Genomic DNA, 57671 nt, shown 5'->3' on the forward strand with positions numbered 1-57671 from the left:
CCAGGCGCTGATGGGCCATGGCACCCCCAAGGCGGTCAGGGCGCGGCTGAATGCGGCCCTGTGCCGGGCGCCGGTGAGCTACCGGCGCGAGCTGGAGATGATGATCATGGTGCCGGCCTGCATGTTCGCGCGCAGCTGCGCGCTGCTGCTGGCCCGGCTGGCGGCGGCGGCGGGCCTGTCCCGGGATCCGCAGGCCGCAGGCAATCTGGCGGCCAAGGCCGGGGTCGGCGTCCAGTACCGCTGCGCGGCGGGGCGGCGGCATCAGGTGCTGCGGATCGACGACTCCCATCTGGTGCTGGCGGGCGCCTGCGCCGCCGGGCCGGGGGCGGTGATCATCACCCTGCCCAGCGGGCTCAAGCGGCGGGCCAGGGTCACGGCGGCGTCGCGGACCCCGCTGGCGGCGGGGCAGCTGGCGCTGCGCTACAGCCCGGCCAGCGATTACGCCCACCACATTCTGGAGCGCTACCTCTACCAGCGCGTGGTGGTGCCGCATCATTCGCATTTCGTTCCCGGCCGCGCCTTCCGTGCATTGCGGCGCAAAATCGGCTATATTGCAGGCCTGCCGGGCAGTCCGACCTCATCAGAGCACCGCGCCAGGAGATGATCTTTCCGCTGGAAGGCATCCCCGGTTTCAAGCGCTGCAGGAGAAGATAGACCATGGAGCCCATTACCTTTGGCATTACCGATCTGAGCGGCAACGCCTCCTTCAATCCGACCGCCATCGACTTCAGCAAGACCGGCAACCCGGTGCTGTTCGTGGCGCAGCAGGACGGCACCGTCTACCGCTATGAGATCGAGCGGCAGCTGGACGGCCCGGATCCGGATACCACCGATGAATTCGTGGTGACCGGCACGGTGCAGATCGACACGGTGCCCGATGAGGTGCAGAACTTCGACGACGACGGCAGCCTGAATGCCAACCTCAAGCGCCAGGTCACCGGCATGGCGGTGACCGAGGATGCGGCCGGCAATGACGTGCTGTACATTTCCTCCTCCGACTGGCGGATTGCCGTGGGCGAGGACAGCGGGCTGGACACCAACTCCGGCCAGATCCACCGGATCACCCTGGACCCGGTAACCGGCGCGGTGCTGTCCAATGTGGCGGTGCTGCGCGGGCTGCCGCGCTCGGAAGAGAACCACGCCAACAACGGCATCGACCTGGCCATCGATCCGGCGACCGGCGATACCATCATGTATGTCGCCGTCGGCGGCATCACCAACAAGGGCGCGCCGGGCAACAATTTTGCCGGCACCACCGATTTTGCCTGGTCGGCGGCGATCATCAAGATCAACCTCACCGAGCTGGAATCCTATGACATCCGCACCGATGCCAACGGCAACCAGTTCATTCTCGACCTGCCGACGCTGGACGATCCGACGCGGAGCAATATCGACCTCACCACCCTGGGCATCCAGGACCTGGCGCTGGATCCGAACTTCACCCTGGATGACAACGGCAATATTGGCGGCGTGCTGCAGCCCGACTGGGCCGGCGGCAACAACGGGCTCAACCAGGCCAAGATCACCGATTACGTGCTGGCCAGCGAGGGCGGCCAGCTCAAGCTGGTGAGCAACCCGGTGGACCTGTTCGCGCCCGGCTACCGCAACCCCTATGACGTGATCGCGCTCAACTCCGGCGAGGTCTTCACCTGGGACAACGGCCCGAACGGCGGCTGGGGCGGCCAGCCGCTGTCTTATTCCGACGGCAATATCGTCAATGACTGGACCTCGGAGTTTGCCACCAACGAGTTCAACGAAAGCGGCAGCAGCGGCTTTGGCGACCAGCTGCATTACCTGGGCAATGTGACCGATCCCTATGGCACCTATGGCGGCCATGCCAGCCCGCTGCGCGCCGCCCAGGAGGCGCTGGCCGCGGCCTTCAACACCGATGGCACCTACAAGGGCGCCACCTCTGCCGACCCGATCATTGCCGACGGGGTGCAGATCTTTGACAATGAGGCGGATGCGCAGAATTACCTGTCCAAACTGCTGATCATCTATGAGCAGAACGGCTCCGGCACCTGGACGGATGTGACCGCCTCCACCGGCCTGCCGCCGGATCTGTTCGACGTGCTGTCGGGCTATGACTGGAGCCACCCGGGCAGTTCGATCGACAACCCGCTGGATTTCTTCGACGGCACCAGCATCATGGACGGCACGCCCTATTCGCCGGAATCCGAGCTGCTGGACGAGGATGAGGACGGCTCGCTGGTGGTGACGCCGGAATCGACCAACGGGCTGACCGAATTCACCGCCACCTATTTCGGCGGCCAGCTGCAGGGCGCCATCGTGGCGGCCAGCTTTGACGAGACGCTGTATTTCGCCATGCCTGCCGATACCGATGGCGACGGGCGCACCGACAGCGCCACTATCGTGCACAGCCAGTCGCTGGCCGGCGCCAACCCGCTGGCGCTGACGGCGCTGCCCGACCACGGGCTGTCGCCGGCGCTGATCGACAATACCGGCGATGGCATCGACGATTTCTCAGGCGTGATCGCAGTGGCCACTTATGGCGCTGACGTGATCACCTTCCTGGTGCCGGGCGGCACCCCGATCGATCCCGGCGACGACATGGATCTGGACGGGCTCAACGACATCGTCGATACCCATGTGGGCGACCCGCTGGACGGGCTGGGCGTCAATATCACCCAGGGCAACTCGGAGCGCTGGGGGTTTGAGCTGAACAACCCGTCCTCCACCCCGGCGGGCGCAGTGCCGCCGGGCAACAGCATTGCCGGCGGCATCGGTATCAACGCGGCCTTCCGCGACGGCGTGCTGCCGGCCACAGATAATGGCGGCGACGAGACCCAGGGCCTGTTCAATGGCGGCGTGTTCAACCTGGGCGGCGCCTCCAGCTTTGTCAGCCTGGATGTGGCCCATGACGGCAGCGCGGTGGGCGCCTCCAACAGCCAGCAGGATGTGCTGGGCATCGGTTTCGGCGCGTCAGATGCCACCCATCTGACGATCAGCACCGAAATGGTGAATATCTTCACCTATTCGCTGAACACCGATCCGCCGGCCAAGGTCTGGAACGGCGGCGAGAAGGTCGGCCTGGTGGTCGGCCCCGGCGATCAGTCCAATTATGCCGAGGCCACGATTGCCGCGGTCGACGTGGGCGGCACCGTGCAATACGGCGTCCAGCTGCTGGTGGAAACCGGTGACAGCCCGCAGTCGGTCTTTGTGGAAATCCCGGGCATCAATGCGCCCATTATCGCGGGCCTGGGCGATCCGAACTTCCAGGTCGCCATCGACCTGAACCTCACTCCGGGGATCGAGACCGCCAGTGCGCGGGCGCGCTATGTGGATGACGGGGTCTATACCGATTGGGTGTCCACCGCCGGGCTGGTGCTGCCGCCGGATGTGGTGGCCGCGGTCAAGGGCCAGTATGACAACCTGGGCACCACCACCGGCGCCTTTGTGGGGATGCTGGCCTCGGCGCCCGACGGCGACGATTCCTTTGCCGCCTCCTGGGACTGGATCGATGTTGCCAATACCAGCCCGGTGATCGGCGCTGCACGTGTCGGCGTCAATGAAACCTCCAACAATATCAACAAGTCGACCTTTGCCGCGGATTCCTTTGAGATCACCAATACCGGCAGCAAGATCATCACCCAGGTCGAGTTCGACGTGACAAACGGCATCATTCCCGATGCGGTGTTCGACCCCTTCGGCGAGGCCGGCGACACCATCTTCAAGGGGCTGACCATCGATTCCGCTGGATCGACCGGGGTCGACACCACCCCGGATGCCTCCAATTACGTGGGCGCGGGCGGCGCGGCCGGCTATGAGGGGCTGATCGTCACCTTCGACCAGGCGGTGAACGGCGGCTTCCAGCCGGGCGAGAGCGTCAGCTTCTCGATCGACATGGATCCCAATTCGCTGCTCGGCGCCAAGAAATCGCTGCTCGATGCGGGCTCCTCGCTGGGCTGGGATGCGGGTGGCATCTCCGGGGCGGAGATCATCGCCTCGACGGTCACCGTCACCTATGACGACGGCACCACCAGCACCGGCGATCTGATCAGCGCGGGCAACAATGCCGGGTCCTATACGGTGTCGTCGCAGGCGGCCCCGGGGCTGGAGCCGGTGCTGACCGTCAACGGTGCGGGCGAGGGCGGCACCGGCACCTATGGCGCCGGCGGGCTGGCCGTGGTGCTGAGCGGCCCGGCGGGGTTCACCGCGCGCATCACCCTGGCCAAGGGCTTCATCCAGCCGGTGACCAATGAGTTCCACAACGGCAACAGCGAAGACCAGGCCTATGCGCCGCAGCTGGATGCCCAGCTGGCCGCGCTGGCGGCCTCGGACTTCCCGGCCAACAATATCGTCGAGTTCCAGACCATCGACGTGCTGCTGGACGGCTCGAACCAGGACATCTCGGCGATGTTCGATTTCTCCGGCGTGGCGGATTACGACTTTGCCGGCGAGGATGAGCTGCCGCTGGCCTTTACCGCCGCGATCATCAATCCGGCGGACGGCGATGCGCCGCTGGGCCCGGCGACGCAGCCGGTTTTCCTGACCTTCGACTCCGGCGCCGGCGATACCGCGCCGCCGGTGGTGCAATCCTCCTCGGCGCCGGATATCGGTGCGGGCCAGGCGGGCGCCGCCACGACGGATATCACCGTCACCTATGCGGATAACGCGGCGATCGACATCGCCAGCCTGGATACCGGCGACATCAGCGTCACCGGCCCGGGCGGGGCGCTGACGGTGAGCGGCTTCAGCGTCGATATCGGCACCAACGGCAGCCCGCGGGTGGTGACCTATACGGTGGATGCGCCGGGCGGCAGCTGGGACGCGGCCGACGATGGCAGCTACACGGTGGCGCTGCTGGCCGGCGAGGTCGAGGACACCAGCGGCAATGCCGCGGCGGCTGATCCGGCGATGGACAGCTTTACGGTGGATCTCTCCAGCCCGCCGCCGGATCCGTTCCGGGTCGAGGCCGAGAGCATGACCATTGTCAGCGGCTTTGCCGTCAGGAACAACAGCCAGGCCTCGGCCGGCCAGTACCTGCAGGCCATAGGCAGCGGCGAACAGCGCGCCTCCTATACCTTCATGGCGGCGGCCGGCACCTATGACCTGACCATCGGCCATTTCGACGAAAGCGACGGCCAGTCGCAGATGAGCGTGCTGCTGAACGGCATCGAGATCGACAATTTCATCTGGAACCAGGACGCCGGCAGCCATATCGCCAACCAGACGTCCTTTGCCGAACACACGGTCAGCGGCGTCAGCCTCAGCTCCGGCGATGTGATCGAGCTGTCCGGCTTCAAGGACGGCAAGGAGCCGCTGCGCACCGACTTCATCGACTTTGTCTTTACCGGGGCGGGCGGCGGCGGCGATACCACCGCACCCTTCGTGCAGTCCTCCTCGGCGCCGGACATCGGCCCGGCCGGGGCCGGCACTGCAACAACGGATATCCTGGTCACCTATGCGGACAATGTGGCGGTGGACTTGACCACCATCGACACCGGCGACATCAGCGTCACCGGCCCGGGCGGCGCGCTGACGGTGAGCGGCTTCAGCGTCGACATCGGCAGCAACGGCAGCCCGCGCACGGTGACCTATACGGTGGATGCCCCCGGCGGCAGCTGGGATGCGGCGGATGAGGGCGTCTATACGGTGGCGCTGCTGGCCGGCGAGGTCGAGGACCCCAGCGGCAATTTTGCTGCTGCCGATCCCGCGCTGAACAGCTTTACCGTAGATCTGTCGACGCCGCCGCCAGCCTCGTTCCGCGAGGAGGCGGAAGGCTTTACCATCCTCAGCGGCTTCAACATCAAAAACAACAACCAGGCCTCCGGCAATCAGTACCTGCAGGCGGGCGGCAGCGGCGAGCAGCGCGCCTCCTATACCTTTGCGGCGGCAGCGGGCACCTATGATCTGCAGATCGGCCATTTCGACGAAAGCGACGGTCAGTCGCAGATGAGCGTGCTGCTGAACAGTGTCGAGATCGACACTTTCATCTGGAACCAGGATGCCGGCGATGCGATCGCCAACCAGACCTCCTTTGCGGTGCATGAGATCGCTGATGTGGCGCTCAGCTCCGGCGATGTGATCGAGATTGTGGGCACCAAGAATGGTGGCGAACCGCTGCGGACGGACTACATCGATTTCGTGTTCAATGACGAGCCGATTGCCTGATGCCTGTGTAGCCGGAACGGTTGCAAGGCGCGTCCGGCCGCGGCCCTCAGGAGGAGAGCAGATGCGGGACGCGGCAGAGGCTGAGATTGGGGCGGCTGAGACTGGGGCGGCTGGGACTGGGACGGGGGCGGATGCTGCCGCGCAGTACCGGGCGCTGTTTGTGACGCTGGGCTCTTTTTCACACATCAACACGCAGCTGCTGGCCGCGCTGCAGTCGCAATGCCCGGATGTAGAGTTTGAAACCTTCAGCCTGTCCGGGCAGATGCGCGGGGATTACCCGGCGCTGCTGCGCTGCGGGCTGGGGGCGCTGCGCGAATACGGGCTGCGGGGCATGGGGGCGCGGGCCCGGCTGCGCTACCGGCTGTTCCGCAACCAGGCCTATATCCGCTGGGCGGCGGGGCTGGTGCAGCAGCGGTTCGCAGGCCGCGGCTTTGATTTCACGGTGCAGACCCAGTCGATGTTTTCCGCGGCGCTGCCGGGCTGCCCGAATTTTGTCTATACCGACCACGCCGCCCGCGCCCGGCTGGCGGATGAGGATCAGGACGGCACCGGCCAGCCCTCCGCCGCCTGGCTGGATTGCGAGCGCGCCATCTATGAAGAGGCCGCGCATGTCTTTACCTTCGGGCCGAAGATCCGCGATTTCCTGACCGGCAGCTATGGCATTGCGCCGGGCAAGGTCTCGGCGATCGGGGCCGGCGCCTCGGTGCGGCCCGCCCAGCCGCCGCAGACCGCGCCGGAGCGCTATGGGCGCCGCAATATCCTGTTTGTCGGTGTCGAATGGGACCGCAAGGGCGGGCCCGAGCTGGCAAAGGCATTTGCCCGGCTGCGCCAGCGGCTGCCGGATGCCACGCTGACCATCATCGGCTGCACGCCGGACATTCATCTGGAGGGCTGCCGGGTGCTGGGGCGGCTGCCGCTGGAGGCGCTGGAGGCGCATTTCCATGAGGCGTCCTGTTTCTGCATGCCGTCGCGGGTCGAGCCCTTCGGGGTGGTGTTCCTGGAAGCGATGCAATTCGGGCTGCCGGTGGTCTCCACCACCGCGGGCGATATCGGCGCCATTGTCCGCGACGGCGGGACCGGCCGGCTGGCGGCGCCGCGCGACAGTGCAGGGCTGGAACAGGCGCTTTATGAGGTGCTGGCGGACCCGGGCACCTGCCGCAGCATGGGGCTGGCGGCGCTGGAGCGGGGCCGCCAGTTCACCTGGGAGGCGGTGGCGCGCCGGATTGCCGCCCATGCGCCGGGGGCTGCAAGCCGCCCGGCGGCGCAGGAGCTGGCCTGGTGAGCCTGCGGCTGCTCTACATCATCGACAGCCTGCGGGTGGGCGGCGCGGAGACGCTGCTCTTGGACCTGCTGGATGCGGCGCAGGCGCGCGGCGACCGCGCCCATGTCGCCTATTTCACGCCGGGCCCGCTGGCGCCGGAGGTGGCGCGCCGCGGGGTCGGGGCCACCCGGCTCAGCCGGGCGGGCTTGCGCGATCCGCGGGCGGTGCTGCGGGCGCTGCGGCTGATCCGGGACTGGGACCCGGATATCGTCCACACCCATCTGGTCAAAAGCGACCTGGCCGGGCAGCTGGCGGCCCGCCTGGCGCGCCGCCGCCGCATCATCACCCTGCACAATACCGATCCTTGGCGCCGCAATGCGGTCCTGTCGCGGATCTACCGGCTGATCACCGGCGGCGCCGATGCCTGTATCGCGGTGGCAGAGAATGTCGCCGAACATGCGGCCCGTTGCGGCAGCTATGACGGGGCGCGCATCGAGGTGGTGCGCAATGGCGTCGACCTCGGCCGTTTTGCAGCGGGCGGGGTCCCGGCGATGGATCTGTCCGGCTTCGGGGTGCCAAAGGATGCGGTGGTGATTGCCAAGATCGGCCGCTTCACCGTGCAGAAGGACCACGGCAATTTCCTGCAGGCCGCGGCGCTGCTGGCACAGCGCCAGCCGCGGGCGCATTTCCTGATCACCGGCGATGGCGAGCTGGCAGAACAGATCCGCGATCAGGCGCGCCGCCTGGGGCTGGGCCCGGACCGGCTGAGCTTTACCGGCAATCTGCGCGATATGCCGGCGCTGCTGGCGGCCATTGATATCTTCATGCTGGCCTCGAAATGGGAGGGCCTGCCAATGGTCCTGCTGGAGGCGATGGCGATGGGGCTGCCGGTGGTCTCCACCGCGGTCGGCGGGGTGCCGGGCCTGATCGAGGACGGCCGGAACGGGCTGCTGGCGCCGCCCTCCGATCCGGTGGCGCTGGCGGCGGCGGCAGAGCGGCTGATCCTGGACCCGGCTGCCGGGCGCGCCCTAGGGGCGGCCGGGCTGGAAACGGTGCGGGCGCGGTTTTCCGGCGCCGCCATGCTGAAGCGGATCTGGGCGCTCTATGGGGGACCGGCAGCGGACTTTGCAGGCAACCGGCATAGATTAGATGAAGGTTAGATGAAGGACGGGGCTGACGGAGGCTGGCACATGCGGGCATTGTTTCAGAGGTTTGCGGGCGGGCTGGCCGCCCTGGCGGCGGCGGCAGCGATGGCTTTGACCCTGGCTGCGGGGGCGGCGGCAGCAGAGAATTACATCATCGGCCCGGGCGACAAGCTGAGCATTTCCATCTTTGGCCGTGATGAGTTTTCCAGGATCACCGAAGTGCGCGGCGACGGCAGCATCCGGATCCACCTGCTGGGCCGGATCGAGGCGGCGGGCAAGACCCTGGCGGATGTCGAGGCGCAGATCATGCAGCGCGCGGGCGACCGGTTCGACGGCGCGGTGTCGGTGGTGGCGGGCATTGCCGAATACCGGCCGGTCTTTGTGCTGGGCAATGTCCAGGCCCCGGGCTCTTACCCTTATGCGCCGGGGATGACGGTGATCAAGGCGATTGCCCTGGCTGGCGGCTACGAGCGGGCCAATGCGGAAACCACAGATGAGCGGGTGATCCTGGAGGCGCAGCGGCGCGCGGTCGAGGCGCAGATCCGGCTGCGCTTTGCCGAGGATGAGCAGCGCGCCATTGCCGCGGAACTGAAGCGGATGCAGGCCGCGGATCCAGAGGCCGCAGCGGCTCCGGACGGGGGGGCGGGCGCCAACCCGGACCAGGCAGAGCTTTACCGGATGGGGCGGGTCATTCTAGACGAGGCGATTTCCGGCTTCCGCCGCAAGGAGGCGCTGGCCAAGGCGGAGACCAGCTATTACGCGCAGCGCCGCGAGATCATCGCCCGCCAGCTGCAGACCATCGAACAGCAGCTGGCCGACATCAACGAGCTGGTGGCCCAGGGCCTGTCCCGGCGCGAGCCGCTGATCGACCTGCAGGTCGATGTGGACAATTACCGCTCCGACGAGCTGGAAACCCTGGCCTTTGCCGCCCGGGCCGAGCAGACCGGCGCCAATGCCGCCAGCGAGATCGGCGTTGCGCTGAGCCGCTACCAGCGCGACCTGCTGCGCGACAAGATCGAGGCCGATCAGAAGGTGGCGCTGCTGCGCTCCAATCTCAATACGGCGCTGGAATACCTGCGCTCTGCCGCGCCATCGGTGGCGCTGTCGGTCGGCGAAGAGATGGTGGCGGTGTTCGAGATCTACCGCGGCGGCCCCGGCACCGCGCCGGAGCGGGTGGAGCTGACCAGCCCGCTGCGCCCCGATGATGTTCTGAGCGTTTCCTTTCAGGGCAGCGGCGGCTGATCCGCCCGCAAACAGGCCTTACCAGCCGAAGCTGCGGCCGAGATAGGCCTCCAGCCTGTCATTATAGGGGCGGTAGAAGGCGCGCAGCCGGGCCGCGGTTTCCGGCTTCATCCGGGGATAGCCGCGGCTTTCGGTCCGGGTTTTTTGATAGCTGAATTTATGATCGCGCAGGCCGAGAAAGCCGCTGGCCACCTGCTGCAGCAGCGCCGGGGGATCAGCAAAGTAATCGGCGCTGTCCAGCACCAGCAGCTGTTCTGGCGGAAACACGGCGTGCCAGCGCCGGATCTGTTCCACATAGATGCCGCGCAACAGCCCCAGCGGTGTGTGTTCGGCGGATCCGGCCCGGGACATCAGGCCGCTGAACACCTCCTGGGTGACATCGCGCCCCTCCAGCAGCCGGAAATCCCGTTCCAGCCAGTCCTCAAAGGACATCCCCGTCATGCCGCCGCGGCTGTTGTACTGATGCGCCGAATAGGCGCGCGCGGCGGGATCGCGCAGCAGCATGATGAATTTGCACTGCGGCATGCGGCGGCGGATCAGCTCCGGCAGCTGCGGGAACAGGCAGTAGGAGGGGCTGGCCTCGCCGGTGATGCCGCCCTCCGGCAGCTCCTGCGTGCGCGGGAAATGGGCCCGGTACCAGCTGAGCGGCGGCAGCGGGCTGCGGTCGAAATAATGCACTTCCTTGGTCCAGGCGGCGCCGATCTGCGGATGGGCGGCCAGGTTCTTGTAAAAGGAGGTGGTGCCCGCCTTATGGGCGCCGATGACGATAAAGGCGGGCAGCGGCCGGTCCGGATCGCGCAGGCTGCGCAGCTGCAGCTGCAGGCTGCGGGCCAGGGTATAGGCGGGGCTGCGGCGCAGCCGCCGCCGGGTCTTGTCCATCAGGGTCACCGGGCACCGCCTTTCCGGCCCGGGGCTGGCGGTAATTCAGGCGGGATTGCCGGCGGCCGCTCCGGGATGGCGCCCTGGGCTGGGGCTGGGTCTGGATCCGGGGCCGGTGCCGGGGCGGTGCCGGTGTAGATCCCGATGAGCCGGGCAACCCAGGCCTCAACCCCGTACTGGCCGGCGGCGCGCGCCTGGGCAGCCTGGCCTGCGCGCTGCCGGGCGGCGGGGTCGCGCAGCAGCGCAGCCGCGGCTTCGGCAAGGGCCTGGGGCTGGCCGGGGGGCACCACCGGCAATCCGGTGCCCTCCAGGATCCTGCGGTTGTCGCCTGCGTCAGTCATCACGCAGGGCAGCCCGTTTGCCATCGCCTCCAGCAGCGACACCGGCGCGCCCTCCCAATGGGAGGCGCTGATGAAGACATCAGCGGCCGCCAGCAGGGCGGGAATATCCCGGCGCAGGCCAAGGAACTGCAGGCTGCCGGCGATACCCAGTTCCTGCGCCTGCTGCTGCAGCCGGGCCAGGCGTTGCGGCTCCGGCGCATTGCCGGCAATCAGCAGCAGCGCATCGGGCACCTCCTGCAGCACCCGGGCAAAGGCCGTGAGCATGTCGCCATAGGCCTTCTGGCCGATGATGGCCCCCACCGCCAGGAGCACCGGGCGGTCCTGCACGCCAAGGCCCGCGCGGGCTGCAGCGCGGGTGCCGGGCGGCGCCGTTGCTTCTGGCGCCACTGCATTGGGCACCACCAGGCAGCGGCGCCCGCCGGTATCCGCCAGCGCCGCCTCGGCCACCGCCTGGCCGACGGCAATCCGGGTGGTCCGCGCCATCCGCAGCACCCGCCGGTAGAGAAAGCTGCGGACCCGGCTGACCCGGGCAGTGCTGGCCTTGACGTTATGGATGGTGGCGGCAAAGGGGATCCCCAGCAGCGCCGCCGCCAGCCCGCCCACCACGGTAGAGGTGATCAGATGGGCATGCACATAGGCGATCCGCCGCGCCCTGAGCGCCGCCAGCACCCGCAGGAAGCGGCGCGGATCGACCAGGCTTTTGCCCGGCAGGCAGACCACATCGGCGCCCGAGCGTGCCAGCTCTTCGTGGAAGGGGGTGCCGCCGCGGCTCAGGACGATCACGGTCAGCGCGGTATCCGGACGCTGCTGCACCGCCTGGGCAAAACTCACCACCAGGCGCTCGGCGCCGCCGGTCACCAGCGTGTCGACGATATAGGCGAGCCTGAGCGGCGCGTCCCTGGTTGTTTCCGCCATTGTCTGCTCCCCCGCTGAAATCTGCCCTGCGCTCTGCCCTGCCGTCCGCCGCCTGCCCTAGAGAACCATTCCGCCGCCCGGCGGCTTGCGCCGGAAGCCTGCGTTGCGGCCCTGCGCAGCCTGGGCCTGCCCGGGGGGCTGAGGCCCGGGAACCGGCCGCGCCGGTGCTTCTGCGGCCGGGCTGGCCGGGCCGGCGGCTGCGGGTCCGGGATTGCGCAGCAGCGCGCCAATCCCCGCCACCGACAGCCCTGCCAGCAGCGACACCACCCCCGAGAGCGCCAGCTGCACCTCCAGCGATGCGGAGCTGGGCCGCAGGGGGGAGACCGCGGCCTCGATCACGCGGACATTGCCCTCGGCATCCGAGCCGCTGAGGGCCTCGCTGTCGCGCAGGCGCAGCTTCAGCCCGGCAATCCGTTCCGCCTGCTGCGCCCGCAGCTCATTCAGCGGTCGCAGCGCAGGCATCAGCTTGGACAGATGCTCCATCTTCTTCCGGTTGGTGATCATCGCGCGCTCGATATAGCTGATCCGGGCCAGCTCCTCCTGGATCTCAATATCGGCAGCCAGCAGCCGGTCCTCCATGCCGAGGCGCTTTTCATACAGCGCGCGGCGGGCCTCAAGTGCTGCCAGCGTGGTGCGCGAGTCCCGCAAAAGCCGGGCCAGGTTGGCCTGATCCTCCGAGGTTTTTTCCAGATCGGTTGCGATGAACAGCGGGTCCAGCCCGCCCAGCAGTTCCGAGATCTGCTTGTTGATTTCGCTTTCCTGGCTGGCGGCGGCAGCCAGGCGCACCTGCAGCTGCGCGGTTTCCCGCGCCGCATAGAGCGCGCGGCGGCGCTCCAGGAAAGAGGTTGTCAGCGTGTTGGTCAGCTCGGCGGCGATATCCGGATCCCAGTGCCGGACCGCCACCTTGACCACATAGGAGCCGGTGATCAGCTCCACGGTGGTGGCGGCCTGAAACCACAGCACCGCCTGGCGGGCGGCGTCCTCATCCCCTTCCGGCAGGCCGGGATAGACCCGGCCGATCCCCACCGCCTCCAGGGCGCTGCGGCTCAGCTCCGGATTGTCGAGCAGCAGCATCTCGGCGTTGACCACCCCCTGGAAATCGCCGGGGTTGGGTGCCTTGACGCCGCTGCCTGCGGCATCGGGCACATAGATGTATTCCCGCCCCAGCGCGAACAGGATCAGCGAGCGCGCCTGATAGATCTCCGGCTTCTGCAGCACGTAATACGCGAGCACGGGAAAGACGCATATGACAACGGCAATCGTGACTTTGACAAATTTCCAGGACACGCCCAAAGGATGGTACAATTCCCTGCTCCCAAACGTAAAATTCTCTTACCCCTACCGTCCGCCCGGCCCCGCGGCAGGCTGGCTGCCCGGCAGGAAAACAGCGGTTTCCGCGTGCCTTTGGCGCCGGGCGACTTACTATCTAGCGTCCTGAGGCCCAGTATCTAGCGGCCGTTGGGGCGGACAGGATTTGCCGGCGGTGAAGGACCCGCGGCAGGACGGCGGAGGGCATGCAGATTTTTTCCGGGCCTCTTTTCCTTGTGGGCAGCCCGCGCAGCGGCACCAAGCTGCTGCGCAGCCTGCTGAACCGGAACTCCGGCATCAGCCTGTGCGACCCGGAAACCCATTTCATTCCCTATCTGTTCCAGCGCCACGGCGGCGACCCGGCCAGGTTCGATGCGGATCTCGACCGGCTGTTTGCCGATTTCGACAGCACCCCGTTTCAGATCTACCGCCGCACCACCGGGCGGCGGGTGATGACCCGGGCGGATTTCGCCCGGCTGGAGGCGGCGCCGGACTGGAGCGCGGCCTTTGAGATCATCCTGCGCTTCTATGGCGAGGGCGAGGCGCCGGACACGGGCATCTGGGGCGACAAGACACCGTCTTATGTGCTGGAGATGGCGCTGCTCAAGCGGATCTTCCCGGCAGCGCGCTTTGTGCATATCATCCGAGACCCGCGCGATGTGGCGCTGTCGGCACGCCGCGCCTGGGGCCACAACCCGCTGCGCACGGCGGCCAAATGGGCGCAGGGGCTGGCGGCGGCGCGGCGCAGCGCGGCGCAGCTGGGCGCCGATTACCTGGAAGTGTTCTATGAGCAGCTGCTGGCCGCCCCGGAGCCGGAGCTGCGGCGGATTTCCGGCTTTCTCGGCCAGGTCTATGAACCCGGCATGACGCAGCTGGCGGCCCCATCCGAGAACATCGGCGCCGCCAAGGGCAAGCTTTATGTCGATGCGGCCAATGCCTGCAAATACCGCCAGGAGCTGCCGCGGCGGCTGCAGAAGCGGATCGAGGAAATTGTCTGGGGCGCGGCGCAGCAGACGCCCTACATCATGGAATACGCCCGCGGCCCCAGGCCGCTGCCGCGGCGGGCGCGGGCCTGCCTGGCCCTGGCGGACGGGGCCAAATCCTTTGTGCATAAGATCCGCAGAAAAGGCATCGTGAATGGGATCAGGATCACTATCGGCAACCGGCTGCAGAAGCGGCGCAGCCATTAGGCGGCGGCGCTGATGGTGCGCCGCGGCACCATTCTGGCGGCGGCCAGGAATGCGGGCATCGGGCTGCTGCTGGCGCTGGCGGCGCTGGCGGTCGGGGATTCCTCGCCCGCCAAGCTGACCGCCCTGGTGCTGTTTGCGCTGCTGTGCCTGCTGGTGCTGCGCTATCCGCTGGCGGCGCTGTCGCTGCTGATCATCATGATCACCGCAAACCTGTCGCCCAATCTGATCCAGGGCTTCGGGGCGCCTTCGGTGGCGAAACTGGCGGCGCCGGGGCTGGTGGCGCTGCTGGCCGCCCGCTGGATGCTGTGGGGCGACCGCCCCTATATCTGCTGGCTGGCGCTGTGGCTGCTGGCGGGACTGCTGGCGCTCAAGCTGTTCGGCGCGGTCTATGCCCCGGACTGGGGCAAGACGCTGAAGGACACGGGTGATTTCATCAAGGATGCCATCGTGGCCGTTCTGGCGCTGGCCTTCATGGGATACCGCAAGGGGTTTGAGACCGTCACCCTGTCAGCGGTGCTGACAGTGGCGGCGGTCTGCGGTTTGGGGCTCTTGCAGGTGGCAGGGTTTGATCTGCCGGGGGCGTTTGCACTGTTTGCCCGCTTCGGGGAATACAACGGCCGCTTTGCCGGGCCGATCGAGGATGAGAATTTCTTTGCCGTCGTCGTGGTCTTCTGCATCCCGCTGGCGCTGGCCCAAATGCTGGAGGCGCGGGGCAGCCTGGCCCGGCTGTTCTGGGGGCTGTCCGCCAGCCTGCTCTTGTTCGGGCTGCTGGCCACCCAGTCGCGCGGCGGCCTGCTGGCGCTTTGCATCGGCCTGGCGATTCTGTTCCTGCAGCTTAGCCGCCGCCAGAAGCTGGCCGCCGTTGCCGCTTTTGGCGCGGTGGTGCTGGCGGGGTCCTTCTTTGTCGGCGAAGCGGCCTTCGAGCGGCTTGCGACCCTGGCCGACTTGGTCGGCCAGGACCGGGTCGACAAGAGCACCGAGGGCCGGCTGGGCAGCTGGGCGGTGGCGGCGGAGATCTTCAAGACCTACCCCTGGCTGGGGGTCGGAGCCGGCAATTTCAACCTGCTCTATCAGGACTATGCGCTGGAGCTGGGGCTGATCTTCCGCGGCGAGGGCCGTTCCACCCACAGCCTCTATCTGGAAGTGCTGACAGAGCAGGGGCTGCTGGGGCTGATCTATTTCCTGGCGATGCTGGCCTGTGCCGCAGGCGGTATCCTATCGGCCTGCCGCCAGGCGCGGGCCGCGGGGGATAGCCGGCTGGCGCATCATCTTGCGGCGTTTGGCGCCGGGCTGACGGGCTATCTGGCGGGCATGGCGCTGCTGCATGACGCCTATCCGCGGTTCCTGTGGATCGTGATCGTGCTTGGGATCGAAGCCGGGCGCATCACCCGGCAGCGGCTGGCGGCGGCGCCCGGCCAGCCTGCCCGGCCCGGCAGGGCCGGGCCGCTGCTGCTGACCCCGCAGATGCGGGCCGGGCAGGCTGGATCAGGCCGGCCCGGCGCTGTCTGAGCCATAGCCGAGCCGCTGCATCAGCGGCCCGCAGCGGGTGCCGATTTCACGCTTCAGCGCTTCGGGCATGCGGGCCCGGGCCGCGGCATTGACGTCGCCGCGCAGATGCCGGGCGGCAGTGGCGGTATCATAGAAGGCATCCACCTTGCGCATGCCCACGACCTGGCCGCGGCTGTCCAGCTTGCGGGTCTTGTCCTGCAGGCAGAAGCCGGTGACTGCCGCCGGATCCAGCCCGCACCAGCCGTAGACCCTGGCGCTGGCGGCCAGGATATCGGCAATGATGTCCTCGAACCGCAGCAAGAGAACCGGGAAGCCGCTGCTGTGCAGCTCCAGCAGCTCCTGCGCCACATACTGATAAAGCGGCAGCACCCGTTCCGGCGGCATGCCGCGGGAGATCATGCTTTCGCAGACGCCGACCGCATCGCGGGTGATGCCGATAAAGCGGGCGCCGGGGTAGATCCGCAGCAGGCTGCGGGCCAGCCCGACGTTGAAGTTGACCAGTTTCACCACCATCCGCGGCGCCCCCGCGGGCTGCGCCGGGGCAAAGCCCTGGGCCGCCATGGCGGCCCGGAACCGGGCCACCTCTGCCGCATTGCGCGCGGTGGCCTGCGCCAGCTGGGCGGCAATCCAGCGCTGCAGGCCCGCGGGCATATCCGCCTGCCGGCCGCGCGGCGGCTTATGCGGGCTGAGCACATCGCCATGGCGCAGCAGCACCGGCAGATAGCGGCAGGCCTGGCGTGAAAACGCCGCCGGATCGGTGATGGCTTTCCATTTCGGCCGCAGCACCTCGTGCAGTTCGCCGTCCGGCCAGACCGTATCGGGATGCGAGCGCAGAATGTTCAGCAGCTGGTTGGTGCCGCCGCGCTGCAGGCCAAGGATGAAGACCGGCGCGCCCTCCGCTGCCGTCCCTGCCGCCCCCGTTGCCGCGGTCATCCGCGCTGGCCCCGGCCGGGCGCCAGCATGGCGCCGGGATCTGCCGCCTGCGGCGTGGCGGGCAGCGGGGAGGCGCCGCACAGCCCCCCATAGGCTTCCAGCAGCCGCTCTGCGGTCAGCCGGATATCGAGCTGGCGGGCGGCGGTCTGCGCCGCTGCCGCGCCCAGGGTCCGGCGCTGCTGCGGGTCCTGCGCCAGGGCGGTCAGCACCGCCGCCAGCGCCTCTGCATCCTCCGGCGGGAACAGCCGCCCGTTTTCCCGGTCCCGGATCACATCCTCGGTGCCGCCGACCTTGGAGGCCGCCACCGCCAGCCCGGAGGCGCAGGCCTCCAGCAGCGCGTTGGACAGCCCCTCCCGGGCCGAGGGCAGCACAAAAACGTCAGCGGCGCGCAGATAAGAGGGCATATCCTCCACATGGCCCAGCAGCTGCACCCCCTCCTGCGCCAGCAGATGCGGCGGCACACTGTCGGCATCGCCGGCATTGGCATCATGGCCCGGCGCCGTCTGCCGGTTGGCGCCGGCGATCAGCAGCCGCGCCTGCGGGCAGCGCGCCGCCACCGCAGGCCAGGCCTCCAGCAGCAGCGGCAGCTGCTTCTGCCGGGCAATGCGGCCTGCAAACAGGAACAGGGTGCCCTCCGGCAGGCCGAGGCGCTGGCGCAGCGCCGCTTTCTCTGCCGGGGTGGCGCAGGGGCGGAAGCGTCCGGTGTCCACCCCGTTCGGGATCTGCAGGATCTGCTGCGGCGGAATGCCGAAGCTTTGCAGCTCTTCGCTGATTTCGCGGCTGACCGCGACAAAGCGGCTGACCCGGCGCGCCATTGCCGCCCGGCGCAGGCCGCCGCCCGCCTTCCGGAAAACCGAGGTGATCTCGCCGCCGCACATCGGCTTGACCAGCAGCGGCCGGCCGGTCAGCGCGCTGGCGGCCAGCCCGGCCAGCGCCGGGCTGAAGGCCGAATGGCAGTGGATCACATCCGGGGCATAGGCGCGGATGGCGCGCGCGGCACCGGCCAGGAAGCGGGCCGCGGCCACCGGCTTGGGGCCGCTGCAGCGCACCCGCTGCACCTCGATGCCATTGATGGTTTCCAGCGCCGGCAGGCCCGGGTAGCGGCGGGTGATGATGCGCAGCTGATGGCCCTTGCCACGCATCAGCCCGGCCAGCTGCGCCAGCTGCTTCTCGGCGCCGCCCACCACCGGATGGTAAGAGGAGATCACCATGCAGATCCGCAGGGCGCCCTGCCGCGGTGCCGCAGCGGGCGGGGCGGCGGGCGAGGCAGCGGGGGCGCCCGCAGAGCCGGGGGCCGGACCCGGCACAGCGGCGGCACCCGGGCCGCCGGCAGGGCGGGCGGCGGCAGGGCGTCCCGAAGCCTGCACCTCCTCCTCCAGCAGTTCCTCCCATTCGCGGACCATGCGGCGGCGGTCGAACAGGTCCAGCACCCGCTGCCGCGCTGCCCGGGAGCAGGCCTGCCGGAACTCCGGGTCTGCCAGCATCCGGTCCAGCGCCGCGGCCATAGCTGCAGGATCGCCGGGCGCCACCAGCAGGCCGCTTTCGCCGTGGGCAATCGCCTCGGAACAGCCGTCCACCGTGGTGGAGACCGGCGCGCAGCCGCAGGCCATCGCCTCCAGCAGGGTCAGCGGCAGCCCTTCCCAGAGCGAGCTCATGGCAAAGACGTCCATCGCCTGGAACGCATGCGCCGGATCGTTCTGCCAGGGCAGCAGCCGCACGTTGCCGGGCAGGGCGCCTGCTGCCAGCTGCTGCTCTACCGCCGCCTGCAGGCTGCCTTCGCCGGCGATGACAAACTGCGCTTCGGGATGGCGCGGCGCCACTGTGCGCAGCGCCGCCAGATAGTCGAGCGGCGCCTTCTGCGGCTCCAGCCGGCCGAGCCAGCCCGCCACCGGGCGCGCCGGGTCCAGCCCGAATTCCGCAGCCGCCGCGGCCCGGCACCCGCGCGGCTGGAACCGGGCGGTGTCGATGCCGGTCCGGATCACCCGGACGGCTTCGGGTTTCACCACCCGCCGGGCCAGGGTCTCTCGCCGGGCATGTTCGGTGATCGCCACCAGCCGGCCGCCAAAGCGGCCCGCCAGATGCTCCAGCCCCCAGTAAAGCGGCGCCTTGCCGCCCTGCACCCGGCGCAGGAACGGCATCGAGGCCTGCCGGTAGATTGCCGGAATCCCCAGGATCCGCCCCGCAGCGCGGCCCAGGAAGCCCGCCTTGCTGCCGTGGCACAGCAGCAGATCCGCCTGGCGGCTGCGCGCCGTCTTCAGCACATGGCGCAGCACCTGCAGATCGCCGCCCGGGCTGATCCGGTAGCGCGCCATGGCAAAGGGCTCTGCGCTGAGGCCCGCGGATTGCAGCCCCGCGGCATAGGCCTCTGCATTGTCGGACAGGCAGATGGTGTGGGAGCTGAACCGGCCGGGATCCAGCGCGGCCAGCAGCATCCTGTTGTAAAACGCGATGCCGCCGGTCGCCTTGGTCAGCGCCAGAATCCGGATTTTTGCCATGCCCCCACCCTCAAAAACCATTCACCGGCGGCACCCCGCGCGCGCCGTACCAATACTGATTCCACGGCCGGCCAGTGGAAGGCTGAGCGGCCCCGGCAGGCCGCAAAATTGTGCTTTTCGCACATCTGGCCTGGTCTTCTACGTATAGATGTAGCGGATTTTAGCAGAAAATCGTCCTCCGCTGGCGTGAATTCGCTTATATTTTCCCCGAAAACCGCTCCAAACGGCAAAACTGGCAAGGTTCCGCCCGCCGCGCGGCAGATTTCGCGGGTGCGGCGTTTGGATTTCAGGGGAGCCGCGTATACGAGGCTGGCGGCCGCAGCGCACCGGGGCTGATCCCTGAGCGCGCCGAGCGGCTGAGACCCGAGGCCCGCGGGCAGCAAGACCTGCGGCAAAAGCGACGGCCAGGAGGCCCCGGCGGAACCTTCCGCCGAGATCGAGAGAAGGAAACTAGATGAGCGAGACTCTTTCGCAGGCCGATCTGGCCTTTGAAGGCGCGCAGGGATTTGGCGCCGAAACAGATGGCGGCCGCGGCGGCGAGATCGTCAAAGTCACCACTTTGGCGGATTCCGGCAAGGGATCGCTCCGCTGGGCGCTGGAAGAACTGGACGGGCCGCGGATCGTGGTCTTTGACGTCAGCGGCGAGATCAACCTGAAAGATGCCGTCAAGGTGAACGGCGATGTCACCGTGGCCGGCCAGACCTCGCCCGGCGGTGTCACCGTGACCGGCGCCAAGCTGCGGGTGGTGGAAAGCGACGTGATCATCCGCGGGCTGCAGTTCCGCCCCGGCGACGGCGCGGGGGATGCCGCAGACAACCGCGACGGCATTTCGATCGGCAGCAGCAGCGAGACCGTGAAGAACGTGGTGATCGACGGCAACTCCTTCACCTGGTCGGTGGATGAGCTGGTCACCGTCTGGTACGGCTCCCAGAACGTCTCCATCACCAACAATATCATGGCGGAGGCGCTGCAAAGCTCGATCCACCCCAAGGGCGACCATTCGATGGGCCTGCTGGTGGGCGACGGCAGCTCCAATGTCACCATCGCCGGCAACCTGCTGGCGCATAACGAATTCCGCAATGCCACCGTCAAGGATGACGCCAAGCAGATCGAATTCATCAACAACGTCATCTACAACTATGGCCCTCACGGCTTCCTGGGCCATGAGGGCACCACCGCCCATATCATCGGCAATGCCTATATTGCCGGGGCGGATTCCGCCGGCCGCGCCGCGATCCAGCTGAAATCGCCGGAAAGCGGCACCGCTTATTACCTGGAGGACAACATCGCCGAGGTGGATGGCGGTGCCACCGATAAGATCAAGAACAGCTATGTGTTCGAGCCGAGCAATGTCACCGTGCTGCCCTCCTCCAAAGTGGTGGACCACGTGCTGAGCAATGCCGGCGCGCGCTATCCCGAGCTGAACTCGGTGGATGAGCGGATCATCCAGTCGGTGAAGGACGGCACCGGCCGCATCATCGACTCCCCCGATGAGGTCGGCGGCTACGACTTTGCCAAAAACACCCCGGCTCCCAGCGACCGCGATGGCGACGGCGTGCCGGACAGCTATGAGGAGCTGTTTGGCACCAACCCGGACAAGTTCGACGCCCATGCGGACAGCGACGGCAACGGCGTGTCCAACATCGAGGATTACATCAACCGCCTGGTCGACGGCTTTGGCCAGGTGGCCCCGGATGACGGCGATGATGATGGCGATGACGGCGGCAGCACCGGTGGCAACACGGGCGGCAGCACTGGCGGCAGCGGCAGCACCGGCGGTGGCGCGGATGGCGAAAGCATCCGCCTGGAGGCCGAGGATTTCACCGCGGCGGACGGCTTCTTTGCGAATTCGGTCAAGGCGGCGTCGGGCGGCAAGGTGCTGCAGGTCCAGGGCCAGAGCAGCGGCGAAGCTTCCGCGGTCTTTGACGGCGCCAGCGGCACCTACGACCTGACCGTCGGCTATTTCGACGAGGCCGACGGCAATGCCAGCCTTTCCGTTCTGGTCAACGGCCAGGAGGTCGACAGCTGGCAGTGGAAGCAAGATCTGGGCTCGAACCTGGCCGATGGCTTCACCCAGACCCAGCGGGTGATCGAAGGTGTGGACATCAGCGATGGCGACACCATCATCCTGGCGGGCAGCGGCGACGGCAAGGAACCCCTGCGGATCGATTACGTCGACCTGCAGCTGGCCTCTGCCGGGACCGGCGGCGGCGGGGAAACGCAGCCGGGCGGCGGCAGCGGCCAGCCGGTGCTCAAGATCGAAGCCGAGGATATGGACCTGGAGCAGGGCTTCCGGATCAAGGGCAACACCAATGCCTCCGGCGGCCAGGTGATCCAGGCCGGCAAGGGCAAGGATGCAAAGGCCTCCACCGTCTTCGACGGCGGCGCCGGTGTCTATGACATTGCCATCGACTATTTCGACGAGGCGGACGGGGCCAGCTTCCTGGAGGTCATCGTTGGCGGCAAGACCGTCGACAGCTGGACCTGGGACGAGGAGACCGAGCAGGCGCTGGCCGCGCCGGACAGCCTGGCGCAGCGCCTGATCCAGGACGTCCGGATCGAGGCCGGCGATGCCATCGTGCTGCAGGGCTACGGCAATGGCGGCGAGCCGCTGCGCATCGACAGCATCGAGCTGTTCGCCGACACGCTGCTGGCCTGATCCAGGCGGCAGCTGCCAAGACTGAAGGCAGGCGCGGCCAGCGCCTGCCTTTTTGTATTGTGCGGATGCCCCGGGCGGGGCCGGGTGGTTTGGGTCCTGACCCTACTTCAGCAGGCCTTCGAGATAGGCGCCATAGGCGTTTTTGGCGAATTTCTCTGCCCGCGCCTTCAGCTGCGCAGCATCAATCCAGCCCTGCTCATAGGCAATCTCCTCGGGACAGCCGGTCTGCAGCCCCTGGCGCTCCTGCAGGGTGCGCACGAAATTGCCCGCATCCAAGAGCGAGCCATGGGTGCCGGTGTCCAGCCAGGCATAGCCGCGGCCCATGGTCTCGACCCTGAGCGCACCTTCGTTCAGGTAGCTTTGCAAGAGATCGGTGATCTCCAGCTCGCCGCGGGCGGAGGGTTTCACGGCCCGCGCCCGCTGCGGTGCTGAGCCGTCCAGGAAATACAGGCCGGTCACCGCATAGTTCGAGGGCGGCACCGGGGGTTTCTCGATGATTTCCTGCGCGGTGCCATCGCTGCCAAAGGCCACCACGCCATACCGCTCCGGGTCGGCCACGTGATAGCCAAAAACAGTGCCGCCGGCCTCCTGGCGGTCCGCGGCGGCCAGCAGTTTCGGCAAGCCATGGCCAAAGAAGACATTGTCGCCCAGGACCAGCGCCGAAGGGCTGCCCGCCAGGAAGTCCTCGGCCAGGATGAAGGCCTGCGCCAGCCCGTCGGGCGAGGGCTGCACCACGTAAGTCAGCTCCACCCCCCATTGGCTGCCATCGCCCAGCAGGCGGATGAACTGCTCTTGGTCCTGCGGCGTGGTAATGACGCAGATCTCGCGGATGCCCGCCAGCATCAGCACCGACAGCGGATAATAGATCATCGGCTTGTCATAAAGCGGCAGCAGCTGTTTCGACACCGCCATGGTGATCGGATAGAGCCTGGTGCCGGAGCCGCCTGCCAGAATGATGCCTTTGCGGCCGGAAACATGTCCTGCGCCGGGCTTGCCGTCTGTCATGAGAGCTCTCCCAAATCCTTCAGAATATCATCCAGCCCCAGCCGCCAGTCCGGCTGCGGGATGCCAAAAACAGTGTCTAATGCGGTGCAATCGAGCCTTGAGTTCAAGGGCCGCGCCGCGGGCGTCGGATAGGCAGTGGTGGGAATGCCCTCCACGTCGCAATCTACCCTTGCGCGGGCAAAGATCTCCCGCGCGAAATCCGCCCAGCTAGCCTGGGGCTGCCCGGCAAAATGATAGGTGCCGGATTTGTCCGGATCCTCCGCCAGCTGCCGCGCGATCTCCAGGCAGGCCGCCGCAATATCCCGCGCCGGGGTCGGGGCGCCGGTCTGATCGGCGACGATGGTGAGACGGTCCCGTTCCTTGCCCAGACGCAGCATGGTCTTGACGAAATTATTGCCGTGGGCCGAGACCACCCAGGAGGTGCGCAGGATGGCATGGGCGCCGCCCGCCGCGCGCACCATCTCCTCGCCCTTGAGCTTGGAGCGGCCATAGGCATTCAGAGGCGCGGTGGCATCGCCCGGCTGCCAGGGCGTATTGCCGCTGCCGTCAAAGACGTAATCGGTGGAGACGGTGACAAAGGGAATGCCGGTTTCCGCACAGGCTGCCGCCATCGCGCCGGGGGCGGCGGCGTTGATCACGGTTGCCAGCGCCTCTTCCTCCTCCGCCTTGTCGACGGCGGTATAGGCAGCGGCGTTGATCACGGCGGCAGGCGCATGGGCGCGGATGGCCGCGGCGCAGGCCGCCGGATCAGACAGATCCGCCTGATCGCGGCCCAGGCAGGTAACGTCTCCCTGCGCCGCCAGTTCGCGGGCCAACTGGCCTGTTTTGCCAAAAACAAGGATGGTCATACCCGCTCCCTTTGCCTCTCGCGCCCCGCCCCCAGGCGGGATTCTCCTTCATCTGGCCAAAAATATCCCCGTCCCGCTACCCGGCAGGCGGCTTTGCCGCCGAGAGGGGGGCAGGCTTTCCCGCGGAAAGCCTTCACTTCCCCGTCCCCAGCCGCTGCCCGACGCCGTCGCGGTCCTGCAGGGCGCGCCACCAGGCCTCGTTGTCGAGATACCATTGCACGGTCTTCTCCAGACCTTCCTCCACCGTCACCGAAGGCCGCCAGCCCAGTTCTTCGCGGATGCGGCTGGGGTCAATGGCATAGCGTGCGTCATGGCCCGGCCGGTCACTGACAAAGGTGATCTGGTCCTTGTAGGACTTGCCGTTCGCGCGCGGACGCTTCTGGTCCAGGATCTCACACAGCGTATTGACCAGCTCCAGGTTCGACCTCTCATTCTCGCCGCCGATATTATAAGACCGCCCCAAGGCGCCCTTTTGCACCACCAGGAGCAGCGCATCGGCGTGGTCTTCGACATAGAGCCAGTCGCGCACGTTGGAGCCGTCGCCGTAGATCGGCAGCACCTTGCCCGCCAGCGCATTGAGGATCACCACTGGGATCAGTTTTTCGGGGAAGTGATAGGGGCCGTAGTTGTTGGAGCAATTGGTCAGCACCACCGGCAGCCCGTAGGTCTCGGCCCAGGCGCGCACCAGGTGGTCGCTGGCGGCCTTGCTGGCGGAATAGGGCGAGCGCGGATCGTAGGATGTGTCCTCAGTAAACTGCACGGCGGGGTCGGCAGGCAGGCTGCCATAAACCTCATCGGTGGAGATATGGTGGAACCGGAAGCCCTCAGGCTTGCCCGCCTCTGTCCAGTATTTCCGGGCCGCCTCCAGCATGTTGAAAGTGCCGGTGATATTGGTCTCGATGAAATCGCCCGGCCCGTCGATCGAGCGGTCCACGTGGCTTTCCGCCGCCAGATGCATCACCGCATCCGGGCGGTGGGCCTCAAACACGCGGTCCAGCGCCGCGCGGTCGCGGATGTCGCATTGCTCAAAGGCATACAGCGGGCTTTGCGCCGCCTCCGCCACATTCTCAAGGCAGGCGGCATAGGTCAGCGCATCCAGATTGACCACCTGATGGCCGCGGGCAATCGCCAGCCGCACCACCGCCGATCCGATAAAGCCGGCCCCGCCGGTCACAAGAAGCTTCATGCCTTATCCTTCCCACACAAACGGGCTGTCGAAATCCGCCAGCCGCGGCGCCGCGGCGTCCTTCTCCGACAGCACCGGGCTGCCTTCGAAATCCCAGGTGATGCCGCAGCTGTCCCAGGCCACCGCGCCATCGCAGTCCGGCGCATAGTAATCGGTGCATTTGTAGATCACCTCGGTGTTTGGCACCCGGGTGATAAACCCGTGCAGGAAGCCCTTGGGCACCAGGAGCTGCTTGCCGTTCTCTGCGCTGAGTTCAATGCCGAACCAGCCCCCGTATGTGGGCGAGCCCTTGCGGATATCCACCGCCACGTCAAACAGCGCGCCCTGGCCGCAGCGCACCAGCTTGTCCTGGGCATGGGGCGGCGCCTGGAAATGCAGGCCCCTGAGGGTGCCGGTCTCCGCCGAGACAGAATGGTTGTCCTGCACGAAATCCAGATCGATCCCGGCCTCCTGCATCCGCCGCTTGTTCCAGCTCTCGCTGAAGAACCCCCGCGCATCGCCGAACCGCGCCGGGGTCAGCACCTTCAGCCCCGGCAATCCTGTCTCTTCTATCTGCATCCTTACGGACCTCTTATGCTGTCTGCTTCCGCCGGTACCGGGGCCGCAATAGTGCTGTCTGGTCTGATCCCATCTATAGCGCCGCTGTGCAACCCCGGGGCATGGAAACCCATGGCAGTTCGCCGGAATTGCCATTGGCCCTGGCCAAAGCGTCCTGCATCGCGGAGAAAGTTCAGTGATCAGGGAGAAGAGCGGCCCTGGCAGGATATGTGTAATGTTCGCAAATTATGCCAGCCGGGTACGCTGCGCCGGCCAAGGCGCGCACTGTGGAGAACAGGCGGCTTGAATTGCTTCAATGCCGTGATGGAACTGCGCGGGCAGCCCGGCTCAGGCGCGGCGGGACTTGCGCTGCAAGCGCTGGCGCAGCAGCCGGAAAACCTCCGGTGCGGCCAGGCAGGCCGCCGCCAGATAGGCCGCGGCAAAGGCGGCGGCACCGGTCAGCAGCCGGGCCAGATCGCCGCCGCTGCCCAGCTTCTGGGCGGCCAGCGCCGCCGCTGCCGCCGCCAGGGCACAGGCCGCCCCCGGCGCCAGCGCCGCAAAGGTGCCTGCGGCGGTGATCTCCAGCGCCCGTCGCAGCAAGAGGAAATTGGGCACGAAGCGGATCACCGCCAGTGCCAGCTGGGCAAGGGCCACCGCCGCGATGCCATGCGGCACCGCCAGCCAGATCAGCCCCAGGAAAAACGGCAGGTTGATCAGCGAGACCCGGAACATCAGGTCGGTGCGGCTCAGCGCCTTGAACACATTGCCCGGCACCATGTTGAGAGTGCTGATCGCAAAGGCAATGGCGATGAGCTGCATCGGCACGATCATCGCATGCCATTTCGGCGCATAAAGCAGGTGTACCAGCGGGCTGGCCAGCACCGCAATGAGGGCGCCCGCGCCGAACATCAGCAGCGCGCAGTATTTCAGGGCGCCGTAGTAATAGGCGGTCAGCCCGGCGGGATCGGACTGGATCCGCGACATCACCGGATGCAGCACCGAGCCGGCCACATTGGTGAAGCTCTTGATCCCCAGCTCGGGAATGCGGAAGGCCAGCGAATAGATCCCCAGCGCCTGCAGCCCCAGGACCTTGCCGACCAGCAGGTTGTCGAGCAGCCGCGGGGTGGCATTGATGGTCTGGGCACCGATCATATGGGCCCCGAACCTGAGGATGCGGCGCAGGGTCCCCAGCCCGGGCCGGCACTGAGGCCGCCAGGGCCGGACCATCCAGGTGGCAAGGCTGCCGGCAACGGCCCCGGCCAGATAGCCGAGCACCAGCGCCCAGACCCCGTAGCCGAGCACCGCCAGCAGGATCGCCGTCAGCCCCTTGGCCAGGCCGCGCGCCACATCCGGCACAAGCTTCGCCTTCAGCCGCAGCTCCCGGTAGAGAAAACTGGTGTTCACCGTGGTGGCGGCGGTGATCATCAGGGCGGCGGCAATCACCGGCAGCAGCTCCGCCAGCCGGGGGTCGCCGTACCAGGCGGCCATTGGCTCCGCACTCAGCCAGATCAGCGCAAACAGCGCCGCAGAGAACACCAGGCCGCACAGCAGCACCGCGCTGGCGGTTTCCTCCACCTTGCTGCGGGCCGAAATCAGCGCCGCCCCCATGCCGAATTGCGAAATGATTTCCAGATAGCTCATCACCGCCAGGCAAATGGCCATCAGGCCGAATTCCGCAGGCTCCAGATACCAGGCAAGAATGACAACCGAGACCAGGTTGAGCACCTTGGTGCAAAAAAAGGACGCATAGGCCCAGAAGATGTTCCGGATGCTGGCACCGATATTTTCAGAACTCACCCTGCCGCCCATCACCCCCCTCGATCCTCCGGCGCACCTGCCGGCAAACACCCTGTAAACAAAGGCAAAGACATGTTTCCCAGATGATATAGCCCGGTCTTCCCCGGCGGCAGCAGTGCTCCGCTTTGCCGCAGAACGCGCCGTTTTCTTGATTTTTTACCGCAAATGAGCAACACTTAACAGCATTACGAGTATGGGGGTTGAAAGTGACAGAAGAGAAAAGAAATTCCAGCGAGCTGCCCGAATCACCTGAACGGCGCGCCCTGTTGGCCAAGGCCGGCCGCTTTGCCGCGGCAACACCGGCCGCGGTTCTGGTGCTGCTGTCGACGGCAAAAGATGCCGATGCCACCGGTATTTTCAAATCCGGCGGCGGCCACGGGCATAAGAAGTACTACCGCAAGCGCAAGTGGAAGCAGTGGAAGCGCTGGCACCGTAAGTGGCGGCGCTGGTAACACCGGCCGCGCCCGCCGGAGGGGCGGGCCGCCCATCCGGTCATTTGCCGAAGGGGCGGGCAGGTCTTTGAAAAAGGATTGAGAGCCTGGCCGGCCGCAGCGGCGGCCGGGAGCGGGGCAAGGGCTGCGGCACTCAATGACCGTGGCCTCCAACAGCCGTGGCAATGAGGAGCGCGCGCAATTTCAACTCAGCTGCTGATTTCAGCCCGCGGGAGCCGGATGGCCCGGATCGGCGGGCAGGCCTATCTTTTCCTTGCAGAACAGCAATCGGTTTTTGCCCTGAATGAGGACGCCGCCGCGGCTTGGCCGCAGTTCGAGGCGGGGGTGCTCTGCAGCGGCGATCAGCCCTGCGAAGCCGGCCTTTGCGATCCTACGGCAGTGGCAGGCCTGCGGCAGGCCGGTGCCCTGGAACCGCTCGCCACCGAAACGGGACCGGCCGCAGTGGCGGCACTGCAGGCGGTGGATACCGGCGGCGGAACGGTGCTGATCTGCTATGGCGATGCGCAGCTGCACGCGCAGCTGGCACCGGAATTCGCCCATATGGAAATCCCCCTGGACCAGCCCTGCGACGACTGCGTTTCGGTGCAGCCTGCCGGCGGGGATGCCCTCATCGCACTGCGGGACGGCCCCGTGGAACGGGCCGCCGCCGCCAGCGCCGCGCCGGTGCTGAAAATCGCCATCACCGATGCGGTGATGGACCATGTTACCGATCTCCTTCTGCATGCGGCCCTGCTGCAGTGCCAGGGGCAAGCGCTGCTGCTCACCGGCGGGCCGGGGGCGGGCAAAAGCACCCTGGCGGCCGCCCTGGGCGGTGCGGGCTTTACCCTGGCGGGCGATGATCTGGCGGCGCTGGATCCCGGCGGGCAGCTGCGCGCGCTGCCGTTCCCCGTCACTCTCAAGACCGGCTCCTGGCCCCTGCTGGACAACTGTACCGCCGCGCTGGCCGCCGCGCCGGCCCATCTGCGGCCGGACGCCCAGCATGTGCGCTACCTGCCGGTGGACGCTGCCGCCGCCCGCCAGCCGCTGCCGGCCGGCTGGATTGTCTTTCTCGACCGCCGGGGCAGCGGCCCGGCCAGCCTGGAGCCGGTCTCTGCGCCCGATACGCTGTCGGGCCTGATCGGGGCCGCCTGGTCCGGCGACAGCGATCTGACGCCCGGGGAATTCAGCGCCCTGGCCGCCTGCGCGGACCGCGCCGCCTGCCTGCGGCTGCGCTATTCGGATCTTGCCGGCGCGGTGGCGGCGCTGCAGCAGCTGTGCGGCCTGGCCCCGGCTGCGGCCGCCGGGGCGGGGCCGGGGCCATGAGCGCGGCCGCGCCGCTGGAACGGCTGGCGGACTGCCTGCGCGGCCGGTTCGGCAGCGGGGCCGACTGGTTTGAGCTGATCGCCACCGCCAATGCGGAATTCGTGGCCCCCGCGCTGTACCGCAGCCTGACGGAAACCGGCGCGGCCGCACGGGCAGAACCGGATGCGCTGGCCTATCTGGCAGAGCTGGCGGAGGCAAACCGCACCCGCAACCGCCGCCTGTGGCGGCTGGTCAGCAGCGTCACGGCTGAACTCAATGCCACCGGCATCACCCCGGTGCTGATCAAGGGGGCAGGGGAGATGGCCCTGCTCCCCGATCCGCAGGACTATGCCCGGATGCTGATCGACGCCGATATGCTGACCGATCCCGCCGACCTGGCCGCCGCCGCAGAGGTGCTGCAGCGGGCCGGGTTTGAAGCGCTGGAGGACAGCGCCTATGACCATTCGCCCGGCAGCTACTGGCGCCCGGGCGAAGTGGCGGCGCTGGATCTGCACGGCGCCCTGCCGGAGCGCATCGCAGGCCTGCTGGACAGCACCGAGCTGCGCCAGCGCCTGATCCTCATGGAGCGGGACGGGCTGCGCTTCAGGGTGCCTGACGCCAGCCTGCGGTTCCTGATCAATATTGCCCATGACATGCTGCATCACACCGCCCTGGCCAGCGGCGCCACCAACCTGCGCTACCTGCTGCCGCTGGCCGCGCAGCTCCGGAATGCCCAGGACCCGCCCGATTGGGACTGGCTCTGCAGCAAGCAGCGCGACTGGCGCTTCCGGCTGGCCTTCGGACTGCAGCTCAGGATGCTGGAGACCCTGCTGGGGGTGCCACCCCCGGCCGCAGTGCCGCCCCCGGGCCTGCTGGTGCGGCTGCTGCACTGGCGGCGGCAGCTGAAATACCGCAATCCCAGGCTGGGCCGGGCGGAATGGGAGGTTGTCCGCCACGGGCTGAGCGCGCTGCGCGCCGCCAGCCTGCGCCGCCTGTGACCTGCGGCGCGGCAGACCAGGCCTGAAGTGCGGCCCAAAAAACCGCGCGGGCCAGGATCAGCCGCTCTCCCCATCCCATTGTGCCATCCGGAAACATGCCATCCGGAAACGCCAAAGAAGCGCGTTTCACCTGCATAGCCGCCGGCGCCTCATTTACAGGCGCAAAGCCCCATCAAGCTCTGGAAACAGCCCTTTCACATCAAAAACGACGTGAATGCCGCGCAGCAGCTTCTGCACGCCGCTGGCACCAAGTTCCCGGAATGCATCATGGGCCACCGCGATCACAACGCTGTCATAGATCCCGTCCTGCGGAGCGCTGACCATTTCAATGCCATGCTCCTTGCGGGCTTCGTCAGGATCCACCCAAGGATCAAAAACATCGACTTCGGCGCCGAACTCACGCAATTCCCCGATCACATCGACCACCCGCGTATTGCGCAGATCGGGGCAGTTCTCCTTGAATGCCAGCCCCATCACAAGCACCCGCGACCCGTTCACATGGATGCGCTTCTGCAGCATGGATTTGACCAGTTGCGAGGCGACATACGCGCCCATGCCATCATTGATCCGCCGTCCCGCCAGAATGACCTCCGGCCGGTAGCCGGTCGCCTCAGCTTTATGCGTGAGGTAATAGGGGTCCACGCCGATACAATGGCCGCCGACCAGCCCGGGGCGGAAGGGCAGGAAGTTCCACTTGGTGCCGGCCGCTTCCAGCACCGCCTGGGTGTCGATCCCCATACGGTTGAAAATCATCGCCAGCTCATTGACCAGGGCGATGTTGAGATCGCGTTGAGTGTTTTCGATGACCTTGGCTGCTTCGGCGACACGGATACTCCCGGCCTTGAAAGTGCCCGCGGTGATTATCCCGCTGTAAAGCGCGTCAACCGCCACGGCCGTCTGCGGGGTCGAACCTGCAGTCACCTTGCGGATATTGGGCAGGCGATGAGCCTTGTCGCCCGGGTTGATCCGCTCCGGACTGTAGCCGGCAAAGAAATCCTTGTTGAAGGCCAGCCCCGAAAACTGCTCCAGAACGGGCACGCAGTCCTCTTCCGTAGCGCCGGGATAAACCGTGCTTTCATAGATCACGATATCGCCCCGGCCCAGCACCTTTCCCACCGTTTCCGACGCCTTGATCAAGGGCGTAAGGTCAGGCCGCTTATGGGCGTCAATCGGTGTCGGGACAGTCACAATATAGATTTGGCAGCCGGCGATATCCTGCAGGCTGCATGTGTACTGCAGCTGGCTGGCCTCAGCCAGCTCTTCCGCGTCCACTTCCCGGGTGCGGTCATAGCCTGAGGCCAGCTCACGGACCCGGCCTGCGTCGATGTCAAAACCGACAACCGGGCGGATCTTGCCAAATTCCACCGCAAGAGGCAGCCCGACATAGCCCAGGCCAATGACGGCAATTTTTCTGGTATCCTGTGTCATCCCGGATCACATTTTCTAATGGCTTCAGACCAGTAACGTCTTGAGTTCTTGGCAGAGTGTACCGGGGTCTGTGCCCCGCCGCCACTCGCATTTCTTCAGGTGCAGAGCCAGGTTTCAGGCGGCCCTCTATGGCAGCCTTCAAGCCTGGATGCACGGGTGATCCTGCGATGGATGACCCGGCAACAGAGAAAGGCAGGTAAGGCATATTATGGTAAAACAATAAGTCAGACCCGCAAAAGAGAAACGGGCCCCTTGAGGAGCCCGTTTGCAAAATCCGTTTGCTGATCCGGACCGGTGCCCGGCAGCAGGTCACTCGGTGGTGGTGGTGGTGGTGGTGCCGGTTTCGTTGTCGTCGTTGGCAACCACGCCGATCACAACCAGGCCGGCCACGGCACCGGCCACGGCGCCTGCGCTCAGGCCGCCGGCAGCACCGATGCCGCCGCCAGTGCCGCCTGCACCGGCTTCTGCGCCGGTCGGCGCAACGGCTTGCGCCGAAACGGCGGTTGCGGAGGCCAGGGCGGCCAGGGTCAGGGCGGTAAGAACAGTTTTCATTTTCAAACTCCTCAGGAGAACTATGGAAAGATGCGTTGAGGCGACCTTAGGCGAGGCGGGATCGCATTTCAACGTATGGAATAGCCGCAAAACTGTTGAAATCCGGTTTGTCCCGCGGAATTTTTCCGCCCGTTGCCGCAAAGCCGCGGGAAACGGGCGGTCTGCGCACAGCTGTCACAGCCGCAGCTGGCGGATCCGCAGATATCCGGTCTCCGGACCGGCCCATTGCCGCGATTGCCAGACCTGGTTGCGGCCGGGGCGGGAATCAACCCAGTAATCGTTGACGACCGCCCCGCCGGCGCCTTCGCAGCGCTCCTGCAGGTGGCGGGCGGGATGGCTCACTTCGACAATCTCCACCGGTGCCGGGCCCAAGTCATGCAGGCTGCAGGCCATGTTCAGCATCGCCTGGCCGTTGCCATTGGCACGCACCGCATAGCGCCGGGCGCCGCCATGCGCCGGGCCCGCCACGCCCTCGGCCGCAGGCACAGAGGCCGACAGCAGACCGCCGCCCAGGCCGCGGGTGGCAACCACCATGCCGCTGCGCAGGGCAACAGAGACATTGTCCTGAGTGCGCCAGACCTCGATCGCGCCGGGGCTGCCGTCGCGGCGGCTGAGGCTGCGGGTCAGATAGGCCTTTGCATCGCGGTTTTCGATCACCACTTCGATATAGGCCTGGGTCTGCTTGTCCAGCAGTGCCCGGGTCAGTTCCACCGGCGGCGGCGGCGCGCTGCGCAGCCTGGTGAACTGCTGGCCCACCGCCTTCAGCACTTCCAGCTCTGCCGGGTTTTGCTCCGGCCCGCGGGCGCAGCCCCCCAGCAGCAGCACCGCGGCCGCCAGCGCCGCAGCAGTTATCCGGATCATGCTCATTCCCAGAACCTCGCACGCTGTTCTTCCAGGCTCTTGCGGTGGGCCTCGCGCACCGAGCCGTAAAGCCGGTCCGGCACCGCCACCCGCTGGCCGCCGTCGCGCTGGGTCGGGCGGATGGTCAGGCCGAAACCGGAGCGCGACGGCTTGCCCAGCAGCCAGTCGACCGGGATGCGGAAGCGGAACCCCTTGTCAAAGGATCCCTCGCCGAAATCCTCGGCCGAGACATTGGTCAGGGTAAAGAAGGCGCCGACCAGGAAGCCGTTGTCGAACTCCCGGTTCAGGCTGAAGGTGCCGCCATAGTCGCCAGCCAGGTAGCGGCCTGCATCCACCTGCATCAGATAGCCCTTGCCCAGCTCGGCATAGGCCGAGGCATGGCCGGTGAAGGTGCGGTAGTCGCGGAAGGAGAAGCGCTGGTCGAAATCGCGCTGCACCACATAGTTGGCCTCGAGCCCCAGGCCGATGCGGCTGTTGACCGGCTTCCACAGAACCTCGCCCGAGACGCCGCCGAACATGCTTTCAAACAGGCCCGCGGTGGCGCGGGCATAGAGGTTGCGCCCGGGCTTCCACAGGCGGCTCACATAGAGGTTTTCCAGGGTGGTGCCGAATTGGGCATATTCCACCTGATCGGTGCGCACCCGCGGCAGCCGCGAGTTGGAGGCACGCCCGTTTGCCACATTGCCCCAGATCCGCTGGCGGATGGTGCCGGCGATGCGCCAGCCCGGTGCGGGCGAATAGGAGGCGTTGAAATTCAGGCCCGCATCCAGCCGGAACGGCCGCTCCGGATCGAAATAGGCAGGCTCTGTATAGGGACTGATGGAGGTGGCAAAAGCCGGATACAGCTCGCCCGAGAAGATCGCCTCTTCCGGCAGCGGCCCGGCATCCTGCACCCCCGCGGCGGCAAACAGCGCGTCTGGCGCCTCGGCATCAAATTCCAGCGCCTCCAGGTCGGAGCGGCGGATCTCGATGGCCGACAGGCCGATGCCGCGGCGCACCGGCACCAGGCGGAAGGTCTCCACCGAGGGCGGCATCGTCTGCGCCAGGGCGCGGGCGGCCCGGCCCGCCGCCTGCCCCGCCGAGCGGTAGCGCGGGTTGCGGTAGCGCAGCTCGGCCGCGGTGCCGTCGAGCGTGATCGCCTCCAGCACCAGCCCGTCCGCCTTCAGCGCTTCGGCGGCCAGATCGCGGATCTTGCGGGACTTGGCCTCGCTGGCGGCCCAGTCCTGGCTCCAATGGCTGTCCTCGGTGGCCCATTGCACCCGCGGCACGATCGGGTGCGGCGCCGGCACTGCCATCGGCGTGGGCGGGTTGTTCGGATTGAGCTGAATTTGCGCGGTGACGCCGATTTCCGAGCCGTAGAGGTAATAGGCGCCCAGCCGCACCCGGTCGGAATACTGGTATTCGATGCCGTAATTGATTGAGGAGCGGCGCTCGAACACATCCGAGATCTGCGTCTCGGTCACATAGGCGTCGGTGGAATATTCCGCCTTCAGGCTCCAGCGTTCATCGGGCTGCCATTCAAAGCCGCCGAAGGGCGCGAAATCGCCGCGGAACCACTGGTCGGTCGACAGTTCGCCGCCGGTGCTGCCGCCCACGAATGTGGGGCGGTTGCCGCCGATATTGCCGATGGCGCCGCTGCTGCCGAGCCGCCCCCAGCCCAGGCCCGCCGACAGTTTCAGGCGGCCGGGCGCGCGGCCCCAGCCCAAAGCGGCGCCCTGAAACCGCTTGGTGGCGACAAAATATTCCGCCGCATAGACCCCGGTGCCGGCAAAATCCTGCAGCCCCATGGTGACCTCGGGCAGCCAGCCGCGCTCGCGCCAGAGCCGGGCGCGTACGTCAAAGCCGCGGTCGTAATAGGTGTCAAAGCCGAACAGCCGCAAATCCTGGATGCCGTTGTAGCGGAACGAGGCGCTGAGCCAGGGCAGCGCCTGGAAGGTGATGTTGTAGCGCGAGGTGCCGCCGAACCAGGAATAGGTGACCGCATACTGGCCGTCGGGCAGCATATCGGCGCTGGGGGTGTCGATGAGGCCGGGGCTGCCATAGAAGTTGAGGCTGGGCGGCGGCAGCGGCTTCAGCCGCGGCGCGGCCGCTTCGGTTCCGGGCGCGGCGCCATGGCCTGCCCGGGTGATCTCCGGCCCCTGCAGCCAGTGCTGGGCGCTGCCGGGCAGCGTCATCAGCCACAGCGCGGCCGCCGGGGCCGCCAGCCGCGCCGCCCGGGGCAGCCCACGGGCTGCGGTGCGGCGCAAAAGGGTCTTGGTCGGGGTCACGGGAAACCTGCCTTTGGAACTGCCTGCTGCCGGGCCGCTTTGCCCGGCCCTCTCACCTGTTGCCCCGCTTAGAGCATGAATGGCCGGGCCGGATCAATTGCCGCGGCGCGGGCGGCGGAAGTTTCCCCGCCACTGCAGCCCCGGCGCCGCACCTGCGCCCGCGCCAGGGCTTGCAATTACGGGGCTTGCACCGGCCCTGATACGGGGATTTCCGCAGGATCAGGAGGTCTTGCGCCCGGCCTCCAGCGGCTGGCAGTAGCCCTCGACCCAGCGCTGGATCACCTGCCGCGCCGCCGCCTCGTCGCCCGCCGCCACCGCCTGGCGCAGGCTGCGCAGGAAGCCCGCGACCTCGATCTCCGACAGCACGGTCTCGCGGGCGCAGAAGATCTTGGGATGGCGGGTATGGATCAGCTCCTCGCTCAAGGTCAGCTCCTCCTCCATCTTCTCGCCGGGGCGCAGCCCGATGATCTCGATGGCGATATCGCCCTCCGGATGCTCTGCATCGCGCACGCTGTGGCCCGCGCTTTCGATCACCTGGCGGGCCAGCTGCAGGATCGGCACCGGCTCGCCCATATCCAGCACAAAGACCTCGCCGCCCTGAGCCATGTCGCCCGCCTGCAAGACCAGCTGCACCGCCTCGCTGATGGTCATGAAGAAGCGGCGCACATTCGGGTCGGTCACGGTGACCGGGCCGCCGCGGCTGATCTGCTCCTGGAACAAGGGCACCACTGAACCGCTTGAGCCCAGCACATTGCCGAAGCGCACCATGGTGAACACCGTGCGGCCCCCGAACCGGGTCGCCAGGTCCTGCACGATGAGTTCCGCCATGCGTTTGGAGGCGCCCATCACATTGGCCGGGTTCACCGCCTTGTCGGAAGAAATCAGAATGAAGCGCTCAACCCCTGCCCGCGCCGCGGCGCGGGCCAGGGTCTGGGTGCCAAAGACATTGTTGGCCAGGCCCGGCAGCGGGTTCGCCTCGACCAGCGGCACATGTTTGTAAGCCGCCGCATGCAGCACCACCTGCACCTGATGGGCACTCAGCACCATCCGCACCTGGCGCGGATCAGTGACCGAGCCCAAGACCGGCACCAGTTCGATGCCCGCGGCCTCGGCCAGGGGGCCAAGCTCCTGATGCACATTGTAAAGCGCCAGCTCGCTGAGTTCGAACAGCACCAGCTTCGAGGGCCGGCAGGTCAGCACCTGGCGGCACAGTTCCGAACCAATCGAGCCGCCGGCACCGGAGACCAGCACCGCCTTGCCCTGGTAGGAGCCGGCCGCTTCCTTCAGGGGCACATTGCGCGCAGCCCGGCCCAGAAAGGCCTGCGGCGCCACCGGCGTCAGCTTGTCGACCAGGGCCTCCTCGCCGATCAGCTGGGCAAAGGAGGGCAGCGCCTGCACCTCCAGCCCCAGTTTCTGCAGCCGCTGGGTGATCTGCGCCTGGCGCGGCTGGCTCTGCGAGGGCATCGCCAAGAGCACCCGGCTGATCTGGCGCGCCTGCACGATCTCGGAAATCCGCGTGGGCGCAAAGACCGGCAGCCCGACCAGGGTCAGCCCCTGCAAGGAGGAATTGTCATCGGCAAAGGCCACCGGGTCGATGCCGTCATGGGCCTTCAGCGCCTGGGCCAGCTGGGTGCCGGTATTGCCCGCGCCATAGATCAGCACCCGGCAGCGCGGCTGGGCGCGGCGGTAGACCGCCAGCACCACCTGCAGCATCGCCGCACGGGTCACCACCATGAACAGGAAATAGCAGATCGCAAACACCACATGGGTGCCGGGCGGCAGCGCCGGGCCGAACCCCGCAGCCAGCAGCGCCAGCACCAGCGCACTGCCGCCCGCCAGCAGTGCGCTTTGCGCCGCGGCATGGCGCTCATAGGCGTTGAGCTGCACATGCGGCAGCCCCAGCCACAGCGCCAGCCCGGCCGCAGAGGCCAGCACATAGGGCAGCACCGGCAGCAGCGCCCCCAAGGTCGCCAGCGCCGGATCCGGCAGCGGCTGCACTTCCAGGGTGAACAGCAGCGCCAGCGGCAAAAGCGCCAGGTCGGCGGCCAGGAATACATAGGATTTCTGCCTGCGCGATAGCGCACTGATCAGATTATACATGCCCGCCTGTCCTCAACTGCCATGTGCTGCTGCCTGCACTTTTTATCCTGCGGCCCTGCCATGCCTGCCCGCAAAAGCCCGGGCGGCAGGGGAAATGACTAAACCAATATGGCGCGGCGGAAACCTCCGCACCGCTCTTAAAACGTAATTCCTATCATAACCGGTTTTCTGTCTATTACCCGGTTTTCCTCTGCTAAAAAACCGCGGAGCGGCGAAAAACCGCCGCTTTCGCCCCGCGATTGCCATGCTTGCGCCGCCGCCGCGCCGCAATCCTGCGCCGGCCTCCGCAACAGGGCCGCAAAAACAGTCAGAACGGGAATCAGCGCCCCCGTACGCTACCCTCGGCGGAAGATATTGCCAATGGTCTGAAACACGATGTCGAAGTCGTAGCACATGCTCTGATGGCGCTGGTAGATCAGGTCCAGCCGCGCCTTCACCGGCACGCAGGCGCGGGAGTAGACCGCATCGGTCTCTTCGGCGCTGCCGCAGCGCGCCAGGAGCGCCGCCTCGTGGCGGTGATAGGTGATCGAGGCCAGCCCGGTGACCCCGGGGCGCGATTTCAGCACCTCGGCGTAGATCTCCGGATGCGCCTCGACATACTGCCTGAGCGGCGGGCGCGGCCCGACAAAGGAGATATCGCCCTTCAGGATGTTCCACAGCTGCGGGAACTCATCCAGCCGCTTGGAGCGCAGCCAGGCGCCGGTGCGGGTGATGCGGGCGGCCTTGTCGCCGCCGGAGACGCCCGTATCGGTGTCCGCCACGGTCATGGTCCTGAGCTTCCAAAGCATGAAGGGCTGATCCACCCCCTTCATCCGCTCCGCCACATAAAACAGCGGCCTCCCCTCTTTCCACAAGAGCCATCCCAGCAGCAGCAGCAGCACAGGCCCCAGCACCACGATCAGCAGAGCGGCGAAGAAAAGGTCGAAAATCCGTTTGCGCCAGGTCATCGGCTGCTCTGCTCCTTGTTCAATTGCGGCTCTAATCCGGCCCATTCTGCCGCCATGGCGCCCGGATCCGCCGGCGCCAGCTCAAAGGGCAAAAGCGCCTGCAGCCGGGCCGTGTCCAGCGCCACCTCAGGGATGGCCGCCTGCGGCGCCGGGGTCCAGGCAAAGGGGCGCCCTGCCGCCGCCAGCAGCGCTGCCATTTCCACCGCGCCGGGCTGCGCGATGTTGAGCGCGGGCGGCAAGCCCGGCGCCTGCAAGAGCGCCGCCAGCACCTGCGCCAGCACCCGCACCCCGGTATAGCTGCGCCGCGGGCTGGTGCCGTCCGCAAATTGATCCAGCCGGAACCCGGGCCGCCAGCCGCCCAGAACAGCGTCGAACCCGGCAATATTGCCGATCCGCAAGGCGCAGACCGGCACCCCCAGCTGCGCTCCCAGCGCCGCGGCGCGGTGCTCCATCTCCGCCTTGGCGGCGCCGTAGGGATTGGCGGGGCGCAGCGGCGCGTCTTCCGTCAGCAGGCCGCCCTGCGCGCCATAGACCGCCGCCGAAGAAGCCAGCAGCACCCGGGCCCCTGCAGCAGCGCCTGCGCGCACCGCCGCCTCGCCCAGGCGGATGTGCGCCTGCATCTCCCCTGCGCCTCTTCCCGGCACCGGCCCGGCCAGGCAGAGGATGGCCTCCGCCCCCGCCGCCAGGCGCGCCAGCGCCTGCGGCTCCGCCAGCGGGTCCAGCACATGCCAGTCCCCGCCTGTTGCGGCCGGGCCGCCCTGCAAGCGGCGCGCCTGCAGGCGCAGATGCACCCCTTCGGGCGGGGCCAGCTGCATCAGCTGCCCGATCCGCCCTGTTGCGCCCAGAACCACTGCGGCGGGAATCCCCATGCTCTGCTGCCTGTTCCTGTTGACCCTCTGCGTCAGCCCAGTATCCTTTGGCCGGACAAAAATCAAAGCGGTTCCCCCGGGCATATCTCCCGGCCAGGGGCCCGAGCGCTTGAATGGCAGGCACCTCATGCTGAAACTTCTTCCCTGGCTGGCTGCTGCCGGCCTGATCCTTCTGCCCGCAGCCTGTTCCCGCCTGCCCGGCGGCGCCCCGGCCAGCGAGGAGATCCTGAAAGAATCAGGCGAGGCGGATGCCAATTTCGCGCTCTACCAGGTGAACCGGGCACTGCTGCCGACGGTGGCCGCATGGCCCGCCACCGGCAAGCAGGAGCGGCTCAATTGGCTGCGCGGCCATCAGGGCGCCAAGACCCAGATCATCCAGCCCGGCGACCAGCTGACCCTCAGCATCTGGGACAGCAACGACAATTCGCTGCTGACTGCAGCCGAGCAGAAGATGGTGCAGCTGCAGGATATGAAAGTTGCCGCCAACGGCTCCATCTTCATGCCCTATGTGGGCGATGTCACCGTCACCGGGCTGACCCCGGACCTGGCCCGGCGCAAGCTTCAGGAGGCGCTGGAGCCTGTTGTTCCTTCCGCCCAGGTGCAGCTGGCGATGGCCGAGGGCCGCGGCAATTCGGTCGATCTGGTCTCCGGCGTGGCCCAGCCAGGCACCTATCCGATGCCGGACCGCAACTACACGGTAATGGGGCTGATTTCCGCAGGCGGCGGCATCAGCGCCAATCTCAACAACCCGCAGATCCGCCTGGTGCGCGGCCAGAACATCTATGGCACCTCGGTCGACAACCTGTTGAACAACCCCCGCCTGGACACCCTGCTGCGCGGCGGCGACCGGGTTTTCGTCGAGGAGGATGAGCGCTATTTCCTTTCCTTCGGCGCCACCGGCGAAGAAGACCTGCATATCTTCTCCAAAGACGAGATGTCGGCAATGGACGCAATGTCCGTGGCAGGCGGTTTCCAGGACGGCAAGGCCGATCCCAAGGGCCTGCTGATCCTGCGCGAATACCCGGCCTCGGCGGTGGCGCCGGGGGTGCGCGGGCCGCGCCAGCAGCGGGTGGTGTTCTCGCTCGACCTCACCTCCGCCGACGGGCTGTTCTCGGCGCGCCAGTTCCAGGTGAACCCGGGCGATCTGGTCATGGCCACCGAATCCCCGATCAACGATGCGCTGACCATCTCCAACATCTTCGGCAACTTCTTCGGCGTCTTCAGCCGCGCCGGTATTATCGAGTAACAGCGGCCCGGAAAAAAATCACTAAACCTTTAAATGAAATCTCTTTCTGGTATATTGACGCTGCCCTTGGGTAAAGCCGTGCGGAAAAAACGGGACGGGGCGCGTTTGGTTGATCTGATTTGAGCATAGGGGCAGTTCAAGAATGACATTTCCGATGACGGGCGCTCGCCTTATTGACCTCCGGGGCCTGCGCCGCCCGCTGTCTCTGTTTGCGGTTCTGGCCTGCGGCTTTCTGGCCGGGCTGCCCGGCCCTTCCGCCGCGCTGGAGGCGGACCCCGTGCAGCAGCATAATTCCAATGCGCTCTGGTTCGAGAACTGGCTGGGGCTGCGCAATGCAACCCTGGTGATCGCCGCCCCCAATGGCACTGTCACCGAAATCTTTGCCGCCAGCGGCACCCCGGTGTTCGAACTGGCCCGGGACACGGTGCTGGACGGCACCTACCGGTATGAGCTCAAGGCGGCAACGGACACGCTGGAAGAGATTGCCAATCCGCTCGACAACGGCCGCGGCGAAGCCGCCGGCACCAAGGCGAAACCTTTTTACATGAGCGGCTCCTTTGTCGTGTCGCGCGGCGTGATCATCACGCCGGAAACCCTCACCGAAGACTAATCAGCGAAGGCTCTGCGCCGGCACGGCCCGCCGCATGGAATAAGCCAGGGAGATAATCCAGATGAAAAAGACAATTCTACAATCCCTGGCCGCAGGCACGGGCACATTGGCCCTGATGGCCGGCGCCGCCCAGGCGGACCAGGTCTTCAACGACGATGTGATCATCACCCAGAGCCTCTGCGTCGGCCAGGATTGCGTCAATGGCGAAAGCTTCGGCTTTGACACCATCCGGATGAAGGAAAACAACACCCGGATCAAGTTCCAGGACACCTCCAACACCGCCAGCTTCCCCACCGTCGACTGGCAGCTGACCGCCAATGAATCGGATAACGGCGGCCTGAACAAATTCTCCATCGAATCCATCGACAACAGCGCGGTGCCTTTCACGGTGGAATACGGCGCGCCTTCGAATGCGCTTTATGTGGATGACGGCGGCCGCATCGGCCTCGGCACCACCTCGCCGGTGGTGGAGATCCACGTGCCGGACGGCGACACCCCGACCCTGCGGCTGGAGCAGGACGGCACCTCGGGCTTTACCCCGCAGACCTGGGATCTCGCCGGCAATGAAAGCAATTTCTTTGTCCGCGACGTGACCAACGGCAGCTTGCTGCCGTTCAAGATCCAGCCTGGGGCTGGAACAAACATGCTGTACCTCGCTGAAAATGAAGAGGTAGGGATCAACACCAGCAGCCCCGGCGGAGTGCTGCATGTGGTCGAAACCGACAATATCAGCGGCGCGACGGATCACGTGATCCTTGAGAACACCAATGGGACGCCAGCGCAGCGGACCATGCTGCGCCTGCGCAACAACGGCGGCAGCCAGATCGTACTGGAAAACACGGCTGCAAGCGGCGACTGGCGGCTGGCGCATCGCAACTCCGACCAGGTTTTTGCCATTTTCACCAGCTACAACAATACCTCGCCGCTGGAGCTTACGCAGAACGGGGATCTGACGATCACGGGCACCATCACCACAACCGGCTCTTGCGCCACGCCTTGCGATGGGGTTTTCGAAGAAGACTACGATATCCTGCCAATCGCCGAACGGGCACAGCTGATGTACAAGCAAGGCTACCTGCCCAATGTCGGCCCGACCGCTGAAAGCGGCCAGTATGAGCTGACCAGCAAGCTGCTGGGCATGCTGAACGAGCTGGAACATGCACATATCTACATTTCACAGCTGAACGACCGCATTGCAGTGCTCGAAACAGCCTTGCAAGCACAAGACTGAAACCGGCCGGGGCCTTTCCCGCGGGCACAGCCCAAGCCGGTTGATCCTGGCTTGGGTGCATGCTGTATATGAGCAACTCAGCAAACTCGACGGAATTTGGCAGGTGCGCATGCGAAGTTTCTCCCCGGATGACCCCCTGATCTTCATCCATGTCCCGAAAACCGCGGGCACATCTGTCAGAACGGTGTTTCAGAAATGGTTCCCGGACCAGCTTAAGCTGCATTACTACAACGAGCCCAAGGGAGAAATGCCGCGCCGGCTTGACCTGGACGCCCCCGGTGCGGCGCCAGTCATTTATGGCCATTTCAACCGGCTGCGCGGCTTTGGCATTTCAGACTACTATCCCAGCGTCCGGCAGTTCCTGACAATCCTGCGCGATCCGTTTGACATGCATATCTCGCGCTATTTCTTCAGCCAGCGCCGCGCTGAAGACTGGAAGCACGGATCAGATATAGGAGACGCCAGCCTTAGCAGGCATCTCGAGACCGGCCATCTGAATATGCTGGAGCATTTTCCCCGTCCGGTCACCGCCGAAAATTACCGGGAGCAGTTTGAAGAATTTTTTATCGGCGTCGGATGTTATGAAACATTGGACTCCTGCCTGCAGCGTTTTGAAAAGCTGCTCGGCCGCCCTGCCGGGACAGCCCGCTTGCCGCATTTGAATGCCGGCAAGCCAAGGCCGGCCCTGCCTGAGGGCGCATATGAGCGGTTCCGCGAGCGGTTCCCGCTCGAATTCGAAATCTATGACTGGGCCCGGATCCATTCTGAAACCGAGAACCGCTCCCTTTTGGCCTGACTTAGGCCTGGCGCGAGCAGCCATCTGGACGCTTTGCCTGCCACACAGTATGCAAGCAGGGTTCGAAATCTTCCATAAAGGGCCTGCCCCGAAATGAGTAAAATCTCCGATTCCGTTGAGAAAAAATCTTTAGATATAACTGGTTACAGCTCCCCTTTGCCTTTGGCCGAGCCAGAGAGAGCCCAGAAGGTTCTTGCTCAGCACAGTCAGTCAGGCATGTATCAGCGGGACGGCCATATCGAAAACCCTGTGGTGCATTCCCTGCTTTCCGACCCCGGCCTGACCGAACATGTCCAGCGCCTGTGCGGCGGCGATCTGGTTTTGTGGCGGAGCGCTTTCTTCAGCAAGACAGAAGGCAGCCGCGAAGTTGGATGGCACCATGACAAGCATTTCCATTCAGCAGAGGAGGAGAGCATACGGCTGGAGGAAAGCGGGGCGCATTTTTCTGTCTTATTCGGCCTCACCGACATCACCCATACAAATGGCCTGCTCGAAGTCATACCTGGATCACACCTGCCGCAGCCGGGGTTCGAAAGGGATCTTCGCCCATATCACAAGCGCCCGTCCAAAGAGCACTTTCTCACCGGCCTCCCGGAAGAGCTTCTGGCTGAGCGGCGCCCGGTTCCGATTCCGGCAGGCTGCTTTGTGCTCTTTCATTCTGCCCTGCTGCACCGCAGCCTCAGCCACACCTCCGGCCCGCCGCGCCTGGGGCTTGCCATCCGGCTTGCCAAGCGCGGCCTCGCTATCCCTCCGGAACTTGCCCCGGCGGAAGCGGTGATGCCCTTTCCGCCTCACCATCAGTAATGCGGGCAGCGGATGGCAGCGCGCCGGTTTCGCAGCATGCGTCGTGAACCGGCCCGGCCACGCCCGCTTGTACATCCCGGCGCCAGATAGCAATACACCCAGATAAAGGCAGACATGACAGTCCAAACCCGCCCCGCACGCCTGTTTCTGTCGCTCCTGATCCTGGGCACCCTGGCCTATCTGTTCTGGACCGGCTCCCGCTATCCGGCGCTGAATGAAAAGCTGATGATGTCCGGGGCGATCCAGCTGGAGGATCCCCTGAGCTTTGAGGCGCATTTCCCGCTGACAGAGGCAATGGGCATCCCCGAGCGGATTTTCTACACCACCCTGAACTGGCTCCACACCAACCGGCAGGGCATGACCTTCGGCATTCTGTTTGCCGCCGGTTTCATGACCCTTCTGGGCAGCCTGCAGCAGCGCAGCTTCCGCGGCGGCTTTGCCAATGCGGTGCTGGGGCTGGCGGTGGGGGCGCCGCTGGGGGTCTGCGCCAATTGCGCGGCACCGGTCGGGCGCGGGCTTTATGCGGCCGGGATGCGGGCCGAAACCGCGCTGGCGGCCATGGTGGCCTCGCCGTCGCTGAACATCGTGGTGCTGTCGATGATGTTCAGCCTGCTGCCCGCCTATATGGCCCTGGCCAAGATCGGCATCAGCCTGCTGGTGATCCTGGGCGCGGTGCCGCTGATCTGCCGCTACGCCCTGCCCCGGCAGGCCGCCGCCGCAGAGGTGCCGGCGCCTGCCCCCTGGACCGCACAGGAGCTGGCCGCAGGGACCCCGCGCGAAAGCCTGGCGGCGGCCGGGGCGGCGGTGGCACGCGCCTATGCCGCCAACCTGTGGCGGATTATCCGCCTCACGGTGCCCTTGATGCTGGCGGCCGGGCTGCTGGGCGCCACCGCGGCGACGCTTTTGCCGCCGGATCTGATCACCGGGCTGGGCTTTGGCGCGGGCATCCTGGTGCTGCTCACCCTGGCCGGGCTGTTCCTGCCGGTGCCGATGGCCTTTGACGCGGTGCTGACCGGGGCGCTGCTGGCCGCCGGGCTGCCGCATGGCTATGTGATGGCGCTGCTGATCACGCTGGGCAGTTTCTCGGTCTATTCCTTTCTGATCATCCGCCAGAGCCTGGGGCTGCGCGCCGCCGCGCTGATGGCGGCGGTGCTGGCCGGGCTCGGCATCCTGGCCGGGGCGGCAGCGCAGGGCTATCACGGCTGGCAGAGCCGCCGGGCGCTGGAGCTGCTGCTGCAGAGCGAAGCCCCGGCCCCGGTTACCGCTCCGCTCCGGGCCGTGCCCTGGGGCGCAGCCCAGGCGGCGACGCTGGATCCGGGCCCGCGGGCCATCAGCCCGGATGCCGCCCGCATCACTGTCACCGCCGCACCCTTCGCGCCGCCCTCGCCGCCGGCAGAGACCGGCTTTACCCGGATGGAAGCCTCTGCCGCGGGCATTGATAAGCCGCTGGAATTCGGCATGCGCGACATGTGGCCGCCGTTCTGGGAGGGCCGCAGCCTGGCGGCCGGCGATATCGACAGGGACGGCGACCTGGACCTGGCCATCGCCTCCACCGAGGCGGGGCTCTATCTCTATGAAAACGACGGCCAGGGGCAGTTCTCCCGGATCGCGGCAGAGCTTGGGCCGCTGGCGCAGGCCCCCGTCTTCAACGCCGCCCTGGCCGATATCGACAATGACGGCTGGAGCGACCTGTTCCTGGCCAGCTACCTGCAGGGCAATTACTGGTGGCGCAATGTGCAGGGGCAATTCGGCCCGGAGCCGCCGCGCGCCGTGAAAAACCGTGCCGATGCGCCGCTGACCATGGCGCTCAGCTTTGCCGATGCCGATGGCGACGGCACTTTGGACGCGGCCCTGGGCAACTGGGCGGCGGGCTGGTACCGGCGCATCCCCGGCGAGGAGGCGCGCAACCGGGTGCTGTGGAACCGGGACGGCCAGATGACCGGCGGGACCTATACCGATCTGCCCGGCATCCCCGGCGAGACCCTGTCGGTGCTGTTCAGCGATTTCGACGGCAACGGCACCCCGGACCTGATTGCCGGCAATGATTTCGACATCCCCGATTACTTCTACCGCGGCGACGGCAAGGGCGGGCTGGCGATGCTGAGCCAGCCGGAAGGGCTGATCCCGCATACCACCACCACCACGATGGCGGTCAAAACCGCCGATCTGTTCAACACCGGCCGGCCCGCGCTCTATCTGGCGCAGATCGCCGGGCGCTCCTCCGGGGTCTCGGATACCCTGAAGATGCAGCCGCTGGCGCTCTATTGCGCGGCCATTGCCGATCCCGCGGCCAAGGCGCTCTGCGAGCAGAACATGGCCATCAAATCCTGGTACAAGACCGGCAACAATTTCGATCCCGCCTATGCCGGGCGCTGCCAGGCAATGACGGGGCAGGCCCAGGCCGATTGCAAGGCGATGCTGATCAAGGATCTGGCGATCCAGAAGCGCGACCCCTCGGTCTGTGCGCTGATCCCCGCCGCCCAGGAGATCCCGCGCGCCTATTGCGATCTGCATTTCAAACCCTCCCGCCGCCCGGCGGCCGGGGAAATCGCGCTGACCCATCCGCAGATCCTGCGCTCCAACGTGCTGCTGGAATGGCAGGGCACCGCCTTTGCCGATACCGCCGCGGCGCGCGGCCTGGACGTGGGCGGCTGGAGCTGGGACACCAAGATCGCCGATTTCGACCAGGACGGCTGGCTGGACGTCTATATCGTCAATGGCACCTGGGTGCCCAATGAGGTTTCCCCGTCGAACCTGTTCTTCCACAACATCCCGGCGGCGGCGGGCGGGCGCCGCTTTGCCGAGGCTTCCGGCCCCTTCGGGCTGGAGGATTACCTGATGACGGCCGCGGCGGTGCAGTTTGACATGGATGGCGATGGCGACCTGGATCTGCTGACCCATCCGGTGAACGGGCCGCTGGCGCTGTTCCGCAACAACAGCCAGAACGCCGCCATCGCCTTTGAGCTGGAGGATCTGGCGGGCAACCGGGCTGCCATCGGCGCCCGCATCCGCCTGACCGCCGCAGACGGCAGCATCCAGACCCGGGAACTGCAGCTGGGCGGCGGCTTCATGAGCTTTGATGCGCCGCGGGCGCATTTCGGGCTGGGCCGGGCGGCCAGCGCCGCGGGCGCCAGCATCCGCTGGCCGGACGGCACGGAAACCAAGCTGGCAGGGCCGCTGCCCGCAGGCCATCTGTACCGGATCCGCCGCCAGTAGCCCCGCCTGCGGCGGCGGGCAGCGGCAAGCCCCCTGGCCAGGAGGGCGGGACCGTGCAGATCTGCTACAGTCTTTGGAACTTTGATATTTTTTGCGATCCAAAGTTGTGGCGGATTTCCGCCTGCCCTACCGTAACCCCGGTACCCCGCGCCCCTGGCCCGGCCCTTTGCCCGAGAGATAGTTAAGGACTTTCAATGACCCGCTTGCTGCACCGCGCCCTGCGCCTGCTTCCTGCTTTCCTGTCTCTCACCACCCCCGCAGCGGCCCTTGCAGCCCCCGTTTTCGAGGCCGAGTTCTCACCGGTTTCAATCGCCTCGGGCAACAATTCGACGCTGACCTTCACCATCACCGAATCCTCTGGCGCCCCAGCCAGCGGCCTGGCCTTCAGCGGCACCCTGCCCGCAGGCCTGACCGTTGCCAGCGGCAGCCAGAACAACAGCTGCGACGGCACCTTCACTGCAGCCGCCGGGGGCACCAGCCTGGCCTTCAGCGGCGGGCGGCTCGGGGCCAGCGAGATCTGCACGATCTCGCTGCCCGTCACCTCCAGCACGGTGGCAACCCATACATTCACCAGCGGCGATCTGACCTCCTCCCAGGGCAACAGCGGCAGCGCCACCGACGACCTGACCGTCACCGCCGCCAGCGGCACCGGCTATTCCAAATCCGCCAGCCCCTCTGCGGTGGATCCGGGCAGCACCACGACGCTGACCTACAGCTTTGATGTCACCGTCCCCTCCAGCCCCGGGTTCACCGATTACCGGACCCCCTCCTTCAGCGAAACGCTGCCTGCGGGGCTGAGCTTCCCCTCGCCCGCCACCACCAGCAGCTCCTGCGGCGGCACCCTGACGGTGGATCAGGGGGCCGGCACCCTGGAGTTCGACGGCCCGACGCTGACCACAGGCGGCACCACCAGCTGCACCATCACCGCCCTGGTCCGGGCGGACACCGCGGGCAGCTACAGCCTGGAAAACGATCTCATTGTCCGCAATCCGTTCTTCACCACCATTTCCCAGGACACCGCCAGTGCCAGCCTGACCGTCAACAGTCCGGCCGCAGACAGCCTGAGCCTGATCAAGGCTTTTGACGTGATCCAGGCCAATGCCGGCGAAAGCGTGACGCTGACCTTCACCCTCAACAACACCAGCCGCAGCAGCAGCGCCGCCAATCTGGCCTTCAGTGATGACCTGGACGGCTCTTTCCTCTCCGGCGCCACTTTCAGCAGCCTCAACAGCAACAGCTGCGGCGGCTCGGTCACCGGCGCCGGCAGCAGCACGCTCAGCTTCTCCGGCGGCAGCCTGGCCGCCGGGGCCAGCTGCACCATCTCGGCAGAGATTGCCCTGCCTGCAGGCGCCGCAGACGGCACCCATACCAATACCACCAGCGCGCTGACCGGCGATCTCGGCGGCAGCCCGGTGACCGGCAGCACCGCCAGCACCACGCTCCGGGTGTTCGGCGCGGGCTCCCAGCCGCCATCGCTCAGCAAGGCCTTCACCGACAACCCGGTGACCGCCGGCTCCACCGGCACGCTGCGCTATACCATCACCAACCCGAATGCGGCCGTAAGCGCCACGGATATCGCCTTCAGCGATGTGATTACCGATATCACCGGCGCCAATAACGTCACCATCAGCACCCTGCCCGCGGCAAACAGCTGCGGGACGGGCAGCACCTTCACCCAGACCTTTCCCGGTACCGACGTCTTTGCCTTCAGCATGAGCGGCGGCAGCCTGGCCGGCGGGGCCAGCTGCAGCTTTGACCTGGTGCTCGCCGCCGCCGCAGACACCCCGCCCGGCGACTATCCTTTCTCCACCGGCGACCTGAGCGCCACCGTGAACGGCACTCCGGCCGTCGCCAGCGGCGCCAGCGCCACGATGACGATCGCAGGCGGCGCCAACCTCAGCCTGGTCAAATCCTTCACCCAGGACGCCGCCGCAGCCGGCAGCGATACTGAGCTGACCTTCACCCTCTCAAGCGCTGCAGAATCGGCAGCCGCCGCCACCGCCATCGCCTTTACCGACGACCTGGATGCCTTCCTGTCCGGCACCGTCTTCAGCAGCCTCACCAGCGACAGCTGCGGCGGCAGCCTGAGCGGCAGCTCCACCCTCAGCTATTCCGGCGGCACCCTGGATCCCGGCGAAAGCTGCCAGATTGTCCTGGACATCAGCCTGCCCGCAGGCGCCGCAAACGGCACCTATACCAACACCACCAGCGCGCTCAGCGCCACGGCCGGCGGCCAGGCCACCGCTGCCAGCGCCTCCAGCGACAGCCTGCAGGTGATCTCCGCGCAGCCGCTGCAGACCGCCAAGAGCTTTGCCGCCGCCGCCCTGCCCGGCGGCACCGTCACCCTGACCTACACGCTGACCAACCCGGACAGCAGCGCCGGTTATACCGGCGGCTTCTTCACCGACAGCTACAGCACCGCGCTGAGCAGCCTGGCAGCGGTCAACAACCCGCCTGCCACCTTCACCAATTGCGGCAGCGCGCCCTCCTCCAGCGGCACCACTTTCGGCATTTTCTCCGGCCTCGACATCGCCGCCGGCAGCAGCTGCATTATCGAGGTGGAACTGCTGGTGCCGGCCGGCGCGTCGGATGGCAGCTATGGCTCGCTCAGCTCCAGCGTGACCGCCACGGTGAACAGCGCCTCGGTGGCCCTGCCCGCGATGCTGGCAAATCTGGAAGTGGATTCCGCCCAGCTGTCGCTCAGCAAATCCTACACCGATGATCCGGCGGCACCGGGCGGCACGGTGACCGCGGAATACACGCTCACCAACCTGAACAGCAGTGCTGCAAGCGCCATTGCCTTCACCGATGGCCTGGACGCGGTGCTCAGCGGCCTCGCCTCCAGCTCCGGCACGCTCAGCGATCCCTGCGGCGCAGGCTCCTCCTTCTCCGGCACCTCCACGCTCAGCCTGACCGGCGCCAGCCTTGCGGCCGGCGGCAGCTGTACCTTCAGCGTGACCCTGGCCGTCCCGGGCAGCGCCGCCGCCAATGACTACAGCGGCACGACCAGCAGCGTCACCGGCACCATCTCCGGGCTCGCGGTCACCGGCCCCGCCGCCAGCGCCACCCTCAGCGTCAGCGCCTTCTCGCGGCCCAGCTTCAGCAAATCCTTTGCTGACCCGGCCCTGGCCGCCGGCGGCAGCACCACGCTGACCTATGTGATCACCAATACCGACAGCAGCGCCAGCCTGACCGGGCTGCGGTTCTCCGATGACCTGGATGCATCCCTCAGCGGCCTCGCCGTGACCGGCGGCACCGGCAGCAACCTGTGCGGCAGCGGCTCCAGCGTGACCGGCAGCAGCACGGTATCGCTCACCGCCGGCAGCCTGGCCCCCGGCGAAAGCTGCAGCATCCCGCTGACCGTGACCGTGCCGGCTGCTGCAGCAACCGGCAGCTACAGCAGCAGCTCCGGCACGCTGACAGAGAACGGCAGCTTTGCCGCACCCGCCGCCACCGCCGCCTTCACGGTGGAACCCGCCCCCGGCTTTGCCAAATCCTTTGCCAGCGCCTCAATCGCAGAGGGCGGCAGCACCACGCTGACGCTGACCGTGGACAACAGCGCCTCGGCAATTGCCGCCTCGGCGCTGGATGTGACCGACAACCTGCCCGCCGGGCTGGTGCTGGCCACGCCCGCCAATGCCGCCGCCACCTGCACCGGCGGCACGCTCACCGCGGCGGCCGGCAGCGCCAGCCTGAACTACAGCGGCGGCACCGTGGCCGCCGGCGCCAGCTGCACCATCAGCGCAGAGGTGACCAGCGCCACGGCCGGCAGCTACACCAACACCACCGGCGATCTGACCTCTTCCTCCGGCAATTCCGGCACCGCTTCGGCCAGCCTGAATGTGATCGGGCTGACCGTGGACACCCCCTTTACCGCCGATAACATCGTCAACGCCGCCGAGGCCGCCGCATTGACCGTCTCCGGCAGCAGCACGCTGATCGAGGATGGCCGGACCGTCACCGTCACGGTCACCGGCAGCGCATCAGCTTCCGTCAGCGGCAGCACCACCGTCTCGGGCAATGCCTGGAGCCTGACCCTGGATCTCTCAGGGCTGGCCGACGGCGATCTCAGCCTGACCGCGGATGCCTCGGATCTGGCCGGCACGGCTGCGCGGCAGGCCAGCGCCAGCCTCAGCAAGGATGCCGCCGCGCCGGCAGGCCAGAGCGTGAGCTTTGACCAGGATCCGCTGAATGCCGCCAATCAAACCGCTGCCAGCTTCAGTTTTGCGGACGCCGAGGCCGGCAGCAGCTATGCCTATACCATCAGCTCTGACGGCGGCGGCAGCGATGTCACCGGCAGCGGCACCCTCGCCGGCGCCGCCGATCAGATCACCGGGCTGGATCTCTCCGGGCTGGGCGACGGCACCCTGACGCTGTCCGTGGTGCTGACCGATGCGGCCGGCAATGCGGCCGGGGCGGTGACCGCCACCGCAGCCAAGGACACCACGGCACCGGCCGGCTACAGCGTCAGCTTTGACCAGAGCGCGGTGAATGCCGCCAATCAAACCGCCGCCAGCTTCTCCTTCAGCAGCGCAGAGGCCGGCAGCAGCTATGCCTATACCATCAGCTCCGATGGCGGCGGCAGCGATGTGACCGGCAGCGGCACCCTCGCCGGAGCCGCCGATCAGATCACCGGGCTGGATCTCTCCGGGCTGGGCGACGGCACCCTGACGCTGTCCGTGGTGCTGACCGACACCGCCGGCAATGCCGGCGCCGCAGTGACTGCCACCGTGATCAAGGGCAGCGCCATCCCGGGCCTCGCCTTTGACAGCCCGCTGCTGGGCGATGATGCCGCCGGCGCCTCCGAAACGGCAGCCGCCGCCCTTTCCGGCAGCAGCACGCTGATCGAAGACGGCCAGACCGTCACCGTCACCGTCACGGACAGCACGCCGGCTTCGGTCAGCGGCAGCACCACCGTCTCGGGCAACGCCTGGAGCCTGACCCTGGATATCTCGGGGCTGGCCGATGGCGATCTCAGCCTGACCGCGGATGCTTCGGACACGCTGGGCAATGCGGCGCCGCAGGCCACCGCCACGCTGACCAAGGATACCGCGGCACCGGCCGGCTACAGCGTCAGCTTTGACCAGGATCCGGTGAATGCCGCCACCCAGGCCGCCGCCAGCTTCACCTTCGCGGACGCCGAGGCCGGGGGCAGCTATGCCTTTACCATCAGCTCCGATGGCGGCGGCAGCGATGTGACCGGCAGCGGCACCCTTGCCGGCGCCACCGATCAGATCACCGGACTGGATCTCTCCGGGCTCGGCGACGGCACCCTGACGCTGTCCGTGGTGCTGACCGATGCGGCCGGCAATGCCGGCGCCGCAGTGACCGCCGCCGCGGCCAAGGACACGGCGGCCCCGGCCGGCCATAGCGTCAGCTTTGACCAGGATCCGGTGAGCGCAGCCAATGAAACCGCCGCCAGCTTCTCCTTCAGCGGCGCGGAAACCGGCAGCAGCTATGCCTATACCATCAGCTCCGATGGCGGCGGCAGCGATGTGACCGGCAGCGGCACCATCGCCAGCGCCGCCGGCCAGATCACCGGGCTGGATCTCTCCGGGCTCGGCGACGGTACCCTGACGCTGAGCCTGGCGCTGAGCGACAGCGCCGGCAACAGCAGCACCGCCACGGCCGCCGCGGACAAGGAAGCCAGCCCGCCCACGGTGGTGCTCGGCGGGCCGGACACGGCGCAAAGCGACCCGTTCGAGGTTACACTGCAATTCAGCGAAACGGTCACCGGGCTGAGCCTGGACGGGCTGGAGATCAGCGGCGGCAGCGCCTCGGATCTGACCGGCAGCGATGCCAGCTACAGCGTTACCGTGACCCCGGATCACGACGGCACCCTTACCATCCAGCTGAGCGCGGATGCGGTGCAGGACCAGGCCGGCAACGGCAATGCGGCCTCGGAGATCCTGGAAGCCACCGCCGAGCTGACCGGCACCCCGAACCCCTCGCCGCCTGCGGACCTGGATGGCGACGGCGTGCCCGACAGCTTTGAAAGCGCCACCGCGGACCGCGACGGCGACGGCATCCCGGATGCTGAGGATTACGACCCCCAGGGCTATTTCTACTGCGAGGACGACGGCCGGATCCTGACCGGCGGCGGCATCACCGTGACCGGGCCTTCGGGCTCCAACAGCAGCGTCGGCATCGCCAATGACATCAACATCGTGCGCGACGGCTCCAGCGGCGAATACCAGTGGTTCGCCCAGCGGCCCGGCACCTATACGGTCGCCTACAGCTACCCCTCCGGCGGCGCCGCCAGCACCGCGCGGCTCAGCTCCGGCAGCCTGGATGTAACCTCGCTGCTGCCCGCCAACCCGGCGGTGCTCGGCTCCACCCAGGTAGGCAGCACCGGGGTTCTGGCGGATGCCTCGCTCAGCGCCAACCCGGTGTTCTACGACACATTCGTGATCGAGGCCGGCGACCCCAACGTGCTGGCCAACAACATCCCGATGACCCAATGCGCAGAGAACGCGGTCACCGTCAGCGCGGCCGATGACGGTGCCGAGGCCAATGGCGGCACCCCGGATGATGCGGGCTTCACCGTCTCGCTGGAGCGTGCCTCCACCGTGGACACGGTGATCAGCTACAGCCTGGCCGGCACCGCCACCGCCGGTGCTGACTATACCGCACCGGCCGGCTCGGTAACGGTTCCGGCCGGCGGCACCAGCGCAGAAATCACCGTGACCGTGCTGGAGGATCAGCTGATCGAGGGCAGCGAAACCCTGATCCTGACCCTGACCGCAGTGACCGCAGGCAACGGCGCCAGCCTCAGCACCACTGCTGCCGATCTGACTGCGACCGCCAGCCTGGCCGATGACGATTTTGCCGTCGTTGCAGTCACCAATGACGACCTCACCGCCTCGGAGAACGGCGAGGACACCGCGGCAATGTCCTTCCGGCTGCTGGGCCAGCCCGGCCAGGATGTGCAGCTGGCCTTCACCGGCGACAGCCAATGCAGCGTTTCGCCCGCCTCCATGCGCTTCGGCGCGGCCGATTTCGCCACCCCCCAGGTGCTGACCATCAGCGCCATCGACGACGAGGACGTGGAAGGCACCCACAGCTGCCAGCCTGCGGTCACCGTCAGCTCGGCGGACACCCGCTATGACGGCTTTGCCCTGACCCTGGCCCAGGTGCAGATCAGCGACGACCTGGTCGACCAGATCCGCGACCAGCTGACCGCGGTGCTGAAGAAAGACCTGGAAGAGACCGTCAAGACCCAGCAGCGCTACTTCAGCCGGATCGCCAAAGGCGCGCTGGAGCGGCTGCAGGCCGGCCAGGAAGGGCTGCGCTGCGGCACCGTCGCCGCCTTTGACGTCGATGGCAGCCTGCAGGTCCAGGGCAGCACCGGCAGCAGCGCCGGCGGTTTCGGCTGGGATGTCTACAATTGCGGCAGCGGCAGCCGCGAGATCCTGGATGGCACCTTCACCCTCAGCCGTACTGACGGGCTGGGCACCCAGGCCATGCTGCAGTTCTCGCGCCAGAGCGAGCGGTTCCTGCCGGAGCAGGCGCTGCGCGGCCGGTTCTGGGGCGGTTATGTCAGCCGCACCAGCGCCGATGGCGCCGCTGACGGCTCCATCACCGGCTTTGGCGCCAATGCCGGGATCTACGGCGCCCGGGCGCTGAGCCAGGGGCTGTTCCTGGATTACTATGCCGCCGCCGCGCTTGGCCATCACCGCTACCGGCTGCGGTTTGAAACCGCCACCGACCCGATCCATGCCCGCGGCGGCTATAGCTATGCGGCCGGCTTTGCTGGGGCGGCGCTGTCCGGGCGGCATCAGCTGAACAACATGCTGATCAGCCCGCGGCTGGGGGCCGATCTGGCCTTTGCCGAAGCGGATGACGCCAGCGTCACCGCCACCCAGCTGTCGCAAAGCGACACCGGGCGGATCGACATCCCCGGCTACAACGGCGGCCGCATCTTTGCCGAGGTGGAATTCGCCAGCCTCGCCGCCGAAGGCAGCGGCCCGGCCAGCGGCCTGGCGGCGCGGCTGTCCTTTGCGCCGCGGCTGGCCTGCGAAAGCTCGTCTTACGGCGGCACCACCGGCTGCGGCGCGGGTTTTGCCTTTGCCCGCGATGTCTATGACCCCGCCACCGGCCTGCGGTACGGCTTTGAGATCGACTATGAGCATATCAACGGCAGCGACCGGCTGGCGCTGGATGTGCACCGCGAGCGGCCCTTTGCCGGCGGCCAGGGCGCCGTGGTGACCCGGATCACCGCTCCGGATGCGGACAGCCTGAAGATCGAACACGGCATCCGGCTCGATTTCTGAACCGGATGCCCGCAGCAGGCAGCAGAACACCGAAACAAAAGAACACCGGCAAAAAGAAAACAGCCCGCCTGAAAAGGCGGGCTGTTTTACTGTTCCAAAGGGCCCTGACGCAGATCTATTGCTGCGGCCCGGCTTCTGCCCTGGCCGCGGCCAGCGCCTGGGCTTCGGCCAGCTGCCCCGGGGTCATCCGGGCCTGCAGCGCCGCGCTCAGGCCGCGCGCTTCCGGCAGGCCCGCGCTGGCCGCCAGCACCAGCCACATATAGCCCAGCACATAATCCTGCGGCAGCGCGCGGCCCTCGAAATACATCCAGCCAAGATTGGCCATCGCCGCCGGATAGCCCGCCTCTGCCGAGGCCCGCAGCAGCGCTGCCGCCGCCTGCAGCCCGTCCCGGGACGGCTCCGGCTGCTGCAGCGCCAGCCAGGCCAGCTGGAACTGCGCCAGCGGATCGCCGGCCGCGGCCCCGCTGTTCAGCTGCTCCAGCTCTGCAGCGCTGCGCCCCGGCGGCGCCAGCCGGGCGTCATAAACCGGCCCCGGTTCTGCGGCGGCGCTGTCCGCCCGGGCAGCCCGGCGGTACAGCTCTGCTGCCTTGGCCTCATCCAGCGCCACCCCAAAGCCGTTCTCATGCATCACCCCGAGGTTGCGGATGGCCGGAGCCAGCCCCTGGGCTGCCGCAGCCTCGAACAGGGCAGCCGCGCGGGCATAATCCTGCGCAGCGCCCTCGCCGCGCACATGCATCAGGCCCAGGTTGTTCAGCGCCCGGGGATGGCCCGCCGCGGCCGGGCCTTCATAAAGCTGGCGCGCACGCGCCAGATCCGGCGCCACGCCGGTGCCATTCTGATAGAGCACCCCCAGGCTGACCGCCGCATCCTGATGGCCCTGCGCGGCCGCACGGCCATACAGTTCTGCCGCCCGGGCCGCGCCGCCCGCCTCCGGTGCCTGCTCCAGCACTGCCGCCAGGTCGAACAGATGCTGCGCCGCGCCGCCAGCCGCAGCCTGCTCCAGCCAGTGCAGCGCCTGATTGCGGTCCTGCGCCACCCCCAGCCCGCTGTGGTAATACTGGCCCAGCCGGTTCTGCGCCGCCGCATGGCCCTGTTCCGCGGCGCGCGCCAGCCAGCCCGCAGCGCGGGCATAATTCTGCAGCACCCCGCGGCCGTCCTGCAGCCGCAAGGCCAGCGCATATTGCGCCCCGGCCTGGCCCGCCTCCGCTTCGGCGCGCAGCTGCTCCAGCGGCAGGCCTGGCTGCTGCCCTGCGGCCGCCGCCGGCAGCACCAGCCACAGCGCCGCCGCCAGCGGGCGCAAACGCTGCAAAGGCCGCCGTCTCATTCCGCCGCCAGCCCGGCCGGGGCCGCCGCCGCCGCCAGAAAGCGGCGCGCCGCGGCCTGGGCCGCGGCCAGCTGCTCCGGCGTCATCAGATCCGCCACCACACCGCGAGTCTCCAGCGCCCCGGAGCTGCCGCCTGCAGCAGCAATGTTCAGCCACTTATGGGCCTGCACATAATCCTGCGGGCGGCCCTGCCCCTTGACATAGAGCAGCCCCAGCTGGTGCTGCGCAGCAGTGTCCCCGGCGGCGGCCGCCGCCTCAAACAGCGCCGCCGCCTCATCCGGGCGCCCGCCTTTTTCCTGCAGCCGCAGGCCCAGGGCGGTTTGTGCCGGGCGCAGGCCGGCGGCCGCCTGCTGCGCCAGCCAGGCCTCAGCCGCGCTGTCCTCCTGCCGGGCAGCCGCCAGCGCCCAGGGCACCATCCGGTGCGGCGCCAGCAGCCCCTCCAGGCGGCCCGCACCGGCCAGCCGTCCCAGGTTCAGCTCTGCCTCAGTGCTGCCCAGCTCTGCCGCCGCGCGGTAAAGCGCCACCGCCTGCTCCAGGTCCGGGTCCCGGCCGCGGCCCTGCTCCAGCATGGCCGCCAGCGCCACCGCCGCCTGCGGCAGCCCGTGCTGCCAGGCGGCCTGATACATCTGCCAGGCCTGCGGCAGATCCTCTGCTACCCCGTAGGCCCCCGAATAAGCCTCGCCCAGGGCGGCCATCGCGCCGCCATCGCCCGCCGCGGCCGCCGCCTGCAGCCAGCGCAGCGCCTCGGCCGGATCGGCGGCAGCACCATCGCCCTTGAGGTATTTGCGCCCCAGCGCCGCCTGGGCCGGCACAAAGCCGCCCGCCCCCGAGCGGCGCAGCCAATCCAGCGCCGCCGCCCGGTCGCGCGCAATGCCCTGGCCGCTGTCCAGCGCATAGGCCAGGTAGAACTGCGCCTCGCCATGATCCGCCGCTGCCGCCTCCTGCAGCCAATGCAGCGCCCGGGCGCTGTCCTGCGCGATGCCGGTGCCGCGGGCCATGGCGCGGCTCAGCTCGAACTGCGCCTTGCTGTG

General features: G+C 67.3%; 38 protein-coding genes (3 of these 38 cut by a window edge). 18 read left to right on the top strand and 20 right to left on the bottom strand.

All coding sequences use genetic code 11. The features are described from left to right. The 5 genes from ACXAEK_RS22845 to ACXAEK_RS22865 form a co-directional block, all read left to right on the top strand. On the top strand, window positions 1-604 hold the final stretch of the coding sequence (locus ACXAEK_RS22845) for a sugar transferase (protein ID WP_475045622.1). It extends 638 nt beyond the left edge of the window; the window shows 604 of its 1242 coding nt (coding positions 639-1242); its start codon lies off the left edge, out of view; the stop codon is at window positions 602-604. 53 nt (window positions 605-657) lie between these two features. Then, window positions 658-6135: a hypothetical protein gene (locus ACXAEK_RS22850; RefSeq protein ID WP_475045623.1), complete on the top strand. Its 5478-nt coding sequence runs from the start codon at window positions 658-660 to the stop codon at window positions 6133-6135. Between the two features lie 61 nt (window positions 6136-6196). Beyond that, a complete protein-coding gene (locus ACXAEK_RS22855) occupies window positions 6197-7417 on the top strand; it encodes a glycosyltransferase family 4 protein (RefSeq protein ID WP_475045625.1) in 1221 nt (406 codons plus the stop codon). After that, window positions 7414-8556, top strand: coding sequence for a glycosyltransferase (locus ACXAEK_RS22860; RefSeq protein WP_475045626.1), 1143 nt, complete (start codon window positions 7414-7416; stop codon window positions 8554-8556). Before ACXAEK_RS22855 ends, ACXAEK_RS22860 begins: the two co-directional genes overlap by 4 nt. After that, window positions 8557-9783, top strand: coding sequence for a polysaccharide biosynthesis/export family protein (locus ACXAEK_RS22865; protein ID WP_475045627.1), 1227 nt, complete (start codon window positions 8557-8559; stop codon window positions 9781-9783). Between the two features lie 18 nt (window positions 9784-9801). Here ACXAEK_RS22865 and ACXAEK_RS22870 read toward each other — a convergent pair whose 3' ends face one another. From ACXAEK_RS22870 to ACXAEK_RS22880, 3 genes are read right to left on the bottom strand one after another with little or no spacing between them, the layout of a single operon-like run. Continuing rightward, window positions 9802-10662, bottom strand: a complete 861-nt coding sequence (locus ACXAEK_RS22870) for a sulfotransferase domain-containing protein (RefSeq protein ID WP_475045629.1) — start codon at window positions 10660-10662, stop codon at window positions 9802-9804. 5 nt (window positions 10663-10667) lie between these two features. Beyond that, window positions 10668-11918, bottom strand: coding sequence for a glycosyltransferase (locus ACXAEK_RS22875; RefSeq protein WP_475045630.1), 1251 nt, complete (start codon window positions 11916-11918; stop codon window positions 10668-10670). Window positions 11919-11975: 57 nt separating this feature from the next. Beyond that, a complete protein-coding gene (locus ACXAEK_RS22880; RefSeq protein ID WP_475045631.1) occupies window positions 11976-13223 on the bottom strand; it encodes a GumC domain-containing protein in 1248 nt (415 codons plus the stop codon). A 209-nt stretch (window positions 13224-13432) separates the two neighbouring features. On the opposite strand from ACXAEK_RS22880, the gene ACXAEK_RS22885 reads away from it, so the two are divergent. After that, window positions 13433-14416: a sulfotransferase family protein gene (locus tag ACXAEK_RS22885; protein ID WP_475045632.1), complete on the top strand. Its 984-nt coding sequence runs from the start codon at window positions 13433-13435 to the stop codon at window positions 14414-14416. A 12-nt stretch (window positions 14417-14428) separates the two neighbouring features. Continuing rightward, window positions 14429-15925 (top strand): O-antigen ligase family protein, encoded by a 1497-nt coding sequence (locus ACXAEK_RS22890; protein ID WP_475045634.1) that lies wholly within the window; start codon window positions 14429-14431, stop codon window positions 15923-15925. Here the strand turns inward: ACXAEK_RS22890 and ACXAEK_RS22895 are convergent. Beyond that, window positions 15902-16858 (bottom strand): sulfotransferase family protein, encoded by a 957-nt coding sequence (locus ACXAEK_RS22895; RefSeq protein ID WP_475045636.1) that lies wholly within the window; start codon window positions 16856-16858, stop codon window positions 15902-15904. The two genes, ACXAEK_RS22890 and ACXAEK_RS22895, sit on opposite strands and share 24 nt — an antisense overlap. After that, the gene (locus tag ACXAEK_RS22900) at window positions 16855-19353 is read right to left on the bottom strand and encodes a glycosyltransferase (RefSeq protein ID WP_475045638.1); all 2499 of its coding nucleotides are present in this window, start codon (window positions 19351-19353) and stop codon (window positions 16855-16857) included. The genes ACXAEK_RS22895 and ACXAEK_RS22900 overlap by 4 nt, the downstream gene beginning before the upstream one ends. 454 nt (window positions 19354-19807) lie before the next feature. On the opposite strand from ACXAEK_RS22900, the gene ACXAEK_RS22905 reads away from it, so the two are divergent. After that, on the top strand, window positions 19808-22012 hold the full coding sequence (locus ACXAEK_RS22905) for a hypothetical protein (RefSeq protein WP_475045640.1): 2205 nt from the start codon (window positions 19808-19810) through the stop codon (window positions 22010-22012). Between the two features lie 102 nt (window positions 22013-22114). On the opposite strand, the gene rfbA is transcribed toward ACXAEK_RS22905, so the two are convergent. The 5 genes from rfbA to ACXAEK_RS22930 all read right to left on the bottom strand — a co-directional run bounded on the left by rfbA (window position 22115) and on the right by ACXAEK_RS22930 (window position 27385). Beyond that, on the bottom strand, window positions 22115-23017 hold the full coding sequence (gene rfbA / locus ACXAEK_RS22910) for a glucose-1-phosphate thymidylyltransferase RfbA (protein WP_475045641.1): 903 nt from the start codon (window positions 23015-23017) through the stop codon (window positions 22115-22117). Beyond that, the gene (gene rfbD / locus ACXAEK_RS22915; protein ID WP_475045642.1) at window positions 23014-23865 is read right to left on the bottom strand and encodes a dTDP-4-dehydrorhamnose reductase; all 852 of its coding nucleotides are present in this window, start codon (window positions 23863-23865) and stop codon (window positions 23014-23016) included. The genes rfbA and rfbD overlap by 4 nt, the downstream gene beginning before the upstream one ends. A 133-nt stretch (window positions 23866-23998) precedes the next feature. Then, complete coding sequence (rfbB, locus tag ACXAEK_RS22920; RefSeq protein WP_475045644.1) at window positions 23999-25051, bottom strand: dTDP-glucose 4,6-dehydratase; 1053 nt, start codon at window positions 25049-25051, stop codon at window positions 23999-24001. Window positions 25052-25054: 3 nt separating this feature from the next. Beyond that, window positions 25055-25609: a dTDP-4-dehydrorhamnose 3,5-epimerase gene (gene rfbC / locus ACXAEK_RS22925; RefSeq protein ID WP_475045645.1), complete on the bottom strand. Its 555-nt coding sequence runs from the start codon at window positions 25607-25609 to the stop codon at window positions 25055-25057. Between the two features lie 327 nt (window positions 25610-25936). Continuing rightward, the gene (locus ACXAEK_RS22930; protein ID WP_475045646.1) at window positions 25937-27385 is read right to left on the bottom strand and encodes a lipopolysaccharide biosynthesis protein; all 1449 of its coding nucleotides are present in this window, start codon (window positions 27383-27385) and stop codon (window positions 25937-25939) included. Between the two features lie 206 nt (window positions 27386-27591). Here ACXAEK_RS22930 and ACXAEK_RS22935 point away from each other — a divergent pair, with 206 nt between their 5' ends. The 3 genes from ACXAEK_RS22935 to ACXAEK_RS22945 all read left to right on the top strand — a co-directional run bounded on the left by ACXAEK_RS22935 (window position 27592) and on the right by ACXAEK_RS22945 (window position 30116). Further along, window positions 27592-27837: a hypothetical protein gene (locus ACXAEK_RS22935; protein ID WP_475045648.1), complete on the top strand. Its 246-nt coding sequence runs from the start codon at window positions 27592-27594 to the stop codon at window positions 27835-27837. 219 nt (window positions 27838-28056) lie between these two features. Further along, entirely contained in the window at window positions 28057-29139 is a 1083-nt protein-coding gene (locus ACXAEK_RS22940; RefSeq protein ID WP_475045650.1) for a hypothetical protein, read from the top strand. Beyond that, a complete protein-coding gene (locus ACXAEK_RS22945; RefSeq protein WP_475045651.1) occupies window positions 29136-30116 on the top strand; it encodes a nucleotidyltransferase family protein in 981 nt (326 codons plus the stop codon). The genes ACXAEK_RS22940 and ACXAEK_RS22945 overlap by 4 nt, the downstream gene beginning before the upstream one ends. A gap of 153 nt (window positions 30117-30269) precedes the next feature. Here ACXAEK_RS22945 and tviB read toward each other — a convergent pair whose 3' ends face one another. From tviB to ACXAEK_RS22980, 7 genes are all read right to left on the bottom strand, one after another. After that, window positions 30270-31544, bottom strand: a complete 1275-nt coding sequence (tviB, locus tag ACXAEK_RS22950) for a Vi polysaccharide biosynthesis UDP-N-acetylglucosamine C-6 dehydrogenase TviB (protein WP_475045652.1) — start codon at window positions 31542-31544, stop codon at window positions 30270-30272. Window positions 31545-31853: 309 nt separating this feature from the next. Further along, the gene (locus tag ACXAEK_RS22955; protein WP_475045654.1) at window positions 31854-32096 is read right to left on the bottom strand and encodes a hypothetical protein; all 243 of its coding nucleotides are present in this window, start codon (window positions 32094-32096) and stop codon (window positions 31854-31856) included. Between the two features lie 174 nt (window positions 32097-32270). Further along, window positions 32271-32957 (bottom strand): YjbF family lipoprotein, encoded by a 687-nt coding sequence (locus ACXAEK_RS22960; protein ID WP_475045655.1) that lies wholly within the window; start codon window positions 32955-32957, stop codon window positions 32271-32273. A 2-nt stretch (window positions 32958-32959) separates the two neighbouring features. Then, window positions 32960-35224, bottom strand: a complete 2265-nt coding sequence (locus ACXAEK_RS22965) for a YjbH domain-containing protein (protein ID WP_475045656.1) — start codon at window positions 35222-35224, stop codon at window positions 32960-32962. Window positions 35225-35443: 219 nt separating this feature from the next. Beyond that, the gene (locus ACXAEK_RS22970) at window positions 35444-37324 is read right to left on the bottom strand and encodes a polysaccharide biosynthesis protein (RefSeq protein ID WP_475045658.1); all 1881 of its coding nucleotides are present in this window, start codon (window positions 37322-37324) and stop codon (window positions 35444-35446) included. 335 nt (window positions 37325-37659) lie between these two features. Beyond that, window positions 37660-38271 carry a sugar transferase gene (locus tag ACXAEK_RS22975; protein WP_475045659.1) on the bottom strand — a complete coding sequence of 204 codons (612 nt, stop codon included), beginning with the start codon at window positions 38269-38271 and terminating at the stop codon, window positions 37660-37662. Next, window positions 38268-39140 (bottom strand): NAD-dependent epimerase/dehydratase family protein, encoded by an 873-nt coding sequence (locus ACXAEK_RS22980; RefSeq protein ID WP_475045660.1) that lies wholly within the window; start codon window positions 39138-39140, stop codon window positions 38268-38270. Before ACXAEK_RS22980 ends, ACXAEK_RS22975 begins: the two co-directional genes overlap by 4 nt. Window positions 39141-39267: 127 nt before the next feature. Between ACXAEK_RS22980 and ACXAEK_RS22985 the strand changes: the two genes are divergently transcribed. The 7 genes from ACXAEK_RS22985 (at window position 39268) to ACXAEK_RS23015 (ending at window position 55316) form a co-directional block, all read left to right on the top strand. Beyond that, window positions 39268-40386 carry a polysaccharide biosynthesis/export family protein gene (locus ACXAEK_RS22985; RefSeq protein WP_475045661.1) on the top strand — a complete coding sequence of 373 codons (1119 nt, stop codon included), beginning with the start codon at window positions 39268-39270 and terminating at the stop codon, window positions 40384-40386. Between the two features lie 142 nt (window positions 40387-40528). After that, on the top strand, window positions 40529-40996 hold the full coding sequence (locus ACXAEK_RS22990; RefSeq protein ID WP_475045663.1) for a hypothetical protein: 468 nt from the start codon (window positions 40529-40531) through the stop codon (window positions 40994-40996). Between the two features lie 61 nt (window positions 40997-41057). Continuing rightward, window positions 41058-42227, top strand: a complete 1170-nt coding sequence (locus ACXAEK_RS22995; protein ID WP_475045664.1) for a hypothetical protein — start codon at window positions 41058-41060, stop codon at window positions 42225-42227. A 109-nt stretch (window positions 42228-42336) separates the two neighbouring features. Next, window positions 42337-43023: a sulfotransferase family protein gene (locus tag ACXAEK_RS23000; protein ID WP_475045665.1), complete on the top strand. Its 687-nt coding sequence runs from the start codon at window positions 42337-42339 to the stop codon at window positions 43021-43023. Window positions 43024-43116: 93 nt separating this feature from the next. Continuing rightward, a complete protein-coding gene (locus ACXAEK_RS23005; RefSeq protein ID WP_475045666.1) occupies window positions 43117-43827 on the top strand; it encodes a phytanoyl-CoA dioxygenase family protein in 711 nt (236 codons plus the stop codon). 114 nt (window positions 43828-43941) lie between these two features. Next, on the top strand, window positions 43942-47043 hold the full coding sequence (locus ACXAEK_RS23010; RefSeq protein ID WP_475045668.1) for an FG-GAP-like repeat-containing protein: 3102 nt from the start codon (window positions 43942-43944) through the stop codon (window positions 47041-47043). A gap of 194 nt (window positions 47044-47237) precedes the next feature. Continuing rightward, window positions 47238-55316, top strand: a complete 8079-nt coding sequence (locus tag ACXAEK_RS23015; RefSeq protein ID WP_475045670.1) for a DUF7933 domain-containing protein — start codon at window positions 47238-47240, stop codon at window positions 55314-55316. A 115-nt stretch (window positions 55317-55431) separates the two neighbouring features. Here the strand turns inward: ACXAEK_RS23015 and ACXAEK_RS23020 are convergent, their stop codons facing one another. Then, a complete protein-coding gene (locus ACXAEK_RS23020) occupies window positions 55432-56625 on the bottom strand; it encodes an SEL1-like repeat protein (RefSeq protein ID WP_475045671.1) in 1194 nt (397 codons plus the stop codon). An 11-nt stretch (window positions 56626-56636) separates the two neighbouring features. Beyond that, window positions 56637-57671 carry the 3' portion of a tetratricopeptide repeat protein gene (locus ACXAEK_RS23025; protein WP_475045673.1) on the bottom strand. 54 nt of this gene lie beyond the right edge of the window, so only the last 1035 of its 1089 coding nucleotides appear in the window; the start codon falls outside the window, past its right edge; its stop codon occupies window positions 56637-56639. Next, window positions 57647-57671 carry the final stretch of a hypothetical protein gene (locus ACXAEK_RS23030; RefSeq protein ID WP_475045674.1) on the bottom strand. 536 nt of this gene lie beyond the right edge of the window, so 25 of the gene's 561 nt are visible here — the last part of the coding sequence; its start codon lies beyond the right edge, outside the window — the gene reads right to left on this strand; it ends in the stop codon at window positions 57647-57649. Before ACXAEK_RS23030 ends, ACXAEK_RS23025 begins: the two co-directional genes overlap by 79 nt.

Source organism: Leisingera sp. ABM4_101, from assembly GCF_056158725.1.

Coding starts and splice junctions, on each gene's coding strand:
- ACXAEK_RS22850 (WP_475045623.1), top strand. CDS start 658: ATGGAGCCCATTACCTTTGGCATTACCGATCTGAGCGGCAACGCCTCC.
- ACXAEK_RS22855 (WP_475045625.1), top strand. CDS start 6,197: ATGCGGGACGCGGCAGAGGCTGAGATTGGGGCGGCTGAGACTGGGGCG.
- ACXAEK_RS22865 (WP_475045627.1), top strand. CDS start 8,557: ATGAAGGACGGGGCTGACGGAGGCTGGCACATGCGGGCATTGTTTCAG.
- ACXAEK_RS22870 (WP_475045629.1), bottom strand. CDS start 10,662: ATGGACAAGACCCGGCGGCGGCTGCGCCGCAGCCCCGCCTATACCCTG.
- ACXAEK_RS22875 (WP_475045630.1), bottom strand. CDS start 11,918: ATGGCGGAAACAACCAGGGACGCGCCGCTCAGGCTCGCCTATATCGTC.
- ACXAEK_RS22885 (WP_475045632.1), top strand. CDS start 13,433: ATGCAGATTTTTTCCGGGCCTCTTTTCCTTGTGGGCAGCCCGCGCAGC.
- ACXAEK_RS22890 (WP_475045634.1), top strand. CDS start 14,429: ATGGTGCGCCGCGGCACCATTCTGGCGGCGGCCAGGAATGCGGGCATC.
- ACXAEK_RS22895 (WP_475045636.1), bottom strand. CDS start 16,858: ATGACCGCGGCAACGGGGGCGGCAGGGACGGCAGCGGAGGGCGCGCCG.
- ACXAEK_RS22900 (WP_475045638.1), bottom strand. CDS start 19,353: ATGGCAAAAATCCGGATTCTGGCGCTGACCAAGGCGACCGGCGGCATC.
- ACXAEK_RS22905 (WP_475045640.1), top strand. CDS start 19,808: ATGAGCGAGACTCTTTCGCAGGCCGATCTGGCCTTTGAAGGCGCGCAG.
- rfbA (WP_475045641.1), bottom strand. CDS start 23,017: ATGACAGACGGCAAGCCCGGCGCAGGACATGTTTCCGGCCGCAAAGGC.
- rfbD (WP_475045642.1), bottom strand. CDS start 23,865: ATGACCATCCTTGTTTTTGGCAAAACAGGCCAGTTGGCCCGCGAACTG.
- rfbB (WP_475045644.1), bottom strand. CDS start 25,051: ATGAAGCTTCTTGTGACCGGCGGGGCCGGCTTTATCGGATCGGCGGTG.
- rfbC (WP_475045645.1), bottom strand. CDS start 25,609: ATGCAGATAGAAGAGACAGGATTGCCGGGGCTGAAGGTGCTGACCCCG.
- ACXAEK_RS22940 (WP_475045650.1), top strand. CDS start 28,057: ATGGCCCGGATCGGCGGGCAGGCCTATCTTTTCCTTGCAGAACAGCAA.
- ACXAEK_RS22945 (WP_475045651.1), top strand. CDS start 29,136: ATGAGCGCGGCCGCGCCGCTGGAACGGCTGGCGGACTGCCTGCGCGGC.
- tviB (WP_475045652.1), bottom strand. CDS start 31,544: ATGACACAGGATACCAGAAAAATTGCCGTCATTGGCCTGGGCTATGTC.
- ACXAEK_RS22955 (WP_475045654.1), bottom strand. CDS start 32,096: ATGAAAACTGTTCTTACCGCCCTGACCCTGGCCGCCCTGGCCTCCGCA.
- ACXAEK_RS22960 (WP_475045655.1), bottom strand. CDS start 32,957: ATGATCCGGATAACTGCTGCGGCGCTGGCGGCCGCGGTGCTGCTGCTG.
- ACXAEK_RS22970 (WP_475045658.1), bottom strand. CDS start 37,324: ATGTATAATCTGATCAGTGCGCTATCGCGCAGGCAGAAATCCTATGTA.
- ACXAEK_RS22975 (WP_475045659.1), bottom strand. CDS start 38,271: ATGACCTGGCGCAAACGGATTTTCGACCTTTTCTTCGCCGCTCTGCTG.
- ACXAEK_RS22980 (WP_475045660.1), bottom strand. CDS start 39,140: ATGGGGATTCCCGCCGCAGTGGTTCTGGGCGCAACAGGGCGGATCGGG.
- ACXAEK_RS22985 (WP_475045661.1), top strand. CDS start 39,268: ATGCTGAAACTTCTTCCCTGGCTGGCTGCTGCCGGCCTGATCCTTCTG.
- ACXAEK_RS22990 (WP_475045663.1), top strand. CDS start 40,529: ATGACATTTCCGATGACGGGCGCTCGCCTTATTGACCTCCGGGGCCTG.
- ACXAEK_RS22995 (WP_475045664.1), top strand. CDS start 41,058: ATGAAAAAGACAATTCTACAATCCCTGGCCGCAGGCACGGGCACATTG.
- ACXAEK_RS23000 (WP_475045665.1), top strand. CDS start 42,337: ATGCGAAGTTTCTCCCCGGATGACCCCCTGATCTTCATCCATGTCCCG.
- ACXAEK_RS23005 (WP_475045666.1), top strand. CDS start 43,117: ATGAGTAAAATCTCCGATTCCGTTGAGAAAAAATCTTTAGATATAACT.
- ACXAEK_RS23010 (WP_475045668.1), top strand. CDS start 43,942: ATGACAGTCCAAACCCGCCCCGCACGCCTGTTTCTGTCGCTCCTGATC.
- ACXAEK_RS23015 (WP_475045670.1), top strand. CDS start 47,238: ATGACCCGCTTGCTGCACCGCGCCCTGCGCCTGCTTCCTGCTTTCCTG.